54 protein-coding genes, 1 tRNA gene and 3 rRNA genes (1 of these 58 running past the window's edge) are annotated in these 56,218 nt (G+C 56.4%); 19 read left to right on the forward strand and 39 right to left on the reverse strand.

What is annotated here, in order from left to right; genetic code table 11:
* Positions 1-236 precede the first annotated feature (236 nt).
* Complete coding sequence (gene fdhF, locus KGP24_RS01910) at positions 237-2,384, reverse strand: formate dehydrogenase subunit alpha (protein WP_223562197.1); 2,148 nt, start codon at positions 2,382-2,384, stop codon at positions 237-239.
* Between the two features lie 256 nt (positions 2,385-2,640).
* Here fdhF and KGP24_RS01915 point away from each other — a divergent pair, with 256 nt between their 5' ends.
* The gene (locus KGP24_RS01915; RefSeq protein WP_223562198.1) at positions 2,641-3,372 is read left to right on the forward strand and encodes a response regulator transcription factor; all 732 of its coding nucleotides are present in this window, start codon (positions 2,641-2,643) and stop codon (positions 3,370-3,372) included.
* A gap of 3 nt (positions 3,373-3,375) precedes the next feature.
* Here the strand turns inward: KGP24_RS01915 and lpxO are convergent, their stop codons facing one another.
* The 7 genes from lpxO to KGP24_RS01950 all read right to left on the reverse strand — a co-directional run bounded on the left by lpxO (position 3,376) and on the right by KGP24_RS01950 (position 10,525).
* Positions 3,376-4,284: a lipid A hydroxylase LpxO gene (gene lpxO / locus KGP24_RS01920; protein ID WP_223562199.1), complete on the reverse strand. Its 909-nt coding sequence runs from the start codon at positions 4,282-4,284 to the stop codon at positions 3,376-3,378.
* 143 nt (positions 4,285-4,427) lie between these two features.
* Positions 4,428-5,432 carry a carbohydrate kinase family protein gene (locus tag KGP24_RS01925; RefSeq protein ID WP_223562200.1) on the reverse strand — a complete coding sequence of 335 codons (1,005 nt, stop codon included), beginning with the start codon at positions 5,430-5,432 and terminating at the stop codon, positions 4,428-4,430.
* Positions 5,432-6,292, reverse strand: a complete 861-nt coding sequence (locus tag KGP24_RS01930; protein WP_223563440.1) for a ketose 1,6-bisphosphate aldolase — start codon at positions 6,290-6,292, stop codon at positions 5,432-5,434. The genes KGP24_RS01925 and KGP24_RS01930 overlap by 1 nt, the downstream gene beginning before the upstream one ends.
* 10 nt (positions 6,293-6,302) lie before the next feature.
* Positions 6,303-6,989 (reverse strand): D-lyxose/D-mannose family sugar isomerase, encoded by a 687-nt coding sequence (locus KGP24_RS01935; RefSeq protein ID WP_223562201.1) that lies wholly within the window; start codon positions 6,987-6,989, stop codon positions 6,303-6,305.
* 49 nt (positions 6,990-7,038) lie between these two features.
* The gene (locus KGP24_RS01940) at positions 7,039-7,980 is read right to left on the reverse strand and encodes an ABC transporter substrate-binding protein (protein ID WP_045143063.1); all 942 of its coding nucleotides are present in this window, start codon (positions 7,978-7,980) and stop codon (positions 7,039-7,041) included.
* 32 nt (positions 7,981-8,012) lie between these two features.
* Entirely contained in the window at positions 8,013-9,008 is a 996-nt protein-coding gene (locus KGP24_RS01945; RefSeq protein WP_032662554.1) for a ribose ABC transporter permease, read from the reverse strand.
* Positions 9,005-10,525, reverse strand: a complete 1,521-nt coding sequence (locus tag KGP24_RS01950; RefSeq protein ID WP_223562202.1) for a sugar ABC transporter ATP-binding protein — start codon at positions 10,523-10,525, stop codon at positions 9,005-9,007. Before KGP24_RS01950 ends, KGP24_RS01945 begins: the two co-directional genes overlap by 4 nt.
* A gap of 181 nt (positions 10,526-10,706) precedes the next feature.
* On the opposite strand from KGP24_RS01950, the gene KGP24_RS01955 reads away from it, so the two are divergent.
* Positions 10,707-12,995, forward strand: coding sequence for an ATP-binding protein (locus tag KGP24_RS01955; protein ID WP_223562203.1), 2,289 nt, complete (start codon positions 10,707-10,709; stop codon positions 12,993-12,995).
* Between the two features lie 69 nt (positions 12,996-13,064).
* Entirely contained in the window at positions 13,065-13,388 is a 324-nt protein-coding gene (gene yjdP / locus KGP24_RS01960) for a DDRRRQL repeat protein YjdP (RefSeq protein ID WP_033144428.1), read from the forward strand.
* 40 nt (positions 13,389-13,428) lie between these two features.
* Here yjdP and phnP read toward each other — a convergent pair whose 3' ends face one another.
* The 16 genes from phnP to KGP24_RS02040 form a co-directional block, all read right to left on the reverse strand.
* Positions 13,429-14,187, reverse strand: a complete 759-nt coding sequence (gene phnP / locus KGP24_RS01965; protein ID WP_223562204.1) for a phosphonate metabolism protein PhnP — start codon at positions 14,185-14,187, stop codon at positions 13,429-13,431.
* A gap of 9 nt (positions 14,188-14,196) precedes the next feature.
* Complete coding sequence (gene phnO, locus KGP24_RS01970) at positions 14,197-14,631, reverse strand: aminoalkylphosphonate N-acetyltransferase (RefSeq protein WP_223562205.1); 435 nt, start codon at positions 14,629-14,631, stop codon at positions 14,197-14,199.
* A complete protein-coding gene (gene phnN, locus KGP24_RS01975; RefSeq protein ID WP_223563441.1) occupies positions 14,624-15,175 on the reverse strand; it encodes a ribose 1,5-bisphosphokinase in 552 nt (183 codons plus the stop codon). Before phnN ends, phnO begins: the two co-directional genes overlap by 8 nt.
* The gene (gene phnM, locus KGP24_RS01980; protein ID WP_223562206.1) at positions 15,172-16,308 is read right to left on the reverse strand and encodes an alpha-D-ribose 1-methylphosphonate 5-triphosphate diphosphatase; all 1,137 of its coding nucleotides are present in this window, start codon (positions 16,306-16,308) and stop codon (positions 15,172-15,174) included. The genes phnN and phnM overlap by 4 nt, the downstream gene beginning before the upstream one ends.
* Positions 16,305-16,985: a phosphonate C-P lyase system protein PhnL gene (phnL, locus tag KGP24_RS01985; RefSeq protein WP_223562207.1), complete on the reverse strand. Its 681-nt coding sequence runs from the start codon at positions 16,983-16,985 to the stop codon at positions 16,305-16,307. The genes phnM and phnL overlap by 4 nt, the downstream gene beginning before the upstream one ends.
* Before the next feature lie 9 nt (positions 16,986-16,994).
* The gene (phnK, locus tag KGP24_RS01990) at positions 16,995-17,750 is read right to left on the reverse strand and encodes a phosphonate C-P lyase system protein PhnK (protein ID WP_008500057.1); all 756 of its coding nucleotides are present in this window, start codon (positions 17,748-17,750) and stop codon (positions 16,995-16,997) included.
* Entirely contained in the window at positions 17,747-18,592 is an 846-nt protein-coding gene (gene phnJ, locus KGP24_RS01995) for an alpha-D-ribose 1-methylphosphonate 5-phosphate C-P-lyase PhnJ (RefSeq protein WP_033144435.1), read from the reverse strand. Before phnJ ends, phnK begins: the two co-directional genes overlap by 4 nt.
* Positions 18,585-19,649: a carbon-phosphorus lyase complex subunit PhnI gene (locus KGP24_RS02000; RefSeq protein ID WP_223562208.1), complete on the reverse strand. Its 1,065-nt coding sequence runs from the start codon at positions 19,647-19,649 to the stop codon at positions 18,585-18,587. Before KGP24_RS02000 ends, phnJ begins: the two co-directional genes overlap by 8 nt.
* Positions 19,649-20,233, reverse strand: a complete 585-nt coding sequence (gene phnH, locus KGP24_RS02005; RefSeq protein ID WP_223562209.1) for a phosphonate C-P lyase system protein PhnH — start codon at positions 20,231-20,233, stop codon at positions 19,649-19,651. The genes KGP24_RS02000 and phnH overlap by 1 nt, the downstream gene beginning before the upstream one ends.
* Positions 20,230-20,682 carry a phosphonate C-P lyase system protein PhnG gene (gene phnG, locus KGP24_RS02010; RefSeq protein WP_223562210.1) on the reverse strand — a complete coding sequence of 151 codons (453 nt, stop codon included), beginning with the start codon at positions 20,680-20,682 and terminating at the stop codon, positions 20,230-20,232. The genes phnH and phnG overlap by 4 nt, the downstream gene beginning before the upstream one ends.
* Positions 20,683-21,408 carry a phosphonate metabolism transcriptional regulator PhnF gene (gene phnF, locus KGP24_RS02015; RefSeq protein ID WP_223562211.1) on the reverse strand — a complete coding sequence of 242 codons (726 nt, stop codon included), beginning with the start codon at positions 21,406-21,408 and terminating at the stop codon, positions 20,683-20,685.
* Between the two features lie 20 nt (positions 21,409-21,428).
* The gene (phnE, locus tag KGP24_RS02020; RefSeq protein ID WP_223562212.1) at positions 21,429-22,208 is read right to left on the reverse strand and encodes a phosphonate ABC transporter, permease protein PhnE; all 780 of its coding nucleotides are present in this window, start codon (positions 22,206-22,208) and stop codon (positions 21,429-21,431) included.
* Between the two features lie 50 nt (positions 22,209-22,258).
* A complete protein-coding gene (gene phnD, locus KGP24_RS02025) occupies positions 22,259-23,275 on the reverse strand; it encodes a phosphonate ABC transporter substrate-binding protein (RefSeq protein WP_223562213.1) in 1,017 nt (338 codons plus the stop codon).
* A gap of 24 nt (positions 23,276-23,299) precedes the next feature.
* On the reverse strand, positions 23,300-24,088 hold the full coding sequence (gene phnC / locus KGP24_RS02030) for a phosphonate ABC transporter ATP-binding protein (RefSeq protein WP_223562214.1): 789 nt from the start codon (positions 24,086-24,088) through the stop codon (positions 23,300-23,302).
* A gap of 136 nt (positions 24,089-24,224) precedes the next feature.
* Complete coding sequence (gene yjdN / locus KGP24_RS02035) at positions 24,225-24,662, reverse strand: VOC family metalloprotein YjdN (protein WP_223562215.1); 438 nt, start codon at positions 24,660-24,662, stop codon at positions 24,225-24,227.
* 80 nt (positions 24,663-24,742) lie between these two features.
* A complete protein-coding gene (locus KGP24_RS02040; RefSeq protein ID WP_023334217.1) occupies positions 24,743-25,078 on the reverse strand; it encodes a zinc ribbon domain-containing protein YjdM in 336 nt (111 codons plus the stop codon).
* A gap of 596 nt (positions 25,079-25,674) precedes the next feature.
* On the opposite strand from KGP24_RS02040, the gene crfC reads away from it, so the two are divergent.
* Together crfC and KGP24_RS02050 are read left to right on the forward strand one after the other, a co-directional pair.
* Positions 25,675-28,029 (forward strand): clamp-binding protein CrfC, encoded by a 2,355-nt coding sequence (crfC, locus tag KGP24_RS02045; RefSeq protein WP_223562216.1) that lies wholly within the window; start codon positions 25,675-25,677, stop codon positions 28,027-28,029.
* Complete coding sequence (locus KGP24_RS02050; protein WP_223562217.1) at positions 28,026-28,901, forward strand: YjcZ-like family protein; 876 nt, start codon at positions 28,026-28,028, stop codon at positions 28,899-28,901. Before crfC ends, KGP24_RS02050 begins: the two co-directional genes overlap by 4 nt.
* A gap of 81 nt (positions 28,902-28,982) precedes the next feature.
* Here the strand turns inward: KGP24_RS02050 and kdgT are convergent, their stop codons facing one another.
* Entirely contained in the window at positions 28,983-29,975 is a 993-nt protein-coding gene (kdgT, locus tag KGP24_RS02055; protein ID WP_223562218.1) for a 2-keto-3-deoxygluconate transporter, read from the reverse strand.
* Positions 29,976-30,623: 648 nt separating this feature from the next.
* On the opposite strand from kdgT, the gene proP reads away from it, so the two are divergent.
* A complete protein-coding gene (proP, locus tag KGP24_RS02060) occupies positions 30,624-32,126 on the forward strand; it encodes a glycine betaine/L-proline transporter ProP (RefSeq protein WP_045355283.1) in 1,503 nt (500 codons plus the stop codon).
* A gap of 33 nt (positions 32,127-32,159) precedes the next feature.
* On the opposite strand, the gene KGP24_RS02065 is transcribed toward proP, so the two are convergent.
* Positions 32,160-33,113, reverse strand: a complete 954-nt coding sequence (locus KGP24_RS02065; RefSeq protein ID WP_223562219.1) for a nickel/cobalt transporter — start codon at positions 33,111-33,113, stop codon at positions 32,160-32,162.
* Positions 33,114-33,610: 497 nt separating this feature from the next.
* Here KGP24_RS02065 and KGP24_RS02070 point away from each other — a divergent pair.
* From KGP24_RS02070 to rrf, 3 genes are all read left to right on the forward strand, one after another.
* Positions 33,611-35,150: ribosomal RNA gene (locus KGP24_RS02070) — 16S ribosomal RNA — on the forward strand.
* A 208-nt stretch (positions 35,151-35,358) separates the two neighbouring features.
* Positions 35,359-38,264 (forward strand): 23S ribosomal RNA (locus KGP24_RS02075).
* A 69-nt stretch (positions 38,265-38,333) separates the two neighbouring features.
* Positions 38,334-38,449 (forward strand): 5S ribosomal RNA (gene rrf, locus KGP24_RS02080).
* The 16S, 23S and 5S rRNA genes sit together here, the layout of an rRNA operon.
* Before the next feature lie 221 nt (positions 38,450-38,670).
* Here the strand turns inward: rrf and KGP24_RS02085 are convergent.
* Positions 38,671-38,746, reverse strand: a tRNA-Phe gene (locus KGP24_RS02085).
* Positions 38,747-38,921: 175 nt separating this feature from the next.
* Here KGP24_RS02085 and KGP24_RS02090 point away from each other — a divergent pair.
* Complete coding sequence (locus tag KGP24_RS02090; protein ID WP_223562220.1) at positions 38,922-39,164, forward strand: hypothetical protein; 243 nt, start codon at positions 38,922-38,924, stop codon at positions 39,162-39,164.
* On the opposite strand, the gene KGP24_RS02095 is transcribed toward KGP24_RS02090, so the two are convergent.
* From KGP24_RS02095 to aspA, 5 genes are all read right to left on the reverse strand, one after another.
* Entirely contained in the window at positions 39,161-39,736 is a 576-nt protein-coding gene (locus tag KGP24_RS02095; protein ID WP_023334223.1) for a transcriptional regulator, read from the reverse strand. The two genes, KGP24_RS02090 and KGP24_RS02095, sit on opposite strands and share 4 nt — an antisense overlap.
* Before the next feature lie 49 nt (positions 39,737-39,785).
* Entirely contained in the window at positions 39,786-41,477 is a 1,692-nt protein-coding gene (locus KGP24_RS02100) for a protein-disulfide reductase DsbD (protein WP_223562221.1), read from the reverse strand.
* Positions 41,453-41,776, reverse strand: a complete 324-nt coding sequence (gene cutA / locus KGP24_RS02105) for a divalent cation tolerance protein CutA (protein WP_014168278.1) — start codon at positions 41,774-41,776, stop codon at positions 41,453-41,455. The genes KGP24_RS02100 and cutA overlap by 25 nt, the downstream gene beginning before the upstream one ends.
* 113 nt (positions 41,777-41,889) lie before the next feature.
* Positions 41,890-43,191: an anaerobic C4-dicarboxylate transporter gene (locus KGP24_RS02110; protein ID WP_032662382.1), complete on the reverse strand. Its 1,302-nt coding sequence runs from the start codon at positions 43,189-43,191 to the stop codon at positions 41,890-41,892.
* A 115-nt stretch (positions 43,192-43,306) separates the two neighbouring features.
* Positions 43,307-44,743, reverse strand: a complete 1,437-nt coding sequence (gene aspA, locus KGP24_RS02115) for an aspartate ammonia-lyase (RefSeq protein WP_003855923.1) — start codon at positions 44,741-44,743, stop codon at positions 43,307-43,309.
* A gap of 335 nt (positions 44,744-45,078) precedes the next feature.
* Between aspA and KGP24_RS02120 the strand changes: the two genes are divergently transcribed.
* Positions 45,079-45,543, forward strand: coding sequence for an FxsA family protein (locus KGP24_RS02120; protein ID WP_023616652.1), 465 nt, complete (start codon positions 45,079-45,081; stop codon positions 45,541-45,543).
* Positions 45,544-45,567: 24 nt separating this feature from the next.
* Here KGP24_RS02120 and yjeH read toward each other — a convergent pair whose 3' ends face one another.
* Positions 45,568-46,818 carry an L-methionine/branched-chain amino acid transporter gene (gene yjeH / locus KGP24_RS02125; RefSeq protein ID WP_223562222.1) on the reverse strand — a complete coding sequence of 417 codons (1,251 nt, stop codon included), beginning with the start codon at positions 46,816-46,818 and terminating at the stop codon, positions 45,568-45,570.
* Between the two features lie 179 nt (positions 46,819-46,997).
* On the opposite strand from yjeH, the gene KGP24_RS02130 reads away from it, so the two are divergent.
* From KGP24_RS02130 to KGP24_RS02140, 3 genes are all read left to right on the forward strand, one after another.
* Positions 46,998-47,291, forward strand: a complete 294-nt coding sequence (locus KGP24_RS02130; protein WP_003855929.1) for a co-chaperone GroES — start codon at positions 46,998-47,000, stop codon at positions 47,289-47,291.
* A gap of 31 nt (positions 47,292-47,322) precedes the next feature.
* Complete coding sequence (gene groL / locus KGP24_RS02135) at positions 47,323-48,966, forward strand: chaperonin GroEL (RefSeq protein WP_014882201.1); 1,644 nt, start codon at positions 47,323-47,325, stop codon at positions 48,964-48,966.
* A gap of 134 nt (positions 48,967-49,100) precedes the next feature.
* Complete coding sequence (locus KGP24_RS02140; RefSeq protein WP_023310115.1) at positions 49,101-49,454, forward strand: DUF4156 domain-containing protein; 354 nt, start codon at positions 49,101-49,103, stop codon at positions 49,452-49,454.
* A 47-nt stretch (positions 49,455-49,501) separates the two neighbouring features.
* Here KGP24_RS02140 and epmB read toward each other — a convergent pair whose 3' ends face one another.
* Positions 49,502-50,530 (reverse strand): EF-P beta-lysylation protein EpmB, encoded by a 1,029-nt coding sequence (epmB, locus tag KGP24_RS02145; protein ID WP_223562223.1) that lies wholly within the window; start codon positions 50,528-50,530, stop codon positions 49,502-49,504.
* Positions 50,531-50,570: 40 nt separating this feature from the next.
* Between epmB and efp the strand changes: the two genes are divergently transcribed.
* The 3 genes from efp to ecnB all read left to right on the forward strand — a co-directional run bounded on the left by efp (position 50,571) and on the right by ecnB (position 51,582).
* Positions 50,571-51,137 (forward strand): elongation factor P, encoded by a 567-nt coding sequence (gene efp, locus KGP24_RS02150; protein ID WP_010427766.1) that lies wholly within the window; start codon positions 50,571-50,573, stop codon positions 51,135-51,137.
* Between the two features lie 58 nt (positions 51,138-51,195).
* Positions 51,196-51,327: an entericidin A/B family lipoprotein gene (locus KGP24_RS02155; RefSeq protein WP_024907352.1), complete on the forward strand. Its 132-nt coding sequence runs from the start codon at positions 51,196-51,198 to the stop codon at positions 51,325-51,327.
* Positions 51,328-51,435: 108 nt separating this feature from the next.
* Positions 51,436-51,582 (forward strand): lipoprotein toxin entericidin B, encoded by a 147-nt coding sequence (ecnB, locus tag KGP24_RS02160; protein WP_003025482.1) that lies wholly within the window; start codon positions 51,436-51,438, stop codon positions 51,580-51,582.
* A 37-nt stretch (positions 51,583-51,619) separates the two neighbouring features.
* On the opposite strand, the gene KGP24_RS02165 is transcribed toward ecnB, so the two are convergent.
* Positions 51,620-52,219 carry a LuxR C-terminal-related transcriptional regulator gene (locus KGP24_RS02165; RefSeq protein WP_223562224.1) on the reverse strand — a complete coding sequence of 200 codons (600 nt, stop codon included), beginning with the start codon at positions 52,217-52,219 and terminating at the stop codon, positions 51,620-51,622.
* A gap of 260 nt (positions 52,220-52,479) precedes the next feature.
* Between KGP24_RS02165 and sugE the strand changes: the two genes are divergently transcribed.
* Complete coding sequence (gene sugE, locus KGP24_RS02170; protein ID WP_223562225.1) at positions 52,480-52,797, forward strand: quaternary ammonium compound efflux SMR transporter SugE; 318 nt, start codon at positions 52,480-52,482, stop codon at positions 52,795-52,797.
* Here sugE and KGP24_RS02175 read toward each other — a convergent pair.
* Entirely contained in the window at positions 52,794-53,324 is a 531-nt protein-coding gene (locus KGP24_RS02175) for a lipocalin family protein (RefSeq protein WP_223562226.1), read from the reverse strand. The genes sugE and KGP24_RS02175 overlap by 4 nt on opposite strands.
* A gap of 105 nt (positions 53,325-53,429) precedes the next feature.
* Positions 53,430-54,575 (reverse strand): ACT family cephalosporin-hydrolyzing class C beta-lactamase, encoded by a 1,146-nt coding sequence (gene blaACT, locus KGP24_RS02180; protein ID WP_223562227.1) that lies wholly within the window; start codon positions 54,573-54,575, stop codon positions 53,430-53,432.
* Positions 54,576-54,707: 132 nt separating this feature from the next.
* Here blaACT and ampR point away from each other — a divergent pair, with 132 nt between their 5' ends.
* Positions 54,708-55,583: a LysR family transcriptional regulator AmpR gene (gene ampR / locus KGP24_RS02185; RefSeq protein WP_223562228.1), complete on the forward strand. Its 876-nt coding sequence runs from the start codon at positions 54,708-54,710 to the stop codon at positions 55,581-55,583.
* Positions 55,584-55,612: 29 nt separating this feature from the next.
* Here the strand turns inward: ampR and frdD are convergent, their stop codons facing one another.
* Positions 55,613-55,972 carry a fumarate reductase subunit FrdD gene (frdD, locus tag KGP24_RS02190; protein ID WP_013095272.1) on the reverse strand — a complete coding sequence of 120 codons (360 nt, stop codon included), beginning with the start codon at positions 55,970-55,972 and terminating at the stop codon, positions 55,613-55,615.
* 10 nt (positions 55,973-55,982) lie between these two features.
* Positions 55,983-56,218, reverse strand: partial view of a fumarate reductase subunit FrdC gene (gene frdC, locus KGP24_RS02195; RefSeq protein WP_223563442.1) — the 3' portion only. It continues 160 nt past the right edge of the window; only the last 236 of its 396 coding nucleotides appear in the window; its start codon lies beyond the right edge, outside the window; the stop codon is at positions 55,983-55,985.

Below are 56,218 nucleotides of genomic sequence, written 5' to 3' on the forward strand. Positions count from 1 at the left end.
TTCCCGGGGCTTTCCACTTTCTGTCCCTCAACAATGCTCAAGACAGAAAGTCTTAAGCACCCACCGCACATCTTATCCCTCTGAATTAAAATGCAAAGATGTAATTCTATTCTGCGTAAATTACATTATTTCTGCGAGCCGCTTTCCAGAATAATAATTGATGTATTTAATGAATTAATCTGAAATAAAAAGGGAGTGAACATTCACTCCCTTTATTCACTGATTAATTCACGGCATCAACCCATTGCGCTTTCGCGAAGTCGGGCTTTCAGCTTGTTATATTCGTCAATCACATACTGTTCCGCAGCGTGCTGATCCGCAATCGGCTCCACGCGTACGGCGCAGTATTTATACTCCGGCGTTTTGGTTATCGGGCTTAAGTTCTCCGTCACCAGCTCGTTACAGGCGCCAATCCACCACTGGTAGGTCATATAGACCGCACCTTTGTTCGGACGATCGCTGACCTGCGCACGGGTAATGATCCGGCCTTTGCGCGAGCTCACCCACACCAGCGCTTCGTCCTCAATGCCGAGGCGCTCTGCGTCGGCGGTGTTGATTTGCGCGTAGCCCGGTTCGTCCGCCAGCGCGGCCAGCGCGGCACAGTTACCCGTCATCGAACGGCAGGAGTAGTGGCCCACTTCACGCACGGTGGAGAGCACCATCGGATACTCGTCGGTGAGTTTATCGATTGGCGCGACCCAGTCGCAGGTGAAGAACTGCGCCAGCCCGTTCGGGGTGTCGAACTTCTCTTTAAAGAGGTATGACGTTCCCTGATCGGTCTCTGACACATCCCGACACGGCCACTGGATGTATCCCAGCTCACCCATTTTTTCATAGGTTGCCCCATAAAAGTCCGGACACAGACTGCGCAACTCGTCCCAGATCTCCTGAGTGTTGTTGTAGTGCATCGGGTAACCCATACGAGTGGCGATTTCGCTGATGATCTGCCAGTCCGTTTTCAGGTCCCACTTCGGCTCGACCGCCTTAAAGAAGCGCTGGAAGCCGCGGTCTGCCGCCGTGTAGACGCCTTCATGCTCGCCCCAGGAGGTCGACGGTAAAATCACATCCGCTGCCGCTGCGGTTTTGGTCATGAAGATATCCTGGACAATCACCAGTTCCAGATCCTCAAACCCTTTGCGCACCGCAGACAGCTCGGCGTCGGTCTGGAGCGGATCTTCACCCATGATGTAGGCCGCACGCACTTCGCCGTGCGCCGCGCGGTGCGGCAGCTCGCTGATGCGATATCCGGTGTGTTCCGGCAGGCTTTCCACGCCCCAGGCCTTCGCGAACTTGGCGCGGTTTTCCGGGAACTTCACGTACTGGTAGCCCGGGTAGGTGTCCGGCAGCGCGCCCATATCGCAGGCACCCTGGACGTTATTCTGACCACGTACCGGGTTGACGCCGACGTGCGCTTTACCCAGATTGCCGGTCAGCATCGCGAGACTCGTCAGAGAACGTACCGTTTCCACGCCCTGATAGAACTGGGTCACGCCCATGCCCCACAGGATGGCGGCGGTTTTCGCCCCGGCATACATCCGTGCCGCCTGGCGGATCTCCTGCGCGCTGACGCCAGTGATTGTTTCCACCGACTCTGGCGTATAGCCTTCGACAATTTTCCGATACTCTTCAAAGCCTTCCGTACGGGTTGCGACAAACGCCTGGTCGTACAGATTCTCTTCAATAATGACGTGCCCCATTGCGTTCAACAGCGCGATGTTCGAGCCGTTTTTCAACGCGATGTGCATATCCGCAATGCGCGCGGTTTCAATTTTGCGCGGATCGCAGACGATGATTTTCGCCCCGTTCTGTTTGGCGCGAATAACGTGGTTCGCGACGATAGGGTGAGAATCCGCCGGGTTATAACCAAAGATGAAGACGAGATCGGTGTTATCTATCTCGTTGATGGCATTACTCATTGCGCCGTTACCGACCGACTGGTGCAGACCTGCAACCGATGGGCCGTGTCAGACGCGAGCGCAGCAGTCGACGTTATTGGTACCAATAACGGCGCGCGCGAATTTTTGCATCACATAGTTGGTTTCATTCCCCGTCCCGCGTGAAGAGCCGGTGGTCTGAATCGCATCCGGGCCATACTTGGCCTTGATGGCGCTCAGGCGCGTGGCGACGTAATCCAGCGCCTCGCTCCAGGATACGGCTTCCAGCTTGCCGCCGCGCTCGCGGCGTATCATAGGGGTTTTCAGGCGCGGGGTGAGGATTTGGGTATCGTTAATAAAATCCCAGCCGTAGTAACCTTTCAGGCATAGCGTGCCCTGGTTGGTTTTCCCCTGTGCGGCCTCTGCCCGGACGATTTTGCCGTTATCGACCACCAGGTGGATCTTGCAACCTGAGGCACAATAAGGGCAAACCGTGACGACTTTTTTCATCAGTCTGCTCCAGTTAATCGAATCATTCGCACCCACTATGCAGCTTCTATGCCATGTTTTTTGTATGGGTATACCCTGACTTTACGGTCCCTTCGCGGTGAAAACCCTGACAAAAAGCAGCGAATCGTCAAAATTGACGTGTCGACAGGGCGGCGGATGTGACATGGGTTGAATTTCCGTCACTGAAAAAACCATTTGACTGGAGCCAGCGGCAGAATGGTTCAGACTTAATATAATCCCCTGACGGAAGCATACGATGAAACCGGCGATTCTGGTGGTAGATGACGATACGGCAGTCTGCGAACTGCTTCAGGACGTGCTGAGCGAGCACGTCTTTAGCGTGCTTGTCTGCCATAGCGGCCAGGATGCACTGCGGCAGGTACAGCAGGAGCCGAATATCGCGCTGGTGCTGTTGGATATGATGCTGCCGGATATCAACGGTCTGCAGGTTTTGCTGCAGCTGCAAAAGCAGCGCCCGGCGCTACCGGTTGTGATGTTAACCGGGCTGGGGAGTGAGTCAGACGTGGTGGTGGGGCTGGAGATGGGGGCAGATGATTATATTGGCAAACCGTTCAACCCGCGCGTGGTGGTCGCCCGCGTTAAAGCGGTATTGCGCCGTACGGGCGTGCTGGCGGCAGAAGCCCCCGCAGCGCCCGTCGCGGGCATTGCGTTTAACGGATGGACGCTTGATACCACCCGCTGCGAGCTGAGCGATCCGCAGCGTAATACCGTGCCCTTAACCCAGGGCGAGTACGGCCTGCTGCTGGCGCTCACGCAAAATGCCCGTCGGGTGCTGAGCCGTGACCGGCTGCTCGAGCTGACCCACAGCGAAAGCGCGGACGTGTTTGACCGCACGATTGACGTGCTGATCATGCGCCTGCGCCGGAAAATAGAGGCTAATCCGCATCAGCCTGCGCTTATCAAAACGATCCGCGGGTTGGGTTACGTGTTTGCCACCGATGTGAGCCGGCCCGAACAGGCGGCATAAACGTTACGTTATCGCCGGAACAATGATGGCGGCAAAAATTGCCACGATGCACAGATACTTGAGGGCGTAATAGGCCTTACGGTTCCTTTTTTTCAGACGCTGTCCTCGTTCGCGGCCCGCATGCACGTATTTAAAAATACGGTTAATGCCGCCAGTGCTGTCATTCTCGTCATTCGGTGAGCTGGCTGCAGACATCAGCGTGGTTCCCACCCAATGGTTAACCGCCTGCGCCCAGCGCCATTTCATCGGGCGCTCAATATCACAGAAAAGAATAATGCGCGTTTGATCCGATTTATTCTCTGCCCAGTGGACGTAGGTCTCATCAAAAATAACGGCTTCACCATCCCGCCAGCTGTGGCGCTGCCTGTCGACTTCAATAAAGCAGCGATCGTCATTCGGTGTAAATAAGCCCAGATGGTAACGAACCGAGCCCGCATACGGATCCCGGTGCTTGCCAAGCTTCGCACCCGCCGGCAGCTCGGCAAACATGGCCGCTTTCACCGAGGGGATTTCACTCACCAGCCGGGTCGTCACCGGGCATAAAGACTGCGCGGAGGGATGGGCATCGGCATACCATTTCAGATAAAAACGTTTCCAGCCGCGTTTAAAAAAGGTGTTAAAGCCAGCGTCGTTATTATTTTGCGCAGCCTTAATATGATGCTGCAAACGCAGGGCCTCTTCGCGAATAACCTGCCAGTTTTCCGTAAGCTTATTTAATTCCGGGAAGCGTTCTGTTTCAAAGAAAGGCTGCCTGGCGGGCAGGGAAGAAAACGCCGTCATAAACATATTGATGGGTGCCATAAACGTCGAATGGTCAAAGAGCTGACGAGAAAGCGTCTGTTTTTCTTTGCCGCGTGAATGCGCATAAATAACGCTGATAATGAAAATACCGATGATGATTGCTGCGAACATTTTTCCCTTGTCCTCTTTCTATCTCATTTCGGAAAAGCGTGCGGACAGAGTGCTGTCCACGCCGAATATGCCAGATGGAGAGAGTGTAGTTCGGGGAGAAAAAATTCATAGAACTGTAATGAAAAATAGCAATTATTGTTAAATTAAACGCTCTCGCGAATAAACGCCTGCAGCTCGGCCAGCGTTTTTGCGCCATCAATCGCATTGGCGGCCAGCAGGCTTGCCCGCGCGCAGGCGTGTGCCAGATAAATGCTCTCTGTCAGCGGCAGCGATTCATGGCAGCCGTATAAAAAGCCTGCGCAAAAGGCATCGCCCGCGCCGACGCTGCCGATAATCTCTTCCTGCTCCAGCATCCATGACTGGATCCAGCGACCTTCCTCACCGCGTGCTTCTCCCCATGCTCCTTCCGAACAGTGGATCACCACCCGCTGGCGAACGCCGGCAGCCAGCAGCTGCGCCGCGGCCTCTGCGATGTGCGCGATGTGCGGAGCGTCGTTTTCGTCACGCATTGTCAGGCCGCTAAACTCCCCGGCTTCCAGCTCGTTAATCACCAGATAATCAAGATGGCGCAGGGCAGGGAGCACCAGCGGCTGATAGCGCGGGTCGCCCTTGCGGGAAACCAGATCGAGCGATGTTTCATACCCCTGGTCGCGCATCTGCGCCAGCAGCCGCGCGCTGCGGGTGCCAAACTCGTCATCGGGCATATCCAGGCTATCGAGCAGCAGCAGGTAGCCGAGATGGAAGATCTTCATCGATCCGTCTAAGCGATCGAAGGCGGGGAGATCCAGCAGGCGGTTGGCGCCCGGCGAGTGGAAAAAGGTGCGTTGTCCGCTGGGATCGGTCATCACCTGCGACATGGAGGTCGGTGCAAAGGTGGTGCGCTGAACCCGCTGGCGGTTGACATGGTACTGGTCGAGCATCGCCAGGATGTAATCCCCGTCGGCATCTTCGCCAATCAGCCCCACCGCCTGCAGCGGCAGTCCAACGTGCATTTTCGCCAGCGTCAGCAGCACGTTGAGCGGCGCGCCGCCGGTTGAGCGTTCGCTGTGGGTAATTTCCGCCAGCCAGCCGCGCTCCGGCCACTGAACGATCTGGTGGACGTGATCCACCAGCATGTTGCCTGCGGCGATGATGCCTTTGCGTTCCATTATGCCTGCCCCGCGCTGCCGAAGATGCGCATCTGTTCGGCGACCGTATCGGCAATCGCCTCTTCTATCCCCAGCAGCAGCTCGGCAAATTCATCGTACAGCGGCAGGCGGTTCGCCATGCGCTGCTCAACGGCGGCGAGCGCGGCCTGCGACATGCCGGTATAGAAGTTGATTTTATGAATACCGAGCTCAATGGCGCGGCGGAAATCAGCATCGCTAATCCCGGAGCCGCCGTGTAAAACCAGCGGAAGCCCCGTCTGCTGGCGAATGGCGTCCAGGCGCGGGAAATCGAGCTTCGGCTCGCCTTTATACTTTCCGTGCGCGTTGCCGATGGCGACGGCCAGAGCGTCAATGCCGGTAGAATCGACAAATTCCCGCGCCAGCTGCGGGTCGGTAAAGAAGGCTTCATCCGCATGACCGTACAGCGCGCCGCCCTCATCGCCACCGACCGCGCCCAGCTCCGCCTCCACCGACACGCCGACCGCGTGGCACATCTTCACCACCTCCCGCGTCTGGCGTATGTTCTCCTCATAGCTCAGCGTAGAGCCGTCGAACATCACCGAGCTGAACCCTAAGCGCAGGGCGCGCACGACGGCGTCAAAATGCAGGCCGTGGTCGAGGTTGAGCACCACGGGAATATCGTGACGGGCGGCTTCGAACTTAACCGCTTCGACAAGCGAATCCAGAGACACGTACTTAAAATGCACTTCGGCGATGTTGATGATAAACGGCGAGCGTTCCTGCTTCGCGGCGGCGAACAGCGCGTGCAGGAAGTGGGAGTCGAGCACGTTAAACGCGCCGAGCGCGTAGCGATGCGCCCTGGCGTGCTCCAGACCGTCGGCAAGAGAGATCAATGGCATCATTTACTCCTTATATCCGGAACAGGTTGTACTCGTTGCACAGCACCAGCAGCGCCGGTTCGTCTTCTTCGATGTTGTTATAGCGGGCCACGGGCTGCAAAAAGTGGTTATCGTGCTCGTCGTCGTTTACCGATGACACCTCCCCGACCAGCACGTCGCCGAAGCCGCGTTCGCCCCAGAAACTGTGGTACAGAGCAGGTGTCAGGCAGATGCTTTCCCCTGGCGTGAGGCGCAGCTGGCTGCCGGGCGCATGGGTTTGACGGCAGCCGTCGACGGTGACCGTCACGTCGGTGTTTTCCTTCTCTTCATGCGCCCCGGCATTCCATAACTCAATAATCAGATTCCCGCCGCCCCGGTTGATGATGTCCTCCCGCTTGCGCCAGTGAAAATGCATCGGCGTCACCTGGCCGTCGCGCACGTGCATAATTTTTTCGGCATAGCACTTTTCATAAGGCACGCCGTTGGGCGAGCCGTTGCGCAGGGTAAACAGCGTCAGGCCCTCAGCGGCAAAGCTGTTGCCGCCGAACGCCGTCACATCCCAGCCGAGCTTGAGATCGAACACCTCCTGCCATGCGGCCTGGTCAAGCTGCTGCCATTTTGTGGGCGGGAAGCTGGCAAACGGCGGGAGGTGAACGTCGTGCATAGAAAAAAACTGTCGCGTGTGGCCGAGAATTTCATTGATGTCGGAGCGTTTCATGGGGACTCCTTGAAAACGGTTCCCTCTCCCTGCGGGAGAGGGAAAAGGATCATTTAACCGTCCAGCCCTTATACGTGCCGACGTTCTTTTTATCGATCATCGTCACCGGGATCAGCACAGGCGCTTTCGGCGCGGGTTTGCCCTGTAGAATGTCATAGCCGATCTCCACCGCTTTTGCCGCCATGACCTGCGGATCCTGCGCCGGGGTTGCAACAAACAGCGAGTTTTCGCGCTTCAGCGCTTCCTCACCGTCCGGGCTGCCATCCACGCCGACGATAAAGAACTCGTTGCGCTGGGCCTGCTTCGCGGCCAGATCGGCACCGATCGCCGTCGGATCGTTAATCGCAAACACGCCGTCGATCTTCGGATTGGCCGCCAGCAGGGAGGTCATAACTTCCAGACCGCCTTCACGGCTGCCCTTGGCGTTTTGGTTATCCGAGAGCACCTTGATATCCGGATGTTTTTTAAATTCCGTCTGGCAACCTTCCACGCGGTTTTGCACCGCAGAGACCGGCGGTCCGTTGATGATCACCACGTTGCCTTTGCCTTTCAGGCGGTCGGTAATGTACTTACAGGCCATTTCGCCCGCCTGGGTGTTATCGGAGGTGATGGTCGCATCCGCCCCTTCCGCCGCCACGTCAACCGCAACGACCACGATCCCGGCGTCCTTCGCGCGCTTCACCGCCGGGCCGATCCCTTTTGAGTCCGCGGCGTTGAGGATGATCATGTCCACCTTCGCGGCGATGAAGTTATCGATCTGCGCCACCTGCTGGCCCAGATCGTACCCGCTGGAAACCAGCGTCACCTTGACGTTATCGCCTGCCAGCTTGCGCGCTTCCAGCTCGGCACCTTTGGTGATCTGCACGAAGAACGGGTTAGCCAGGTCGCCCACCGTCACGCCGATGGACTTCAGATCTTTTGCCTGCACAAACGGCGTTGCGGCAAGCAGCGCGCCAGCACAGAGCGCGGTCACTAACGGTTTCAAACGCATATTGTTTTCCTCGAAGCTGTAGGGTTTTGTTGTTATGCACTTTGATGGTGTCGGGTACGGTATTTGTCGATCAGCACCGCTATGATGATCACCGCCCCTTTGATCACCAGCTGCCAGAAGTAGGAGACGCCCATCAGCGTCATGCCGTTATTGAGGGTGGCGATGATCAGCGCCCCCACCAGCGTGCCGGTGATCGTGCCGATCCCGCCGACGAAGCTGGTGCCGCCGAGGATCACCGCCGCAATTGCATCCAGCTCGTAGCCCGTGCCGAGGTTGCCGTTGGCGCTGTAGAGGCGCGAGGCGCTCATGACGCCGCCAAGCCCGGAGAGCAGGCCGCTCATGCCGTAGACAAACAGCAGCACCAGCCAGACCTTAATGCCGGTCAGTCGCGCCGCCTGCATGTTGCCGCCCACCGCGTAGATGTGGACGCCGAGCGTGGTGCGGCGCAGGATGAACCAGCAGATAGCAATGACCGCCAGCGCGATCACCACCAGCCACGGAATCGGGCCGAGGTAGTTATTGCCGATCCACTCGAAGCTGATGTTGGAGTTAATAACCGTCGTGCCGTCGGCCAGCAGATACGCCGCGCCGCGCAGTGCCGTATAGGTGCCGAGCGTGACGATAAAGGGCGGCAGCCCGGCAAAGGCCACCAGCGCGCCGTTAAACAGGCCCAGCACCATGCCGAGCATCAGCGCGGCAGGGATTGAGAGCATGGCGAACTCAGGAATAAGCGAGACCACCATCGCCGCTACCGCCGTGGTCCCCAGAATCGAGCCCACGGAGAGGTCAATCCCGCCGGTCAGGATGATGAAGGTCATTCCCGCCGCCAGCACGATGTTGATCGACGCCTGACGGGTGATGTTGAGCAGGTTGCTCTCGGTGAAGAAGTTCGGGGCGATAAAGCCAAATACCGCCACAATCAGGATAAGAATCGGCAGGATGCCGACAGTTTGCATCAGATCGCTCATCAGCATTTTTTTGGCGGAGGCGGATTTCGCCACCTGCTGCGGATGGGTTGGAGTTGTCATGATTGCACCGCCTGATGATGAGTGTCGTTCACGCCGGTTGCCAGCGTCATAATATTTTCCTGAGAGATGTCGCGCCCGTGAAGCTCGCCCGCGATGCTGCCTTCCCGCATCACGTAGACCCGATCGCTCATGCCCACCACTTCCGGCAGCTCGCTGGAGATCATTAAAATCGCCACCCCTTTACGGGCCATCTGGTTCATGATGCGGTAGATCTCGCTTTTCGCTCCGACGTCCACGCCGCGCGTGGGTTCGTCCAGAATCAGAATGCGCGGCCCGATGGCCACCCAGCGGGAGATCAGCAGCTTTTGCTGGTTGCCGCCGGACAGGCCGCCCGCGCGCACCTGCGAATGCGGTACGCGGATGTTAAGCAGGGCGATAGCGTCATCGGAAATGGCCTGCGCTTTTTTGCGGTTTAGCATGCCGAAGGTGGCGTCGCGCTCCAGCGTCGCCATGGTGATGTTCTCCTGCGCCGCCAGCTCCAGAAACAGCCCCTGCTCCTTGCGGTTTTCGGTGAGAAAACCGATGCCGTTTTCGATGGCCGCGCGCGGGGAGTGGATCACCACCGGCTCGCCGTCGACCTCAATCATGCCGCCGGTGGCTTTACGCACGCCGAAGATGAGCTGCGCCAGCTCGGAGCGCCCGGCCCCCACCAGGCCCGCCAGCCCGACGATTTCTCCTGAACGCACCTGCAGGCTGCAAGGATGTACTTTTTTACCGTCGGTGAGGTGGTGGACGTTGAGGCGCGGGCTGCCGAGGGGAATATCACGCTCTTTGTTGAACAGGTCGCTTAACGGGCGGCCCACCATCATGCGCACCAGCTCAGAGGCGTTCAGCCTGTCGCGCGTCAGGCTGCCGACGTACTGCCCGTCACGCAGAACGCTGACGCGGTCAGAGAGTTCATACACTTCCGCCATGCGGTGGCTGATATAGACGATCGCCATCCCTTCATCGCGCAGGCGCAAAATCAGTTCAAACAGGCGATGCGTTTCCCGCGAGGAGAGGGCGGCGGTGGGTTCATCCATCACCAGAATGCGGCTGTTGCGGTGCAGCGCGCGGGCAATTTCCACCTGCTGCTGTTCGGCAATGGTCAGCTTCATCACCAGGTCGGTGGCATTGAACTGCGCGCCGAGGCGGTCAATCACCGTCTGCGCCTGGGCGGCCATCTCTTTGCGCTGGACCATCCCGCCGCGCGACAGCTCGCTGCCAAGAAAGATATTTTCGGCAACGGTCAGATTGGGCGCGAGCTGCATCTCCTGATAAATCAGGGTAATGCCTGCGGCCAGAGCATCTTTCGGCCCTTTAATGTGAAACGGCTGACCGTCGATCAGGATCTCACCGCTGGTGGCGGTATAGGCTCCCGCGAGGATTTTCATCAGCGTGCTTTTTCCCGCCCCGTTTTCCCCCATCAGCGCGTGGATCTCTCCGGGGAAGACCGTCAAATCTACACCCTTGAGCGCGTGGAAACTGCCAAACGTTTTGGCAATGCTGCGCATCTCTAATACCGGGGTTCTGCTCATGGCGGATCTCCTGCGAATGCCGATATCTGCACTTCATCACAGGTACGTAAATGCAAAATGTCAGAAGCTGTTCATATTTGTCATAGTTATGAATAGCTAATCGCCATCACATTTTCCTTTTCCCTCACCCTGTGGGAGAGGGCCAGGGTGAGGGCAGCAAACCGCACAGGAGCCTCAATCCATGCCATCACGCCGCCCTCCGTTTTTCGCCAGCGCCCGCGGTCGCCTGCTGATATTTAATCTGCTGGTGGTCGCCGTGACGCTGATGGTGAGCGGCGTGGCGGTGCTCGGCTTTCGTCACGCCAGTCAAATCCAGGAGCAGGTGCAGCAGCAAACGCTGGATGACATGACCGGCAGCATGAACCTGGCTCGTGATACCGCAAACGTGGCGACGGCGGCGGTGCGGCTTTCGCAGGTCGTCGGGGCGCTGGAGTACAAAGGCGAAGCCGAGCGCCTGAAGCAGACGCAAATGGCGCTGCGCCGCTCGCTGGAACAGCTTGCTGAGGCGCCGCTGGCGCAGCAGGAGCCAGCCCTGGTGGCGCGTATTATTCAACGAAGCAATGAGTTACGGCAGAGCGTGACGGAGATGCTTGAGCGCGGACAGCGACGCCATCTGGAACGTAACGCGCTGCTGAGCTCGCTGTATCAAAGCCAGAGCTATCTGCGCCATCTGCAGGACATCAACCGCCGTTACGACAGCAACGTACCGGATGCGCAGCAGCTGATGGAGATGGACCGGCTGATCGCCGCCGCCATTGACACCCCTTCGCCGCGCGCGACCGTTCAGCAGCTGGACGCCGTGGCCGCAGCGCTGCCCCGGCGTGCCGTACAGCCGGTCGTGAAGGAGGTACTGCCTGATTTTAATGCCGAGTTAGGCAAGCTCGCCCCGCTGTCGAAGGAGCTTGAAGAGAGCGATCTGGCGATAAGCTGGTATATGTTCCACATCAAGGCGCTGGTGGCGATCCTCAACAGCGACATTAATCAGTACGTCGGGCAGGTGGCGCAGGCCTCCCGGCTTCGCACGGCCCAGAGTCATCACGAGCTGCAGTCCATAAGCGTGTTTATCAGCATCTTCGCCGTGCTGGCGCTGATCATCACCGGGTGCGCCTGCTGGTATATCTACCGCAATCTCGCCTCTAACCTGACGGCCATTTCCCGGGCGATGTCGCGCCTTGCTCACGGCGAACAGGATGTCTCCGTTCCTGCCCTCCAGCGGCGCGATGAGCTGGGTGAGCTGGCGCGCGCGTTTAACGTGTTTGCCCGTAATACCGCCTCGCTTGAGCACACCACGCGCCTGCTGAAAGAGAAAACCACGCAGATGGAGATCGACCGCGTTGAGCGTCAGGGGCTGGAAGAGGCGCTGCTGCACAGCCAGAAGATGAAGGCGGTCGGACAGCTGACCGGCGGGCTGGCGCATGATTTTAACAACCTGCTGGCGGTGATCATCGGCAGCCTTGAGCTCACCGACCCCGAATCGAAAGACGCGTCGCGCATTACCCGGGCGCTGAAGGCGGCCGAGCGTGGTGCCTTACTGACGCAGCGCCTGCTGGCGTTTTCCCGCAAGCAATCCCTGACGCCGCATGCGGTAGAGATGCTGCCGCTGCTGGAGAACCTCCGGGAACTGATGCGCCATTCCCTGCCCGCCACCCTGACCCTGGAGATTGAAGCGCAAACCCCGGCGTGGCCCGCCTGGATAGACGTCAGCCAGCTGGAAAACGCCATCATCAACCTGGTGATGAACGCGCGCGATGCGATGGAAGGGCAAAGCGGGGTGATTAAAATTCGCACCTGGAATCAGCGCGTCACGCGCAGCGACGGGCGCAGGCAGGATATGGTGGCGCTGGAGGTCATTGACCGCGGCAGCGGCATGTCGCAGGAGGTAAAATCCCGGGTCTTTGAACCGTTCTTCACCACCAAGCAGACCGGAAGCGGAAGCGGGCTGGGCCTGTCGATGGTCTATGGGTTTGTGCGCCAGTCCGGTGGTCGCGTAGAGATCGAAAGCGCGCCGGGGCAGGGAACGACCGTTCGGCTTCATCTCCCGCGCTCGGTGCTGCCTGCCGCTGCTGCTGCTGAAGTGCGGTCTGCCACCGCCACCGCCTCCGCCGATAGCGAGCGGCTGGTGCTGGTGCTGGAAGATGAGGCGGATGTCCGTCAGACCCTGTGCGAGCAGCTTCATCAGCTTGGCTATCTGACGCTGGAAGCGGACAACGGCGAGCAGGCGCTGAATATGCTGGCGGCGTCACCGGATATTGGCATGTTTATCAGCGACCTGATGCTGCCCGGCAGCCTCAGCGGCGCCGAGGTGATTAACCACGTGCGCAGCCATTATCCGCAGCTTCCGGTGCTGCTGATCAGCGGCCAGGATTTACGGCCCGCGCATAACCCTCAGCTGCCGGACGTCCAGCTACTGCGTAAGCCGTTTACGCGGGTGCAGCTGGCGCAGGCGCTGCGCAAGGTCATGGTAATTTGAGATTCCTCCGCTACCCCGGCTTCACGCCGTTCATTATCGTAAGGCCAGTTCACCCGCGAGTCTGGCCTTATGAAACGTTACTCAACTGCTCTGTTATTTGGTCTGCTGTCACTCACCAGCCAGCTGGCTCATGCCGATATTGTTGATGATGCTATTGGCAACATTCAGCAGGCGATCAACGATGCCTATAACCCCAGCAGCAGCCGCAGCAATGATGACGACGATCGTTATGACCGCAGTCGTCAAATCGACAGTCGACAATACGACGATCGTCGTCGGCAGCTTGAAGACAGACGCCGCCGTCTGGACGAGCGTCAGCGTCAGCTGGATGACGATCGCCGTCGGTTAGAAGAGGATGAGCGCAGGTTAGAAGACGATTACGATCGAGGCTAAGTGCGGCCTGCTGCCCTCTCCCATGGGAGAGGGAGAAAACCTAATCCAGCACCAGCACCATCCCGTCATAGCCCGCTTCTATGCCCTGCGGCAGCGGGTTATCCATCATCCACACGTCAAACTGATGGCTGATATGCGTCAGGATCGCCTGCGGGCAGCCAATCGCCTCGTTTAACGCAATCACGGTATTTAAGTCGCAATGGTTTCGCGGCGTCTCGTCGCGCGGTTCATGGCTGCAGTCGATAATCATCGCCTGCGGCTGGTTGTTGAGCAGGAACTTCACCGTTTTTTCCGGCAATCCGGCGGTATCGGAAAGCCAGGCCACGCGGCTGTGGGCCGATTCCAGCAAATACCCGAAGGTAAGTTTCGAATGGTTGAGCGGCAGCGGCGTGACCCGCAAACCCTGAAGCTCAAACATCACAAACGGTTCGACCGTGTGGCTGAAATCCAGAATGCCGGGGTGTTTAAACAGGTCGTCGCATCCGGCGTCGTCCGGCGGACCGTAAACCGGAATGGTCGCCCCCACGCCCCAGCGCAGGGGGAACAGCCCCTGAACGTGATCCATATGGTAATGGGTGAGCAAAAACTGCTGGAAGCTGCCCGCCGGCCAGTCGTCCATCAGGTGCGGAATGCCCGCGTCCAGCAGCGTTACCGCGTCGTTGAATTTGACCACCGCGCTGCAGGGGCGACGGCGAAAGCTGTCCTGCAGGCGCGCCCGTCGGCAGGCCGCGCAGTCGCAGCCAAAGACCGGCACCAGCTGTGCCCCTCCCGTCCCCGTCAACGTCATTGTCAGACTCATAACGCACCTCTACAGCGGTTTGGTGAATCGAAAATGGCTCTGCGTGTATCCTTCACGAACGTAAAAACGGTGCGCGTCGGCGCGCTTCACGCTGGTGGAAAGTTCAGTGAGTTCAGCGCCAGCCTGCCGCGCAACGTCCTCTGCCCAGGCCAGCAGCTGGCTCCCCACCTTTAGCCCACGCGCCTGCGGCATCACCACCAGCTCCTGGATCTCGCCGATCCAGCGAGCATGATGCAGGTGGAACTGCATGTGCAGACCGATCATGCCGATGACCTGTCCGTCAAACTCGGCAAGCTGGTAGCGCATGTTGCGATCCTGCAGATTGGCAAGATAGCCCGCGTGAAAAGCCTGGCGATCGAACTCTGCTTGCTTCAGTTCGCAGATCAGGGCATAGACAATCTGCGCATCGTCGGCGGTGGCGGGGCGAAGCTTGCAGTCAGGCATGCTGTTTCTCCTTCTGACGGATAAGCGATAAAAAGGTGTCGACTGACTGTAGCAAACTTCCGTCGTTATTGAGGATGTGGCAGTCCGACGGGGCATAGCGGGCCGCCCGCTCAAGCCGCTGATCGATCTCACGGGCTGATTCACGCCCCCGGCTTTGCAACCGGCTGCGCAGGACGTCCGGCGAAACCTGCAGGCAGACCGGCAGCAGGGCCGCCTCATAGCGGGCGCGCGCTTGTGGCAGATGCGCGCGCGAGCCGTTAACCAGCACGTCGAACCCCGCATGCAGCCACAGATCGGTCTCGATGCCGATCCCATAGTAATAACCGTTGGCATGCCAGCTCAGCGCCAGCAGGTTTTGCCCGGCGCGGGTGAAAAACTCCTGCTCGCTCAGGGCGATATGGTTTTCACTCCCGGCATTGGCCGCGCGGGTAATATAGCGATGCGCGACCAGCAGCTGCGGATGTTCCCGCTGCCGTAAGGCGGACAGCAGGCTGTCCTTACCGGAGCCCGATGGCCCCATTAACCAGATGAGCCTTCCCATCAGAATACCCTTTTTCCCTGACGCCAGACGTGGTCGATATGAACGTGCTCGCCCTTGCGGTGGGCGAGTACCAGATCCGCGCGTTTACCCTCCGCGATTTCCCCGCGATCCTGAAGATTGAGCGCCGAGGCCGGGTTTTTCGTCACCAGCCGAATCGCCTGGGGCAGCGTGAAGCTGTTTCCCTCGTCGTCGGCCACCCGGAACGCCGCATCCAGCAGGCTGGCGGGGTAGTAGTCGGACGAAAGAATATCCAGCAGACCAAGCGAGGCAAGCCTGCTTGCCGCCACGTTGCCGGAGTGCGAGCCGCCGTGCACGATGTTCGGTGCGCCCATCAGCACGCTCATGCCGTGCCTGCGGGAGGCTTCAGCCGCTTCAAGCGTGGTGGGAAATTCGGCGATCGCGCTGCCAAGCTGGTGGGATTCGAGCACGTGATCGTGCGTGGCGTCGTCATGGCTGGCCAGCGCGATATTGCGGTCACGACACATCGCGGCAATAGCGAGACGGTTCGGCTGCGACCACCGTGCCGCAAGCGCCAGCTGTTCTTCTTCGTAGCGCGCCATCTCGGCGTCGCTGAGAGAATATTTGCCCTGATAGTATTCGCGATATTTTTCAATATTGGCGAACTGGCGCTGCCCCGGCGAGTGGTCCATCAGGGAGACCAGCGAGACCGGCTCGCGGCCGACCAGTTTTTCAAAGAGCGGCAGGGTAGTGTGGTGCGGCAGTTCGCAGCGCAGGTGCAGACGATGCTCGGCGCGGTTGAGGCCGCGTTTTTGCGTCTCTTCTACCGCGTTGATCATCTTCTCCAGATTTTCCAGGCGATCGCCGCCGTCGCGCACGTCGCCAATCGCCACCGCGTCCAGCACGGTGGTGATGCCGCTGGCGACCATCAGCGCGTCATGGCTGCTCATCGCCGAATGGGCAGGCCAGTCGACCTTCGGACGCGGGGTGAAAAATTTGTCCAGATTGTCGGTATGCAGTTCAATCAGCCCCGGCAGCAGCCAGCCGCCTTCACCGTCCATCGCTTCAGGGGTACGGCTTTGGGTTTCGGCAAAGGCGCGAATAACGCCTTCATGGACTTCAACCGAGCCATTAACGACTTCATTTTCCAGCACCAGCCTGACGTTATTGATAATCATGCGTAGACCCCCATCGGGTGCAGTCTGTCCGCCACGCGGCTGCGTACGGCGTCGTCGTGGAAGATCCCGACGATCGCCGCGCCGCGCGCTTTGGCCTGTTCGATCAGCTCCACCACGGCGGCGCTGTTTTTACCGTCGAGCGAGGCGGTGGGTTCATCCAGAAGTAAAATCGGGTAGTCGACGATAAAACCGCGGGCGATATTGACGCGCTGCTGCTCGCCGCCGGAAAAGGTCGACGGGGCAAGGTGCCACAGGCGTTCAGGCACGTTGAGGCGCGTCAGCAGGCTGGCGGCTTTGGCGGCGCAGGCTTCGCGCGGCACGCCGAGATGCAGCAGGGGCTGCATCACCACGTCCAGGGCGGAGATCCGCGGGATCACCCGCAGAAACTGGCTCACCCAGCCGATCGTCGTGCGGCGCACTTCCAGCACTTTACGCGCGGGGGCCTGCACCAGATCGACCCACTCTTCATTGTGGCGAATGTGAATGTGGCCTTCGTCCGGCAGATAGTTGGCGTACAGGGAGCGTAGCAGGGTGGATTTTCCGCTGCCGGAATGGCCGTGCAGCACCACGCATTCGCCGCTGCTGACCTCTAACGAGGCATTTTGCAGCACCGGCAGGCGCACGCCGTTTTGCTGGTGGAGCACAAAGGTCTTACTTACGTTTTCTACGCGGATCATGTTGGCCTCTTAATTCTGCAATACGGACGACACCAGCAGCTGAGTGTACGGATGATGAGGATCGTCGAGCACCCGGTCGGTTAACCCACTTTCCACCACCTGGCCCTGCTTCATCACCAGCAGACGGTCCGCCAGCAGGCGCGCAACGCCTAAATCGTGGGTGACAATCACCACCGCGAGGTTCAGTTCCACCACCAGACCGCGCAGCAGGTCGAGCAGGCGCGCCTGCACGGAGACGTCCAGCCCGCCGGTGGGTTCATCCATAAACACCAGCTTCGGATGGGTGACCAGGTTGCGCGCAATCTGCAGGCGCTGCTGCATCCCGCCGGAGAAGGTTGTCGGCAGGTCGTCGATGCGCGAGGCGGGGATTTCCACCTCTTCCAGCCAGTGCTGGGCGGTGGCGCGGATGTTGCCGTAGTGGCGCGCGCCGGTGGCCATCAGGCGTTCGCCGATGTTGCCCCCCGCGGAGACCTGACGGCGCAGGCCGTCCATCGGGTGCTGATGCACCACGCCCCACTCGGTGCGCAGCAGGCGGCGGCGCTCGGCCTCGCTCATGCCGTACAGCGAGGCGCCTTCATACAAAATGTCGCCGTTCTGCGGCGTCAGGCGCGCGGAGATGGACTTCAGCAGGGTGGTTTTGCCGGAGCCGGACTCGCCGACGATCCCCAGCACTTCGCCCGGCCACAGCTCGAACGACACGTCGCTAAAGCCTTTGCCCGGCGCATACAGGTGAGTCAGGTGATTAACCGAAAGCAGCGGTTTCATTGGCTATTCGCCTCGCTCTGTTGGCGGCAGTAATCGGTGTCGGAGCAGACAAACATCCGTTTGCCCGTATCGTCCAGCACCACTTCGTCCAGATAGCTGTGTTTGGATCCGCAGATGGCGCACGGCTCGTCCCACTCCTGCACCGTAAACGGGTGATCGTCGAAATCCAGGCTTTCCACGCGGGTGTAAGGCGGTACGGCGTAGATGCGTTTCTCGCGCCCGGCGCCGAACAGCTGCAGGGCGGGCATCATGTCCATCTTCGGGTTATCGAATTTCGGGATCGGTGACGGGTCCATCACGTAGCGCCCGTTCACCTTCACCGGGTAGGCGTAAGTGGTGGCGATATGGCCGAAGCGGGCGATATCCTCATACAGTTTCACCTGCATGACGCCGTACTCTTCCAGGGCGTGCATGGTGCGGGTTTCCGTTTCTCGCGGCTCGATAAAGCGCAGCGGCTCCGGGATCGGCACCTGGAAAATCAAAATCTGATCTTCGGTGAGCGGGGTTTCCGGGATGCGGTGACGGGTCTGGATCAGCGTTGCGTCTTCGGTTTTTTCGGTGGTATTGACGCCGGTGACGCGCTGGAAAAAGCTGCGAATCGACACGGCGTTGGTGGTGTCGTCGGCGCCCTGGTCGATGACCTTCAGCACGTCCGCCTCGCCGATCACGCTGGCGGTAATTTGAATACCGCCCGTGCCCCAGCCATAGGGCATCGGCATTTCGCGGCCGCCGAACGGCACCTGATAGCCCGGAATGGCCACCGCTTTGAGGATGGCGCGGCGGATCATGCGTTTGGTTTGCTCATCCAGATAGGCAAAGTTGTAGCCGCTTAAGTTAGCCATTTTTGCGCTCCCGTTGCAGGCGTTTCAGCAGTTCCAGTTCGGCCTGGAAATCGACGTAGTGCGGCAGCTTGAGGTGCGAGACAAAACCGGCGGCCTCAACGTTGTCCGCGTGGGCCAGCACAAACTCTTCGTCCTGCGCCGGGCCAGCAACGTGTTCGCCGTAGTCAGGCGCCTGGAGTGCGCGGTCAACCAGCGCCATTGCCATCGCCTTGCGTTCGCCGAGGCCGAATACCAGCCCGTAGCCTCGGGTAAAGTGCGGGTCTTCGTCTTCCGGGGCGACGAAACCGTTCACCATTTCACACTCGGTCATCAGCAGTTCGCCGACGTTCACCGTAAAACCCAGCTCTTCCGGCACGATTTCAACGTCGATATAGCCGCTGCGAATTTCGGCCGCAAACGGGTGGTTACGCCCGTAGCCGCGCTGGGTGGAGTAGGCCAGCGCCAGCAGATAGCCTTCGTCGCCGCGCATCAGCTGCTGCAGGCGCGACGAGCGCGAGCACGGGTAAACCGGCGGCGTGCGGGTGATGTCATCCGGCTGCGCGCCTGAGTCTTCTTCCGCCTTCGCCAGGCCCTGTTTCGCCAGCAGGCTGAAGACGTGCGGAGACGGTTCTTGTTCGGCGTCGGAGGTGCTCAGCTGCGGCGCTTCGCCGTTCGCCAGCAGGGTAAAATCCAGCAGGCGATGGGTGTAGTCGTAGGTTGGGCCAAGCAGCTGGCCGCCGGGGATGTCTTTATAGACGGCGGAAATTCGACGCTCAAGGCGCATCTCCGCCGTATTCACCGGCTTGCTGACTGCCAGACGGGGAACGGTGGTGCGCCAGGCGCGCAGCAGGAAAATGGCTTCCACGCTGTCGCCGCTGGCCTGCTTCAGGGCCAGCGCCGCCAGCTCGCGATCGGCGATGCCGCCTTCGGTCATCACTCGGTCGACGGCGAGGTTTAGCTGCTGCTCAATCTGGGCGACGCTCAGCTCGGGAAGCCGTTCATCGCCCCGTCGTCTGTGCGCCTGCAGCGCATGGGCGGCGGCGATGGCCTTCTCGCCCCCTTTGACGGCAACGTACATCAGCACACCTCCACGTGGGTGGTCCGCGGGATCGCCAGCAGGCGCTCGCCGCAGGTCAGGATCAGGTCAATGCCCAGCGGGAACGGGTGCGGGCGTTCGGTCAGCTCGTGAATGATGCACTCCGGCAGCTGCGGCGCGACCATGCGCTCGTCGGCGATGCCTGCGCCCGTGAGGCGCAGCATGCGGCCGCCGCTCAGGCTGGAGACCTGCAGAATCAGCGTGGCACTGGTCTCCGGGGCGACCGAGCTGCCTTCGCTCAGGGCATTGAGCTGTTCGTGGCTGATTTGTTCATCGGCCACGGCAAAGATTGCCTGCTGGGGCTGATCGACCAGCGGAGCGCCGGTGTGAAAACGCAGGTTCTGGCTGGCGATATCGTTCAACAGCGCACCCGAAAGCCATACAGGGGTGTCGTTGTCGGCAAGCGTCAGCAGCACGCTGGTGGTCGCCAGATTCAGCGGCAGCCAGCCCTGGGAGAGCTGGTGCAGCGAGACGATCGCGCCCGGCTCGCTCATCGCTTTCAGCAGGCGACGAAAACTGTGTTGGGCATCCTGGACGGCCAGGGTAAAAGCAGGTTGAAGCGTCATGCGTTGTCTCCGCGAACGAGCGTAAAGAAGTCGACCCGGCTGGTGTTCACTTCGGCCTGACGTGCGGCAATGCGCGCGGCGCGGCCGGCTTCCAGCGGGGCAATAAGGGTTTCCATTAACGACTGGAAATAGGGTTGTTCCTGTAAAAGCGCGTCGATCACCGCGCAGCGCTCGGCGTGCGCCTTATCGCGCCCCAGCACGTAGCTGTAGCCCAGCGTGCCGCTGTTCAGGCGGATCGCCGCGCGGGTGAGGGTGGCGTCTCCGGCGAAAAAGCGCTCGCCGGTGCCGCCCATGCGCGCCTGGATCTGAACGAGGCCGATCTCCGGAGCGCGAAGGGTGTCGTAGTCTGGCGTCAGGCTGAGCGCGTTCATGCGGGCAGCCAGCGCAGCAGGCTGGCTGTGGGCCAGCACGCGCATCCAGCGCTGTCGGGTGGAGGTGTCGAAGTGCATTCAGTGCTCCATGGTGAATTCGATCATGTCGGCGCGGGTCAGGCTGACGGAGTATTCCGTCGCGTCGATCTCGCCGTCACGGTGGTTGAGGGTGCGTACGCAGAGCAGCGGGGCCATATTGGGAATTTCGAGCACCTTGCTCTCTTTCGCCTGCGCGCGACGGGCGCTGATGCGCGTCTGGGTGCGCTTGAGCGCAATGCCTGTCGCATCCTGAAGAAAGTCATGCAGCGAGCCGCTGGAGAAATGCTGTAGCACGGGCCAGAGGGCGAGATCCGCGAAGTAGTGGTCTATCTGGCACACCGCCACGCCGTTGACGCGGCGCAGGGTGCGCAGGTGAATGACGTTATCGCCCTCCTGAATACCCAGCGCGTCCGCCACGTGGCTGGAGGCCGGGCGCAATACCGAGAGCAGCTTTTCGCTGGTCGGGTGGCTGCCCTGATCCAGCAGGTTCTGGCTAAAGCGCGCCTGGGCGTTAAGCGGGTAGTCGAACGGGCGCATCAGCACCAGCACGCCCACGCCCTGACGGCGCTGGACCCAGCCGCGCTCGACCAGCTGGTCAATGGCGCGACGCAGCGTGTGGCGGTTCACTTCATAGCGGTCGGCAAGCTGCTGCTCCGCGGGCAGATAGTCTCCGCAGCGGTAGTGCGTACGCAGCTCCACTTCGAGCTTTGCCGCAATCTCTTGCCAGCGGGTCGGGTAACTGGTCGGATGTCTGGATAAGTGCATAGAAAACAAAGCCTCGCTTCTCAGATGAAGTGCTTACGCAAACGTTGAGAGAGGAAATCCAGCAGGCTGACGGTGAGGATGATGAGCACCATCAGGGCGCAGGTTTGCTGGAACTGAAAACCGCGAATCGCTTCCCACAGGGTGACGCCAATCCCGCCGGCGCCCACCATGCCGACCACGGTCGCGGAGCGGACGTTGGACTCAAAGCGGTACAGGGAGTAGGAGATAAGCAGCGGCATCACCTGCGGCAGAACGCCGTAAAGAATCTCTTCGATTTTGTTGGCGCCGGTCGCGCGGATGCCTTCCACCGGGCCGGGCTCAATGGCTTCGACCGCTTCGGAGAGCAGCTTGGAGAGCACGCCGGTGGTGTGGATGAACAGCGCCATCACGCCGGCGAACGGACCCAGGCCAACGGCGACCACGAACAGCATCGCAAAGACCATTTCATTGATGGCGCGACAGGCGTCCATCAGGCGACGCATCGGCTGGTATACCCACCACGGCACGATGTTTTCAGCGCTCATCAGGCCAAACGGAATGGAGAGAACGACGGCAAGGGCGGTGCCCCAGACGGCGATTTGCAGGGTGACCGCCATTTCGCTGAGGTAATCCTGCCACTGGCTGAAGTCCGGCGGGAAGAAGTCGGCGGCGAAGGTCGCCATGTTGCCCGCGTCTTTGAAGAGCAGCAGCGGATCCATTTCCGCGCCCTTCCAGGAGATAACCAGCACCGCCAGCAGGATGGCCCAGCTTATGAGCGAGAACCAGCTGCGCTTCGGCGGTGGGAGGGTGATGGTTTGCATGTTGGCTCCTTAAGCTGTTCTCCCTCTCCCTGTGGGAGAGGGGACTTGAGTTACTGCACCGCTTTATTCACGCTGGTCATCGCGCCGAGCGCGGCGGTCAGGCGGTCAAGGTCTTCCAGCTGGGCCTGAATGGTGGCCACTTTGCTGGTCTTCTCCTCGTCCTTCAGCCCTTTGTTGTCCTTCACGCCCTGCATCTCTTTAAATAGCGCCAGCTGGCGAATCGGGACCAGCTGCAGGTCGCTTGACGGGCGGAACGGTGCCCAGCCCAGGCGCGCCAGGACCGCTTTCTCTTCCTGCGTTTTGCCATAGGTCATAAAGAAGTCGTACACCTTATCCTTGGTGCTCTCGGAGAGGTTTTTACGCCAGACGATCGGGTCGCCCGGGATCAGCGGCGATTTCCAGATAACCTTGATCTCTTTCAGCTTGTCCGGCGCTGAGGTTTTCAGCTTGTCGAGGTTCTCGGTGTTGTTGGTGGCAACGTCCACCTGCTTGTTGGCCACGGCCAGGGCGTTGGTTTCGTGGCTGGCGTTCACCGTGCGTTTGAAGTCGCTCGCGGAGGCGTTATTTTTGGCGAAGACGTAGTAGCCAGGGACAAGGTAACCGGAGGTGGAGTTCGGGTCGCCGTTGCCGAAGGTCAGCTCTTTGCGTTTGGCGAGCATGTCGTTGAGGTTGTTGATCGGGCTGTCTTTGTTGACGATCAGCACGCTCCAGTAGCCCGGGGAGCCATCTGCCGCGACGGTCTGGGCAAAGACCTGGCCGTTCGCGCGGTCCACCGCTTCCATGGCGGAGAGGTTGCCGTACCAGGCGATGTCCACTTTATTAAAGCGCATCCCCTGGATGATGCCCGCGTAGTCCGGGGCGAAGAAGGCGTTAACTTTGATCCCCAGCCTGGTTTCCATGTCTTTCAGGAACGGTTCCCACTGAGGCTTCAGGTTCTGCTGTGATTCCGTCGAAATAATGCCGAAGTTCAGCGCTTTTTCCTGCTCTTGTGCATACGCCGGGCTTAACAGGGTGCTGAGGCTGAACATGCTGGTAAAGGCCAGCGCGGCAACGGCTTTGTAGCTCATGTACTTTCCTCGGATCGGGTTTATTTAAGCAGCCTGCGCGTTCTCTTCGACGCGGTTAATGCTGCGGTAAAGATGGTCAAAACGTTCGTTATCAAACTGATGGCTCGCGCCATCAAAGAACACGTGCCCCTGACGCAGGGCGACGATGCGTTCGCAGTAGCGCAGGGCGTAATCCACCTGATGCAGCGTCACCACCACGGTGATGCCGTCGTTCTGGTTAATGTCGCGCAGGGTTTCCATCACGATGCGGGCGGACTCCGGGTCCAGCGAGGCAATAGGTTCGTCAGCGAGAATGATTTGCGCTTTTTGCATCAGGGCGCGGGCAATGGCGACGCGCTGCTGTTGTCCACCGGACAGGGTGGAGACGCGCTGGTGGGCGAAATGCGCCATGCCGACGCGAGTCAGCGCCTGCAAGGCTTCCTGCTTCTGCGAAGGGGAGAACCAGCGCAGACAGGTGCGCCAGAACGGGGTGCTGCCGAGCGCGCCAATCAGCACGTTCTCCAGCACCGTCAGGCGGTTCACCAGGTTGAACTGCTGGAAGATGTAGCCCGTCTGGGCGCGGCTCTTGCGGATATCGCTGGCGAGACGCCCCGCGCGCTGCACGGTATTGCCCAGCAGCTCGACGTGGCTTTCCGGCGTTTTATCGCAGGTGAGAAGACCGCTTAAATGACGCAGAAGGGTGGATTTACCCGAACCGGATGGCCCCAGCAGCGCCACCATTTCGCCCTGCCGGACGGTCAGATCAACGGCATGCAGAGCCTTATTGTGATGGAAGGTCTTGCTCAGTTTCTCGACGCGGATGACGGTTTGCATGTGCTGGGCCTCACGATAAATGTGGCCTCATGCTGGCGCATCAATGTGACATTTGGGTTAAGTCTGGGTTGCGGGAGTTTGAAGAGTTGAGCGGAGTTTGATGACAGGCGGAGGCAGACTGCCCACCGCCCGAAAATTAGTGCTGTTGCTTAACGACGTTAATCATCCACGGCACGCCGTATTTATCGGTGACTTTACCGAAACCGTGAGCCCAGAAGGTTTCCTGCCAGGCCATGTCGACATTCCCGCCCGCGGCGAGGTTGTCGAACCAGCGTTTACCTTGATTGACGTCCTGGGTGTCGAGAACCAGCGTGAAGCCCGCGTACTGCGCGTTGCTGCCCGGCGGCATCCCGTCGCTCATCATGATATCGCTGCCTGCAATGCGGACGTTGGAGTGAGCGATAGCCGAATCCGGAAATTGCATACCGGACGGACAGCCTTCATCGCTGTTATCGCTTTTTGGCATTTCGCCGAAGGTGATTTTATAGAGAAGCTCTGCGCCGACGGCTTGCTGGTAAAAGGCGGTGGCCTCTGCGCAGTTGCCGGCGAAAGAGATGTAGGGACTTAACGGCATAATCTTTACCTCACGTAAGAAATGCCCATTAAGTGTAGTTTCCGAAAGCCCGGTAAGCGAAGCGCCACCGGGCGGGTAAATCAGTTCTTTTTCACGAACTCTGATTTCAGCTTCATCGGACCGAAACCGTCAATTTTGCAGTCGATATTATGATCGCCTTCAACCAGACGGATATTCTTCACTTTGGTGCCGATCTTCAGCATGGAAGAACTGCCTTTCACTTTCAGGTCTTTAACCACGGTAACGCTGTCGCCGTCCGCCAGCAGATTGCCGTTCGCATCTTTTACGACAAGTGCATCAGCATCGTGTGATGGTTCGGCATCATTCCATTCGTGAGCGCATTCCGGGCAGATGAACATGCCATTATCTTCATAGGTGTATTCAGAATTGCATTTTGGGCAGTGTGGGAGTGACATATCGGTATCCTCAAAAAGTGTAAACGCGCTGGAAAGTGCCAGCTAAATGACGGCAGCGTGCCGAAAAAGGCGGCAAGTATAGCGCAAATCCACACGTTTGTCGGTGACATTGTGAATTAAAAAAAATGCAAAAAGCGTATCGGGAGTGACACTTCCTGTCAGTCAGTTAAGCGATGCTTACGTCATTAACACGGTGGAAAGAATTGGTGCTAAATATATCGAATATTTTATTGCGGCAAATTGCTACGCTCCTCCATTTCGGATAAGGTGAAGCGACACATTGTTATTTATCTCCCGACTTCGCTGCTCTACATATCTTATGGCAGTGGGGTATTACCTCTCTTTTTAGGGGGGAAATAATGATGATATATCCTGAAGTTTCTTAAAAATGGGCTACGCTTTTTTTCTTTTGGCTATCAGACCAGGAGAGGAGCTATACACGCCACGCAAGGATAGTGAATTATTTCTGATTATCATCAATCAGTTATATTTCGGCGAACATGTTTTCCACACGTGATCATATAAGCCTGAACAACATAATTAATACCAGTGGCTTAATAAAAGTAATAAATTTGCGTTAAGGAAAGTCTTTTATCATGCACGCACAGACCATTTTTGAATTAAGCCAGGAAGCTGAGCGTTTGCTACAGCTCGCCCTGCAAAACCTCGATACCTTGAAATCAATGCCGACCGAGATGCTGGAGAGCACCGCGGCTGCTATTACGGGCGAAAAGAACAACGTTTTACCTTTGCATTTTAGTGCGCGCGGTGTCGAAACACAGCATGCGATGCTGAATAATGAATTACGAAAAATAACCCGTCTGGAAATGGTCCTGGCTATTGTGGGCACCATGAAGGCGGGGAAATCGACCACCATTAATGCGATTGTGGGGACCGAAGTGTTGCCGAACCGCAATCGTCCGATGACGGCGCTTCCTACCCTGATTCGGCACTCGCCGGGCCAGAAGGAGCCGGTGCTGCATTTCTCACATGCCTCGCCGATCGATGAATTGATTCAACTGCTTCAGAAAAAGCTATGCGATTACGATCGCGGGAAGCTGGCTCAGCATCTGGAAATTGATAAAGACATGAATACGCTGCTGGAGCGCATTGAAAAAGGGGAAGCTTTTGAGAAGCATCACCTGGGCGCGCAGCCGATATTTCATTGTCTGAAAAGCCTCAACGACCTGGTGAGACTATCCCAGGCGTTAGGGGTGGAATTTCCGTTCTCTGAATATGCGGCTATCGAACACATCCCGGTGATTGAAGTGGAGTTCGTGCATCTTGCGGGTCTGGATGCTCACCTCGGACAGCTGACGCTGCTCGATACGCCCGGGCCGAATGAGGCCGGACAGCCGCATCTGCAAAAAATGCTCAGCGAGCAGTTGTCCCGCGCGTCGGCGGTGCTGGCCGTGATGGATTATACCCAGCTTAAATCTATCTCTGATGAAGAGGTACGCCAGGCCATTTCCGCGGCGGGAAAATCCGTGCCGCTGTATGCGCTGGTCAATAAATTCGATCAGAAAGATCGCAATAGCGACGATGAAGAGCAGATCCGGGCGATGATCTCCGGCACCTTAATGAAGGGCAATATTTCGCCTGGCCAGATCTACCCCGTTTCGTCCATGTGGGCCTATCTGGCGAACCGCGCTCGCTACGAGATGAGTACCCATGGAAAACTGCCGGATCATCAGGAGCAACCCTGGGTGCAGGATTTTGCCGAAGCTGCGCTTGGGCGTCGCTGGCGCACGGCGGACCTGGACGATATCGACCATATTCGTCATGCTGCCGATTTGCTCTGGGAAGATTCGCTTTTCGAACAACCGATACGCAAACTGATTTACGCCGCCTATGCAAATGCCTCGCTTTACGCGCTGCGTTCGGCCTCGCACAAGCTGCTCAACTACGCACAAAATGCCCGGGAGTACCTCGACTTCCGCTATCAGGGGCTGACGGTTGCCTTTGAGGCGCTGGAATTGAATATCGCACGTCTGGAAGAGGACATGGCGCATCTGCAGACGCGTCAGAGCGTGGTAAGTGATGAGGTGAAACATGAAGTTGAGGAGACGCTGAACGCCAATGCGGGCTTTATGGCGGCCCAAAAAACCGCGCTTAACCAGGCGATTGGCGAGGTGTTCAGCGCTCAGCATATTCTTGATTTGGCAGGCATCGTTCGGCAGAACCCTCACGGTGACGAGCCACACGAGCTGAAGCAACTGGTTCTGGACGATGAAAGGCAGGCGCAGATTGCGCTGAGTAAAATCCGCTCCTCCTGCGAGCTGGTGATGCTGGATGCGCAGACGAAGATTTGCCGGGAGCTGGCGTTACGCTTCGACCAGCTTGAGTCTACGCTGGCGCGTTCCCTGAACGAAGCCATGCGGCCCATCGAAACGCGTATTAAAGAGCATCTCAGCCATGCGGGCTTTCGGGCGCGGATCAGTTTCCCGGCGTTTCAGGCTCACCAGCTTAACTTCAATACGCGGGCGCTGTTTAATGATGCGATAGCGCAGGATGACAGCCAGGCAGGCCCGTCATCAGGCGGGAGCAGCATGCGAGAAACGGTCTCTCGCTGGCTCAATAACCCGGGCTGGGGCTGGGATGAGTATGTGGAAACGCGCACGCGCTATGTTATCGATATTGCGCAGCTACATGACAAATTTAAGCAACATATTGAGCTGTTTTGTGAACAAATACGTAAAGCTTTTTCCGCGCAGGTCGATGTCTCTGTTACGGCAGGAATGGCAACGTTCTTTGCAGAATTTTCGTTGTGCCTGACCGGGTTACAGGAAAGCTTGCGTGATAGCCTCGCAGTGCGTCAACAGAATGAGCATTCAACCCGAGCGCTCTGCCAGTTGTTGAAGCAAAGTATTACTACTGCAACGTGGATACAGGAAGATACCCGACTGTTACGCGATGATATTCAAACTCTATTCGCGGCAGAGCAACCATGACAACACCACTACTGGACGGCCCCGGGCGAACGCTGGAGTGTATTAATCCAAAATTTATGGTCGATCTGGTTCAGGGAGTGGACGCGGCGCGTCATCCTCACCTGGGACCTCAACAGCTTCAGTTTCGTGAGCGTTTGACTCAGGAAATCATGACGCATACCAGGCTACGCCCCTGGGCGATGGCGGGTATGCTCAATGAAAATGCAGCGCTGCGCCTGGGCCTGGCGGAAAAACTGGCCGGCATGCTTGACCCGGGTCATCTCGCGCTGACGCTGATGGCAGAGAAACTGATTGCTTTGCGCCAGCAGACGCACCCCCGCGCCCAGCAGTCCCCCGGGCTGATGCAGCAGTACGCTGAACTTGCATCTCATTTTACCCAACGCGCCGCATATAAAGAGAAGGCGCTAACCCAGCGTGGGCTGACGGTGCAGGCGGGTGAGCATAGCGAGCAGATTTTTACCCGCTGGCGGGCCGGGCATTATGATGGCTGGTCGCTGGCCGGGCGCTGTTTTATCGTCCTGGAAGAGCTGCGCTGGGGGGCATTTGGTGATGCATGCCGCCTTGCGAATGAAGATGTGGCGGCAATGCTTAAGGATAACCTGCGCAGCATGGCGGCAAACTATCTGGCGCAGGGCGTCAATGCGTCATCCACGACCCGCCATTTCTATCACCAGTGGCTGACAACGCCAGCCTCTCCGGCTTTAATCGATCATAAAGACATGCTGGGCTGGCTGGGGGACTGGTGTCAGGCGGATCAACATCCCGTGAGCTGGTCAGTGACGCAAAACTGGCAGACCGTCGCGCTGGGTATGCCAAGGCTCTGTTCGGCAAAACGGCTGGTGGACGCGATGGTGGAAGAGATTTTTGGGTGAATCCCTTATCCCCCTGACCCTGACCCTGACCCTGACCCTGACCCTCTCCCGGGGGGAGAGGGGATGGTTTGGTTCGATGCGTTAATGATTCATTTCTATTGGTTTCGGTTCAAGGTGGGTCTCTTGCATATTTCCGTAGCGTTTCGCATAAAGCGCCGTGATGATGGGCACCAGAATCGCGGTGACAATAACGCTGGCGGCAACCAGTGCCGTTGCTGAAGCGGCAACCGGTTCGAAGGCCGGGTTAATTTGGGCAATAATCACCGGGTTTGCGACGGCAGCACCAGCGGCTGAAGAGGCGGCGACGCCGGCCGTGCCGTTTCCTCCTCCAATTACGCGGTCGGCAATGATCAGCGGAATACCGGTGATGACGATCACGGCGACACCCAGCACAATACCCAGCAGGCCGGTATCGAGAATGACCTTCAGGTTGATGGTGTTCCCCAGTGCGAAACCGAAGAACGGGATCAGCACCGGCGTGGCTTTGCTGAAGAAATCACGCAGATCGCGATCGAGATTGCCAAGGGCGAAACCGACCAGGAAGGGCAGGATCGCGCCGACAAAGTGGTGGGGTTCAAACGAGGCCAGGCCAGCAGACCCCAGGATCAGCATCGTCATCAGCGGGCCGGATTCCAGAGACATCAACACAAATGCGCCGGACTCTTCTTTCGTCCCGTACTGGTTCATCAGGCTGGCGTACAATCCGCCGTTGGTCATATCCATCGCCGAGACAATCGCCAGGACCGATAAACCCGCAAAGAACCCAGTCTGAATTCCATTCTCCGGAATGAACATCGCGCATATCATTGCCACCGCCCAGGCTACCGCTATTTTGGTTATCACCAGCGTTCCGGATTTCCGTAATACTGTCCCCGTTGCCCGCAAATTAATGGAGGCGCCGATACAAAAAAACCAGACGGCAAGAATGGGAACCGTGCCTGTTATCATGCCTTTTGTGAAACCACCAAAATAGGCTCCAGTATCGGGAGCGAGAGTATTCAGAATGGCGCCCAGTACCAGCGGAACCAGCATCATGCCGCCAGGTATACGTTCTATCGTGGCTTTAATTTTCATGGACAAACCTCACATCGGATCCCGCAGGACGGGTGATAGGTGTTAGAAATTAGTCAATAAATTCAATTGATTGCTTTTGTTTCTTGCGGTCTTTTTTCGATAACACTGCAACATAAATAAATGTGTGCTCCCGATTAACCTCATTCAGAAACACATAAAACGCTGAATTCGGATTTATCATGCGATCATTGGAATATTGATTCAATGAAAATAAAACATCGTTTTAGTTATCTTTGTCACATATTCAATGTAAAGCTTGAGGCCGTCTTCTTTTGATGAAAATTTATGTAAATCTGATGTGAATTAACGTGGTTTGTTTTTCTGTTACGAAAGAAATAATGACGCGCGTGAGGATGTTCTTTAGATGGGTTAAGGAAGTACTTATTGGCACTCCTTGACAAAAATTGGGCTGAGTTGACCAGACACGAAAATATGTGTGAAGTTGATCACAAATATAAACGCTGGTAGGGTAAAAAGGTCATTAACTGCCCAGGCAGGCGTCAACAGGTTCGGTTGTATCGACGTAAAACGTCAATGTAAGTAAACCTGCTACGCTTGAATAAGGCGATTCGCATGGAGCGAATCCCATGGTTCACAGAACGCTAACTGGACTGTGAAACAGACAGGGCCGAGTCAACGAGGATAGCTATGCTGAGAAGGAAAAAGATTAAACCCATCACGCTTCGCGACGTCACCATTATTGATGACGCAAAGCTGCGTAAAGCCATCACCGCAGCCTCGCTCGGTAATGCGATGGAATGGTTCGATTTTGGTGTCTACGGCTTTGTGGCCTATGCGTTAGGTAAAGTGTTTTTCCCTGGGGCCGATCCCAGCCTGCAGATGATTGCCGCACTGGGTACGTTCTCCGTTCCCTTCCTGATTCGCCCGCTGGGCGGTCTGTTCTTCGGTATGCTTGGCGATAAATATGGTCGTCAGAAGATCCTGGCCATTACCATCGTCATTATGTCGATCAGTACATTCTGTATCGGCCTTATACCGTCTTACGCCACCATCGGCATTTGGGCACCGATTCTGCTGCTGATTTGTAAGATGGCGCAGGGCTTCTCCGTAGGCGGTGAATATACCGGTGCCTCAATCTTCGTTGCCGAGTATTCCCCGGACCGTAAGCGCGGTTTTATGGGCAGTTGGCTGGACTTCGGCTCGATTGCCGGGTTTGTTCTGGGCGCGGGCGTAGTGGTGCTGATTTCAACCGTGGTGGGCGAAGATAACTTCCTCGACTGGGGCTGGCGTATCCCGTTCTTCCTGGCATTGCCGCTGGGGATTATTGGCCTCTACCTGCGCCATGCGCTTGAAGAGACGCCTGCTTTCCAGCAGCACGTCGATAAACTGGAACAGGGTGACCGTGAAGGGCTGCAGGATGGTCCGAAGGTGTCGTTCAAAGAGATTGCCACTAAGCACTGGCGCAGCCTGCTGACCTGTATTGGTCTGGTGATTTCGACCAACGTGACCTACTACATGCTGTTGACCTACATGCCGAGCTATCTGTCGCATAACCTGCACTACTCGGAAGATCACGGTGTGTTGATTATTATCGCCATCATGGTCGGTATGCTGTTTGTGCAGCCGATTATGGGCCTGTTGAGTGACCGTTTTGGCCGTCGACCGTTCATTATTCTCGGAAGCGTTGCGCTGTTTGCTCTGGCAATTCCGGCATTCATTCTGATTAACAGTGATGTACTGGGGCTGATTTTTGCCGGTCTGCTGATGCTGGCGGTGATCCTTAACTGCTTTATCGGGGTGATGGCCTCAACGTTGCCCGCGATGTTCCCGACGCATATTCGCTACAGCGCGCTGGCCGCGGCCTTTAACATCTCGGTGCTGATTGCCGGTCTGACCCCGACGCTTGCCGCCTCGCTGGTAGAGAGCACGCAGAACCTGATGATGCCGGCTTATTACCTGATGGTGATTGCGGTGATTGGTTTGATTACCGGTCTTACCATGAAGGAGACGGCGAATCGCCCTCTGAAAGGCGCAACGCCTGCGGCGTCTGATATCCAGGAAGCGAAAGAGATCCTGCGTGAGCACTACGATAATGTAGAGCAGAAGATTGAGGATATTGACGCAGAGATTGAAGAGCTGCAGAAAAAACGCTCCCGACTGGTGGACCAGCATCCACGCATCAACGAGTAATAAAGAAACCCGCCAACGGCGGGTTTTCTTTTATTAGCATCCAGCAGCGATGTAGTCCCCATTGGCGCTGACAGGGATTACCGTCAGGAACAGCACCGTCGCGAACAGGATCAAGACTATCCCTCCGGTTATTTTGACTGCCGGTACGAGCCATCTTAATGAGTCGCTTTCTCCGAACCAGGTCACCGTGCGCTCGCGGGCGTAACGTACAGCCAGGGAAAGCCCTACGATAGAAAGTGCGGTGCCCAAAGACATGGTCATGACGGCGGCCACTCCCCAGGTGACAATGCCCAGCGCGTTCGAGAACATCAGAATCATGATCGCCCCGCTGCATGGACGTGCGCCAATCGCCAGAATAACACCCAGGCGCGTTTTCCAGTCACCTCGTGTCAGATTCGCCCCCACGCCATGATGACCGCAACCACAGTGTTCACCGTGCTGATGAAGGGGCTTGATGGCGGAGATAGTCATCCTATGCGGGTGCAGGCTCTTCAGCGCCTGGTAAATAACAAACGCACCAAACGCGCCAATAAGCACTGCGCTTATCTTCTCCACATACCAGCGGCTGGTACTGATATCCCCTGAAGCGAGGTTAAACCCCACCGCCAGAATAAAGACAAACAGAATGGCGCTGACGCCCTGCATCAGGCTACCCAGGAAGGGAACAACCCGGGCGGCCAGTTCGCTTTCCTTATTTGTCGTCAGGTAAGTCGTCACGATGAACTTTCCGTGCCCTGGGCCAATGGCGTGGAGAACACCATAAAGGAAAGCGCCCGTTAACAGCCATAATCCGCCGCTGTACTGGTGGTTATTAAGCTGCAACAAATACATCACCAGATAACGGTGTAGCGTAATTTGCGTGGCGAGACACCACTGGATAAAAGCGTTCCAGTGCGCATGCAGGGTAAAAACGGCAAAGAGGATTGCCAGCAGCATCACTCCTGCTGTAGGGAGACGCCAGTCACGGGCGAGGCGTTGTGTGGTCATGAGGATGGGCCTGCACAGAGTAGATTATTTGCCGCTAGTATAGTTGATCTTCCCGCCCAATTCGTGGGATCGCATCGCGATCCGCTCATAACTGTGGATAACTTTGTGAATAAAAGGGTATAAGGCGGGGTTTTGCTGTGGAATGCAGCAGTCAGTCATTTTTCTGTCATTTAGCGGTTGCGGCCAGCTGAGAACTCCCTATAATGCGCCTCCATCGACACGGCGGATGTGAATCACTTCACACAACAAGCGGTTCGGTTGAAGAGAAAAAATCCTGAAATAACGGGTTGACTCTGAAAGAGGAAAGCGTAATATACGCCACCTCGCAACGGTGAGCGAAAGCCGCGTTGCACTGCTCTTTAACAATTTATCAGACAATCTGTGTGGGCACTCAAAGTGACATGGATTCTTAACGTCGCAAGACGAAAAATGAATACCAAGTCTCTGAGTGAACATACGTAATTCATTACGAAGTTTAATTCACGAGCATCAAACTTAAATTGAAGAGTTTGATCATGGCTCAGATTGAACGCTGGCGGCAGGCCTAACACATGCAAGTCGAGCGGTAACACAGGGAGCTTGCTCCTGGGTGACGAGCGGCGGACGGGTGAGTAATGTCTGGGAAACTGCCTGATGGAGGGGGATAACTACTGGAAACGGTAGCTAATACCGCATAACGTCGCAAGACCAAAGAGGGGGACCTTCGGGCCTCTTGCCATCAGATGTGCCCAGATGGGATTAGCTAGTAGGTGGGGTAACGGCTCACCTAGGCGACGATCCCTAGCTGGTCTGAGAGGATGACCAGCCACACTGGAACTGAGACACGGTCCAGACTCCTACGGGAGGCAGCAGTGGGGAATATTGCACAATGGGCGCAAGCCTGATGCAGCCATGCCGCGTGTATGAAGAAGGCCTTCGGGTTGTAAAGTACTTTCAGCGGGGAGGAAGGTGTTGAGGTTAATAACCTCAGCAATTGACGTTACCCGCAGAAGAAGCACCGGCTAACTCCGTGCCAGCAGCCGCGGTAATACGGAGGGTGCAAGCGTTAATCGGAATTACTGGGCGTAAAGCGCACGCAGGCGGTCTGTCAAGTCGGATGTGAAATCCCCGGGCTCAACCTGGGAACTGCATTCGAAACTGGCAGGCTAGAGTCTTGTAGAGGGGGGTAGAATTCCAGGTGTAGCGGTGAAATGCGTAGAGATCTGGAGGAATACCGGTGGCGAAGGCGGCCCCCTGGACAAAGACTGACGCTCAGGTGCGAAAGCGTGGGGAGCAAACAGGATTAGATACCCTGGTAGTCCACGCCGTAAACGATGTCGACTTGGAGGTTGTGCCCTTGAGGCGTGGCTTCCGGAGCTAACGCGTTAAGTCGACCGCCTGGGGAGTACGGCCGCAAGGTTAAAACTCAAATGAATTGACGGGGGCCCGCACAAGCGGTGGAGCATGTGGTTTAATTCGATGCAACGCGAAGAACCTTACCTACTCTTGACATCCAGAGAACTTTCCAGAGATGGATTGGTGCCTTCGGGAACTCTGAGACAGGTGCTGCATGGCTGTCGTCAGCTCGTGTTGTGAAATGTTGGGTTAAGTCCCGCAACGAGCGCAACCCTTATCCTTTGTTGCCAGCGGTTAGGCCGGGAACTCAAAGGAGACTGCCAGTGATAAACTGGAGGAAGGTGGGGATGACGTCAAGTCATCATGGCCCTTACGAGTAGGGCTACACACGTGCTACAATGGCGCATACAAAGAGAAGCGACCTCGCGAGAGCAAGCGGACCTCATAAAGTGCGTCGTAGTCCGGATTGGAGTCTGCAACTCGACTCCATGAAGTCGGAATCGCTAGTAATCGTAGATCAGAATGCTACGGTGAATACGTTCCCGGGCCTTGTACACACCGCCCGTCACACCATGGGAGTGGGTTGCAAAAGAAGTAGGTAGCTTAACCTTCGGGAGGGCGCTTACCACTTTGTGATTCATGACTGGGGTGAAGTCGTAACAAGGTAACCGTAGGGGAACCTGCGGTTGGATCACCTCCTTACCTTAAAGAACCTGCCTTTGTAGTGCTCACACAGATTGTCTGATGAATGATAAACTTCTGAATGTACTTTTGAGTGCATTAAGAAGTTTTGCTCTTTAAAAATCTGGATCAAGCTGAAAATTGAAACGACACACATGTTATGTGTGTTCGAGTCTCTCAAATTTTCGCAAGTCGATGATGAATCGAAAGAAACATCTTCGGGTTGTGAGGTTAAGCGACTAAGCGTACACGGTGGATGCCCTGGCAGTCAGAGGCGATGAAGGACGTGCTAATCTGCGAAAAGCGCCGGCGAGGTGATATGAACCTTTGACCCGGCGATGTCCGAATGGGGAAACCCAGTGCAATTCGTTGCACTATCGTTAACTGAATACATAGGTTAACGAGGCGAACCGGGGGAACTGAAACATCTAAGTACCCCGAGGAAAAGAAATCAACCGAGATTCCCCCAGTAGCGGCGAGCGAACGGGGAGCAGCCCAGAGTCTGAATCAGCTTGTGTGTTAGTGGAAGCGTCTGGAAAGTCGCACGGTACAGGGTGACAGTCCCGTACACGAAAGCACACAGGTTGTGAACTCGAAGAGTAGGGCGGGACACGTGGTATCCTGTCTGAATATGGGGGGACCATCCTCCAAGGCTAAATACTCCTGACTGACCGATAGTGAACCAGTACCGTGAGGGAAAGGCGAAAAGAACCCCGGCGAGGGGAGTGAAAAAGAACCTGAAACCGTGTACGTACAAGCAGTGGGAGCACCTTTGTGGTGTGACTGCGTACCTTTTGTATAATGGGTCAGCGACTTATATTCTGTAGCAAGGTTAACCGTATAGGGGAGCCGAAGGGAAACCGAGTCTTAACTGGGCGTTAAGTTGCAGGGTATAGACCCGAAACCCGGTGATCTAGCCATGGGCAGGTTGAAGGTTGGGTAACACTAACTGGAGGACCGAACCGACTAATGTTGAAAAATTAGCGGATGACTTGTGGCTGGGGGTGAAAGGCCAATCAAACCGGGAGATAGCTGGTTCTCCCCGAAAGCTATTTAGGTAGCGCCTCGTGAACTCATCTTCGGGGGTAGAGCACTGTTTCGGCTAGGGGGCCATCCCGGCTTACCAACCCGATGCAAACTACGAATACCGAAGAATGTTATCACGGGAGACACACGGCGGGTGCTAACGTCCGTCGTGAAGAGGGAAACAACCCAGACCGCCAGCTAAGGTCCCAAAGTCATGGTTAAGTGGGAAACGATGTGGGAAGGCACAGACAGCCAGGATGTTGGCTTAGAAGCAGCCATCATTTAAAGAAAGCGTAATAGCTCACTGGTCGAGTCGGCCTGCGCGGAAGATGTAACGGGGCTAAACCATGCACCGAAGCTGCGGCAGCGACGCTTATGCGTTGTTGGGTAGGGGAGCGTTCTGTAAGCCGTTGAAGGTGTGCTGTGAGGCATGCTGGAGGTATCAGAAGTGCGAATGCTGACATAAGTAACGATAAAGCGGGTGAAAAGCCCGCTCGCCGGAAGACCAAGGGTTCCTGTCCAACGTTAATCGGGGCAGGGTGAGTCGACCCCTAAGGCGAGGCCGAAAGGCGTAGTCGATGGGAAACAGGTTAATATTCCTGTACTTGGTGTTACTGCGAAGGGGGGACGGAGAAGGCTATGTTAGCCGGGCGACGGTTGTCCCGGTTTAAGCATGTAGGCGGAACGATTAGGTAAATCCGGTCGTTTATTAACGCTGAGGTGTGATGACGAGGCACTACGGTGCTGAAGTAACAAATGCCCTGCTTCCAGGAAAAGCCTCTAAGCATCAGGTAACACGAAATCGTACCCCAAACCGACACAGGTGGTCAGGTAGAGAATACCAAGGCGCTTGAGAGAACTCGGGTGAAGGAACTAGGCAAAATGGTGCCGTAACTTCGGGAGAAGGCACGCTGATATGTAGGTGAAGCCCCTGCGGGTGGAGCTGAAATCAGTCGAAGATACCAGCTGGCTGCAACTGTTTATTAAAAACACAGCACTGTGCAAACACGAAAGTGGACGTATACGGTGTGACGCCTGCCCGGTGCCGGAAGGTTAATTGATGGGGTTAGCGGCAACGCGAAGCTCTTGATCGAAGCCCCGGTAAACGGCGGCCGTAACTATAACGGTCCTAAGGTAGCGAAATTCCTTGTCGGGTAAGTTCCGACCTGCACGAATGGCGTAATGATGGCCAGGCTGTCTCCACCCGAGACTCAGTGAAATTGAACTCGCTGTGAAGATGCAGTGTACCCGCGGCAAGACGGAAAGACCCCGTGAACCTTTACTATAGCTTGACACTGAACACTGGTCCTTGATGTGTAGGATAGGTGGGAGGCTTTGAAGCGTGGACGCCAGTCTGCGTGGAGCCATCCTTGAAATACCACCCTTTAATGGCTGGTGTTCTAACGTAGACCCGTGATCCGGGTTGCGGACAGTGTCTGGTGGGTAGTTTGACTGGGGCGGTCTCCTCCCAAAGAGTAACGGAGGAGCACGAAGGTTAGCTAATCCTGGTCGGACATCAGGAGGTTAGTGCAATGGCATAAGCTAGCTTGACTGCGAGAGTGACGGCTCGAGCAGGTGCGAAAGCAGGTCATAGTGATCCGGTGGTTCTGAATGGAAGGGCCATCGCTCAACGGATAAAAGGTACTCCGGGGATAACAGGCTGATACCGCCCAAGAGTTCATATCGACGGCGGTGTTTGGCACCTCGATGTCGGCTCATCACATCCTGGGGCTGAAGTAGGTCCCAAGGGTATGGCTGTTCGCCATTTAAAGTGGTACGCGAGCTGGGTTTAGAACGTCGTGAGACAGTTCGGTCCCTATCTGCCGTGGGCGCTGGAGAATTGAGGGGGGCTGCTCCTAGTACGAGAGGACCGGAGTGGACGCATCACTGGTGTTCGGGTTGTCATGCCAATGGCACTGCCCGGTAGCTAAATGCGGAAAAGATAAGTGCTGAAAGCATCTAAGCACGAAACTTGCCCCGAGATGAGTTCTCCCTGACTCCCTGAGAGTCCTGAAGGAACGTTGAAGACTACGACGTTGATAGGTCGGGTGTGTAAGCGCAGCGATGCGTTGAGCTAACCGATACTAATGAACCGTGAGGCTTAACCTTACAACGCCGAAGGTGTTTTGGCGGTGAGAGAGACACGATTTTCAGCCTGATACAGATTAACAGAATTTGCCTGGCGGCTTTAGCGCGGTGGTCCCACCTGACCCCATGCCGAACTCAGAAGTGAAACGCCGTAGCGCCGATGGTAGTGTGGGGTCTCCCCATGCGAGAGTAGGGAACTGCCAGGCATCAATTAAGAAGAACCCCGTACCGGAAGGTGCGGGGTTTTTTGCTTTGGGTCTTGAAAAAACCAGTAGCACTGCGGGTTTAGTAGGCCGGATAAGGTAAAGCCGCCATCTGGCAAAGCAGACCGCACGATCCCACGGCAAAGAGAAACAAGAATACTAAAGAAGGGATTTATAAACGTAGAAAAGCAAAAACCCAGCCAAAGGCTGGGTTCTTTAAATAGTGGTGCCCGGACTCGGAATCGAACCAAGGACACGGGGATTTTCAATCCCCTGCTCTACCGACTGAGCTATCCGGGCAACGGAGCGCATTAAACCGCAATCACGGCCTATCGTCAACATTATTTCGGGGAAAGCTGTTCAACTGCTTAAGTTTGCGGCAATCTGTCCGCTTTTGCCGCGAAAATGCACAAATCTTTCAGACGTTTCCAAAAAATAACGGCACATTCATGGCTCTAACAAAAAGGGGCCACCTGTGAGTGTGATATCCTTTCTGTTGTTCGCTTTTGTCGCCTCCATTACACCGGGGCCAACCAATATTCTGGTGCTGACGAACAGCCAGCACTTTGGCGTAAAACCCGAAAAACTGGATGATGGCGCTGGGCGTGGTTGGAAAGCGGTGAACCGAATTTTTCGCACCACCGTGGCGATGGTGCGGTTTCAGCGCCTGATGGCGCTGTGTCTGCTCATCTCCGCCTGGGCGGGCACGCTGGCTTAGGTCAGCGCTCCACCCATTCTGCATTGGGCAAAGCGTAGAATATCTTCCGCCAGGCGGTGCGCCGTATCCACATCTGCCTGGCTACGGTTCACCAGCATGCGGCTGAGGCAACCTTCCAGCACTAGCTCCATCTGTTTAGCCACCATCGCAGGGTCATCGACTTCCAGCGTGGTCAGCAGCTCGTGGGTGAAGTCATGCGCCGCCCGTTTTTGCTGCTCCGCCAACTGGTGGATAGGATGGCCTGGGTCGGGAAAATAAGTGCAGGCGGCGATGAACAGACAACCTGGGTAGCGGTTGTTGCTGACGCATTCCGTCAGCGCGGTATAGCGCGCCAGCAGCTTTTGCTCCGCGGTCAGTTCTTCATTCAGCATCAGTTGCCTGCGCCAGACATCAACCTGCTGGCTGAGATAGCGCAGGGCATCATAGAGTAGCGCCTCTTTATCCGGCCAGAAGCGCTTAAGTTCATCCAGAGGATAATCGATACGGTCGGCTACCATCTCAAGCGTGGTGCTGGCGATCCCTTGAATCTCAAGTAGTTGCAGGGCTTGTCCCAGTACGTCTTCACGTTGCACGGTTATCTCCTCCGCTATTCCCAACGGTTTGTCCCGTTTAAAGTGTTGTTTACGGTTGGCGATTGCGCAAATACGCGCTAAATGCCGCAGCATCCATAAACCCGGTTACACGCTGCTCTTGCTGCTCCTGGCCCTGTTGATTGAAGAACAGAATGGTTGGCAGCCCGAGTACGTTAAGCTGCTTCAGCAGAGCCTTATCCTGCGCATTATTGGCGGTCACGTTCGCCTGGAGCAAAACGGTCTCTTTCAGGGCGCTTTGCACCTGCGGATCGCTAAAAGTATATTTTTCAAACTCTTTGCAGGCGACACACCAGTCGGCATAGAGATCGAGCATCACCGGTTTACCTTTCGCCTCTGCCAGGGCGCTGTTAAGTTCATCCACGTTTTTAATCTGGGTGAAGTTCAGATGCGCCTGGGTCTGACCCACCAGTGTGCCGAACGCCCAGTCCTGCAGAGGGCGTACGCTCACCAGCGCGGCAGCCAGCAGCAGGATTTGCACCAGGCGCATCCATGACTTCTTCGCCCCCAGGCTGACAATAAACGCCCAGGCAAAGAATGCTACGCCGAGCATCGCCCACAGGCGCAAACCCCAGGCGTCGCCGATGATACGCTCAAGGAGGAACACCGGCAGCGCGAGGATGACAAAGCCAAATGCGGTTTTCACCGTCTCCATCCATGGGCCGCTCTTCGGCAGAAGTCGATTACCGAAAACCGTGACCAGAATCAGCGGCAGGCCCATGCCCAGGGCATACAGGTACAACGTTCCACCGCCGAGCCACATGTTACCGCTCTGGGCGATATAGAGCAGGATGGCGCTCAGCGGCGCGGTGGTGCAGGGAGAGCATATCAGACCGGCAATGGCACCCATCGCGAACACGCCGCCTGCGGAGCCGCCCTGCTGACGGTTGCTCATCAGCGTTAAGCGCGTTTGCAGCGAGGAGGGCAGCTGTAGCGTGAACAGGCCAAACATTGACAGCGCCAACAGGATAAACACCGCTGACAGGCCAATGAGAACATAAGGGTGCTGGAGTGCTGCCTGGAACTGTAACCCGGCAGCGGCAACCACGAGGCCGAGCGCCGTGTAGGTCAGCGCCATTCCCTGCACGTATATAAAGGCCAGCAGCAGCGCGCGGGCAGTAGAAAGACGCTGTTTGCCGCCCAGCACGATGCCGGAGATGAGCGGATACATCGGCAGCACGCACGGCGTAAAGGCAATGCCGATACCGATCAGCAAGGCCCAAAGCGCTGAGAACGGAAGGTCAGCGCGGTCGTTGGTTTTCTCAACCGCAGGGACCGGCGTTACAGCAGCAGATGCTTTCACTTCGCTGAGCGGCACGACTTTCGTTTCCGGCGGATAGCAGAAACCCGCATCCGCGCACCCCTGATACGTCACCGTCAACGTCGCGCCTTTATCCGCCTGATTCACCGTGACGGGGACGCTTAAGCGCTGGCGGTAGATTTCACTCTTACCGTAGAACTCGTCCTCGTGCCACTCGCCAGCGGGCAACTGTAATGCGCCCACGTTTGCCCGGGCAGGGGTAATGCTCACCTGCTTGCGATAGAGGTAATAACCCTCTTTCACCTGCCAGGTAAGACTGAGATCGTGCTGGTTTTGCTGAAAGTCGAAAACAAACGCCTGGTCGGCAGGGATGAAGTTCGAACGGCCGGGTGCGTCAAACAACCCGGCAAAAGCTGACGTGCTGCACAGCAGCAGGATCAGCGTAAGGAAGCGTTGAGCCATGAGAGATAGTCGTTATCGCCATGAACCACGGGCAAGACCAGCAGTTCCGGGGTTTGGTAAGGATGATGAGATTTGAGGCAGTCGAGGAGTGCCTGCTGATTCGCCAGATTGGTTTTGAGCAACATCTGGACTTCGTACTCCTGCTCCAGCTTGCCTTCCCAGTAATAAAGGGAGGTGGCGCCGGGGAGGAGCGTCACGCAGGCAGCCAGTTTTTCGGCCAGCACTTTAGCGGCGAGATCCTGGGCAGAGGCTTCATCAGGGGCGGTGCACAGTACGACAACAGCATCAGGCGTGTTCACAAGTCGACCTCCTCATCACGAAAGGTTTCACTATATCACGCAAGGCGGTTGGTCATTAATGAAACGGGCCGCAGAGCGGCCCGATTTTAACTATTTTTACAACCACTCACCGTTTACAGCACCACGCCGCCAATGATAAAGCCGAGGATCACGCAAAGTGAAATGGCGACCACGCCCGGGATCAGGAACGCGTGGTTAAACACATACTTACCGATACGGGTTGAGCCGGTGTCGTCCATCTCCACCGCAGCCAGCAGGGTTGGGTAGGTTGGCAGAACGAACAGGGCAGAAACCGCCGCGAAAGAGGCAATCGCCGTCAGCGGGGTAACGCCCAGCATCAGTGCCGCAGGCATCAGCGCTTTGGTGGTCGCCGCCTGGGAGTAAAGCAGGGTAGCGGCAAAGAACAGCACCACCGCCAGCAGCCACGGGTAGTTGTGCAGCAGGTCACCGGCTACGGTCTGGATGTCGCTGATGTGCGCTTTCACGAAGGTATCACCGAGCCATGCCACGCCCAGTACGCACACGCAGGCGCTCATACCGGATTTGAAGGTGCTGGCGTTCAGCACTTCGCTGGTGTCAATTTTACAGGTGATGCTAATCAGCGTCGCGATGGTCAGCATAAACACCACAATCGCTTCGTTACGCGGCAGGACCGGGTTCTGGATCAGGCCCACGGTATCGCTGATAGCGGTCGCGTAGAACATGACGGCGACAATGCCGATCAGGAACAGCAGCACGGAGCGTTTTGCGTGCGGCTTCAGTTCGAAGACCTGGCTGCCGCGCAGTTTCACTTCACCCTTGGCAAGGCGTTCCTGATAAACCGGATCGTCTTTCAGTTCAGCGCCGAGGAAGTTACACAGCACGGCAGTGATCATCACCGCAATCAGCGTCACCGGGATACAGATCGCCAGCAGCGTCAGGTAGCTCACGCCCATCGGCTCAAGGATACCTGCGAAGAAGACCACCGCAGCTGAAATCGGCGAGGCGGTAATCGCAATCTGGGACGCGACGACGGCAATAGAGAGCGGACGAGACGGACGGATACCTTGCTCTTTCGCCACTTCGGTAATCACTGGCAGCGTAGAGAAGGCGGTGTGGCCCGTACCGGCGAGAATGGTCATAAACCAGGTCACCAGCGGGGCAAGGAAGGTAATATATTTTGGATGGCGGCGCAGCATACGCTCCGCCAGGCTCACCAGGTAGTCCATACCACCTGCCACCTGCATGGCGGCGATAGCGGCAATAACTGCCATGATGATTTCGATAACGTCAAACGGGATTGCGCCGGGTTTAATCTGAAAGATAAGGGTAAGAACGAGCACCCCGAGACCGCCGGCAAAACCGATGCCGATACCCCCGAGTCTTGCTCCCAAATAAATCGCCAACAAGACGATGACGAGTTCTGCTCCAAACATAAGGACCTTCCTTGCTTATTAACAAGTTGATATTGAATTGTTGTATTTTGGTAACGTCTAAAAAGAAAAAAGGCACGTCACAAGTGACGTGCCTTAAGAAGCCTAGCCTGAACGGTTACTGTTCGCTTTCATCGGTATATCGTTTTGCTTTATATGCCGGGTGCATCAGGTTCTGGGCCGAGAAGATATCGTCCAGCTCAGCTTCGGTCAACAGCCCGCGCTCCAGCACCACTTCACGTACGCTCTTACCGGTTTCGGCGCAAATTTTACCGACGATGTCACCGTTGTGGTGACCGATGAACGGGTTGAGATAGGTGACGATCCCGATGGAGTTATAGACATAACCCTCACAGACTTCTTTATTCGCCGTGATGCCGTTAATGCATTTTTCCAGCAGGTTGTAGCAGGCATTCGTCAGGATGTGGATAGATTCAAACATCGCCTGGCCAATCACTGGCTCCATCACGTTCAGCTGCAGCTGACCAGCTTCAGAGGCCATGGTCACGGTCGTATCGTTACCGATGACTTTGAAGCAAACCTGGTTCACCACTTCTGGCACAACCGGGTTCACCTTGGCCGGCATGATGGACGAACCCGCCTGCAGTTCTGGCAGGTTGATTTCGTTCAGGCCAGCGCGCGGACCGGAAGAGAGCAGGCGCAGGTCGTTACAGATTTTGGACAGTTTCACTGCCAGACGTTTCAGGGCGCTGTGTACCATGACGTAGGCGCCGCAGTCGGAGGTGGCTTCAATCAGGTCTTCTGCAGGCACAACCGGCAGGTTGGAAACTTCAGCCAGCTTCTGTACCGCCAGCTGCTGATAGCCATCCGGGGTATTCAGACGCGTACCGATGGCGGTGGCGCCCAGGTTTACTTCCAGCAGCAGCTCGGAGGTGCGCAGCAGGTTTTTGGTCTCTTCGTTCAGCAGTACGTTAAACGCGTGGAATTCCTGGCCGAGCGTCATCGGCACCGCGTCCTGCAGCTGCGTACGACCCATTTTCAGGATGTCCTGGAACTCAACCGCTTTACGCTGGAAGCCATCACCCAGCTGGTTGATCGCATCCACCAGTTTCACCACAGAGGCATACACCGCGATACGGAAGCCGGTAGGGTAGGCGTCGTTGGTAGACTGGCATTTGTTTACGTGGTCGTTCGGATTCAGGTACTGGTATTCACCTTTCTGGTGACCCATCAGCTCCAGGCCGATGTTTGCCAATACTTCGTTGGTATTCATGTTGACGGAGGTGCCCGCGCCGCCCTGATAGACGTCAACCGGGAACTGGTCCATGCATTTGCCGTTGTTCAGCACTTCATCGCAGGCTGCGATAATCGCATTTGCCGCGCTTTTAGGAATGGTTTGCAGCTCTTTGTTGGCCAGTGCTGCGGCTTTCTTCACCATCACCATGCCACGGACAAACTCAGGGATGTCGCTGATCTTGCTGTTGCTGATGTAGAAGTTTTCAATCGCTCTCAGAGTGTGGACACCGTAGTAGGCATCCGCTGGAACTTCCCTGGTACCCAACAAGTCTTCTTCGATACGAATGTTGTTTAACATGTGAACCTTCTTTTCAAGCTGCCGATGGATTGTACTAAACACACAGTATTTATGTGGTTTTGAATATTTTCTGGCCGACGATTATTCCCTCAATCAGCCAGATGCTCGAGATCATATGCTGATGATAGCGAATTGCCGTAAGCTGGATCACTTATTATCGAGCCGATTCCATGATAATTATTAATCTGTGAAATGGGTCACCGCTTTAAAATTTCCAAAAAAAATATCCGTGCAAACTGATTGAATTTTCGCTAACCGTCACCATTTCATACAAACGCGCGTCGCGAACACATTCAGACAGGGGCCCGATGGCCTCTGCCACACAGGAGATGCCAGTGCGCTGGATACCGTTTATTGCTTTCTTTCTCTATGTTTACATTGAGATTTCCATTTTCATCCAGGTTGCTCATGTGCTGGGCGTCCTGCTGACGCTGATTCTGGTGATTTTCACCTCCGTCATCGGCATGTCGCTGGTGCGTAATCAGGGTTTCAAAAATTTCCTGATAATGCAGCAGAAGATGGCCGCAGGGGAAAGCCCGGCGGAAGAGATGATCAAAAGCGTGTCGCTGATTATTGCGGGGCTGCTGCTGATTCTGCCGGGGTTCTTCACTGATTTCCTCGGCCTTCTGCTGCTTCTGCCGCCGGTGCAAAAGCACCTGACTATGAAGCTGCTGCCGCATTTGCGCTTTAGCCGTATGCCGGGGGGCGGATTCAGCACCGGGCCGGGCGATACCTTTGAAGGGGAGTATCAGCGTAAGGATGAACAGCACGACCGTTTAGACCATAAAGACGATCGGTGATTTTATTGCCCGGTGGCGCTTCGCTTACCGGGCCTCCGGGAGCGCGCCGCGCTTCGGCAAAAACAGCCACAGCCCCGTCAGCATGACAATCGCGTACACACTCTTCCATCCCACCATCGCCAGCAACAGCAGGCAAAGCACACCCCCGACGACCGCCAGTGCTTTATAGCGACCTTTCAGCAAACGACATCCCGCCAGCATGCACAGCAGGTAAATCATGATGAAAATGCCGTTGGCGTAGACGATGAGCGCGTCCAGATTAATCTTCAGTGCGTAAATACACAGCGTGCTCAACACGCAGCAGCCCAGTACGGCATTCAGGGCATTCAGCGGAAGCTGGCGTTTAGACAGGCGCGCGAGGCGATTCTCGGGTTTGTCGAGCGCCTGCGACCACACCAGCCGGGCAAAGCTCTGGATATAAATATTCAGGCTGGCAAAACAGGCCAGATAGCCGATGACACAGGCGATCCACAGCGCCTTCACGCCGAACAGTTCCACCACGATACCCGGCAGCGATGCCGCGGCGGCGAGATCCGCTCCGAACGCGTGGAAGTGTAAGACCAGCACGGTACACGCCCAATAGACCGTACCTGCCAGCAGCAGGCCTATCATCAGCGCGCGGGGGAAATCGCGTTCCGGCTGCTTAAATTCAGAGGCCAGATGGGCAAAGGCTTCCAGACCAACAAAACACCAGAACATGACGGAGAGCGCGGCGAAAAGCTGTGAATGGTCGACGCCTGTCACCGCCGGGAAGGGAATCTCCTGGATTGTGATATCGCCCGCCCACCAGATTGCGACAACGAGCGCGACAATCAGCACCGCAACCAGCGTCTGCAGATTGGCGCTCGAGCTGGCGCCGCGAGAGCCGACCCACCAGACGATAGCCAGCGTACCCAGTTCGGCCAGCAATAACTGCTCGTTATGCCAGCCAAACAGCGCCTGACCAAATCCGGTCGCTATATGCAACGCCGCAGGAAGGCCAACCGGAATGACGGAGAGAAATAGCCAGCCGGTGACACGCTGTAGTCGGGGGCCAAAGGCCAGGCCGACAAAGTGCGCTACGCCGCCCGCACTGGGGAAATGCCGCCCCAGGATGGCAAACACAATGGCTATCGGGAAAACCAACACAATCAGCACCGGCCATGCCCACAGGCTGTTATTTCCAGCCACCAGCGCCGCCAGTGCGGGTACGGCAAACACGCCCGTCCCTAACAAGGAGGTTGAGAGCAGTCCAACGCCCTGCGCCAACCCCAACTCCTGCTTGAGCCCACTCATTGACATCGCCCTGCCAGTACTAAAAGAGAGGCGATGGTAACACTTTCGCAAATTTTTTTTTCGACTCCCCCTTGAAGGGGTAAAAAGCTATCCCCATCTCTCAGGGCACTAGTCGGAAAACCGCATGCGGGCCGGCGTCATCCATAACTGATAATGACTTTCTCAAAGGAGAGCTATCAATGAGTATTCGTCCGTTACATGATCGTGTGATCGTCAAACGTAAAGAAGTTGAAACCAAGTCTGCTGGCGGCATCGTTCTGACCGGTTCTGCAGCAGCCAAATCAACGCGTGGCGAAATCATCGCTGTCGGTAAGGGCCGCATCCTGGAAAACGGAACTGTGCAGCCACTGGACGTTAAAGTTGGTGACATCGTAATTTTCAACGATGGCTACGGCGTGAAATCCGAGAAGATCGACAATGAAGAAGTGTTGATCATGTCCGAGAGCGACATTCTGGCAATTGTTGAAGCGTAATTTACGCACGAGAATTTGAGGAAATAAGAACATGGCAGCTAAAGACGTAAAATTCGGTAACGACGCTCGTGTAAAAATGCTCCGCGGCGTAAACGTACTGGCAGATGCAGTTAAAGTAACCCTGGGCCCGAAAGGCCGTAACGTAGTGCTGGATAAATCCTTCGGCGCGCCAACCATCACCAAAGATGGTGTTTCTGTAGCACGTGAAATTGAGCTGGAAGACAAGTTCGAAAACATGGGCGCGCAGATGGTGAAAGAAGTTGCCTCTAAAGCGAACGACGCTGCAGGCGACGGTACCACTACCGCGACCGTTCTGGCGCAGGCTATCATCACCGAAGGTCTGAAAGCCGTTGCTGCGGGCATGAACCCAATGGATCTGAAACGTGGTATCGACAAAGCTGTCGCTTCCGCTGTTGAAGAACTGAAAGCGCTGTCCGTACCGTGCTCTGACTCTAAAGCCATTGCTCAGGTTGGTACTATCTCCGCTAACTCCGACGAAACCGTAGGTAAACTGATCGCTGAAGCGATGGACAAAGTCGGTAAAGAAGGCGTGATCACCGTTGAAGACGGTACCGGTCTGGAAGACGAACTGGACGTGGTTGAAGGTATGCAGTTCGACCGCGGTTACCTGTCCCCATACTTCATCAACAAGCCAGAAACGGGTGCTGTTGAGCTGGAAAGCCCGTTCATCCTGCTGGCTGACAAGAAAATCTCCAACATCCGCGAAATGCTGCCAGTGCTGGAAGCCGTTGCGAAAGCAGGCAAGCCGCTGGTTATCATCGCTGAAGACGTTGAAGGCGAAGCGCTGGCGACCCTGGTGGTTAACACCATGCGCGGCATCGTGAAAGTGGCTGCGGTTAAAGCACCTGGCTTCGGCGATCGCCGTAAAGCGATGCTGCAGGATATCGCTACCCTGACCGGCGGTACCGTAATCTCTGAAGAGATCGGTATGGAGCTGGAAAAAGCGACCCTGGAAGACCTGGGCCAGGCGAAACGCGTTGTGATCAACAAAGACACCACCACCATCATCGATGGCGTGGGTGAAGAAGCCGCTATTCAGGGCCGCGTGGGTCAGATCCGTAAGCAGATCGAAGAAGCGACTTCCGATTACGACCGTGAAAAACTGCAGGAGCGCGTAGCGAAACTGGCTGGCGGCGTTGCGGTAATCAAAGTCGGTGCGGCTACCGAAGTTGAAATGAAAGAGAAAAAAGCACGCGTTGACGATGCCCTGCACGCGACCCGTGCTGCGGTAGAAGAAGGCGTGGTTGCTGGTGGTGGTGTTGCGCTGGTGCGTGTTGCCGCTAAGCTGGCGGGCCTGACCGCACAGAACGAAGATCAGAACGTGGGTATTAAAGTTGCGCTGCGCGCGATGGAAGCCCCTCTGCGTCAGATCGTGTCCAACGCCGGTGAAGAGCCATCTGTAGTTGCGAACAACGTGAAAGCGGGCGAAGGTAACTACGGTTACAACGCAGCAACTGAAGAATACGGCAACATGATCGACTTCGGTATCCTGGACCCAACGAAAGTTACCCGTTCTGCTCTGCAGTACGCGGCATCTGTCGCTGGCCTGATGATCACTACCGAGTGCATGGTCACCGATATGCCTAAAGGCGATGCTCCAGACTTAGGTGCTGCTGGCATGGGCGGCATGGGCGGTATGGGCGGCATGATGTAATCGTGCGCTCTGCGTCGTAGAATGTGAAAAACCCCCGGGCAGAAATGTTCGGGGGTTTTTCTTTTGGTCATCTTTTAGGTATAAGATTTACACACGGACAACTACTGTCCAGCTTATTGAAAACGAGGAATAACATGCGCGTAAAAGTCTGTGCAGGGATTGTAGGGGCAGCATTGCTGCTGGCGGGTTGTAGCTCCAGCAATGAGCTGTCGGCAGCGGGCCAGGGCGTTCGCTTTGTGGAAGATAAGCCTGGCAGTGAATGCCAGCTGTTAGGCACGGCAACCGGTGAGCAAAGTAACTGGATGTCAGGTCAGCATGGCGAAGAAGGTGGTTCTATGCGCGGTGCGGCGAATGCCCTGCGTAACCAGGCTGCGGCAATGGGCGGTAACGTGATTTACGGCGTGAGCAGCCCAACGCAGAGTATGCTGTCCAGCTTCGTGCCGACCGCCAGCCAGATGAACGGCCAGGTCTACAAGTGCCCGAACTGATTGCCTTTTTCCCTCTCCCTATGGGAGAGGGTTAGGGTGAGGGGAAACTAGCACTGCCGCAGCTGCAGATCCAGCGGCGTCTTGCTCGGCTCTCCGCCAATCTCGCGTGCCAGCTTCGGCACCATATAGCCTGAAACCAGCGTTAAGAGTTCGCGCATAATCTGCCGGGCTTCTTCATCCGTCACCATGAAATGGGCCGCGCCCTGAACGCGATCCAGCACGTGCAGGTAATAGGGCATCACGCCCGCATCAAACAACGCATTGCTCAAATCTGCCAGCACGCGGGCGCTGTCATTCACGCCGCGCAGCAGCACGCTCTGGTTCAGCAGCGTCACGCCCGCTTTACGCAGACGCGCCATCGCCGCGCGAAACGCATCGTCAATTTCGTTCGCGTGGTTGATATGGTTCACCAGCAGCACCTGCAGGCGAGACTGCTCCAGGCGTGACACCAGGCCGTCAGTAATACGTGCCGGAATGACTATCGGTAAACGGCTGTGAATGCGCAGGCGTTTAATGTGCGGAATGGCTTCCAGCTGCGTCAGCAGCCAGTCCAGCTCATGATCTTTCGCCATCAGCGGGTCGCCGCCGGAAAAAATAATCTCATCCAGCTCCGGATGGGCGGCGATATAGTCCAGCGCGACCTGCCAGTTGCGTTTATTGCCCTGATTTTCGGCGTAAGGGAAGTGCCGACGGAAGCAATAACGACAATTTACCGCACAGCCGCCTTTTACCAGCAGCAGGGCGCGGTTGAGATACTTATGCAGTAACCCCGGCACCACGCTGTTCTGCTCTTCCAGCGGATCGGTGCTGTATCCCGGTGCGGTGACAAACTCATCCTGCGAAGTAAGCGTTTGTTTTAATAGCGGATCGTCTGGGTTGCCTTTCTCCATCCGCGCCACAAACGCACGTGGAACGCGCAGGGCGAAAAGGCGCTTTGCCTCGCGGCCTGCAAGCAACTCTGGGTGCTGATCGAGGTCTAAAAGATGCAGCAATTCATCAGGACTGGTGATTACATCGGCAAGTTGCGATAACCAATCTTCTCTGGACGGGGTGTTTAGGGTTACAATATGCGCCATTTTGTGGCTTAGCTACCAGTTAACAAATTTAGAGGGCCTTATGGCAACGTACTATAGCAACGATTTTCGTGCTGGTCTTAAAATCATGATGGACGGCGAACCGTACGCGGTTGAAGCCAGCGAATTCGTTAAACCAGGTAAAGGCCAGGCATTCGCACGCGTTAAGCTGCGCCGTCTGCTGACCGGTACCCGTGTTGAGAAAACCTTCAAGTCTACTGACTCCGCTGAAGGCGCTGATGTTGTTGATATGAACCTGACCTATCTGTACAACGACGGTGAGTTCTATCATTTCATGAACAACTCCACTTTCGAACAGCTGTCTGCTGATGAGAAAGCGGTAGGTGACAGCGCTAAATGGCTGCTGGATCAGGCTGAGTGCATCGTGACCCTGTGGAACGGCCAGCCTATCGCTGTGACCCCACCAAACTTCGTAGAGCTGGAAATCGTTGAAACCGATCCAGGTCTGAAAGGTGATACCGCAGGTACCGGCGGTAAACCAGCCAAACTGTCTACCGGCGCAGTGGTTAAAGTGCCACTGTTCGTACAGACTGGTGAAGTCATCAAAGTGGATACTCGCTCCGGCGAATACGTATCCCGCGTGAAGTAATTTACGTCATGATTTAAGGCGCAGCGCCCGCTGCGCCTGATTTTTGCAGGCAGGGATGATGAAACGTACCGTTAAAATTCTGCTTCTGTTAGCGCTTTCCAGTGCATTGCTTTCCGGCTGTAACACCACCCGTGGAATGGGACAAGATATCCAGGATCTCGGGCATATCATTTCTCACGCGGCCAGCTAAGTTCGTCTAATTTTCCTAAAAATGCTTCCTTTTCCGTCAACCGGCGGGATTTTGTCTATTCTTAAGTTGCTATACACAAAACAACTTTGGCTATAAAAGGAAGATATTATGGTTAAGAAGACAATTGCAGCGATCTTTTCAGTCCTGGTACTTTCTTCAGTGTTAACGGCCTGTAATACCACGCGTGGCGTCGGTCAGGATATTTCTGAAGGTGGTAGCGCAATCTCTGGTGCGGCAACAAAAGCTCAGCAGTAATTAATATACGGTACGAGACCAGCCGGGTTTCGTACCGTCAGCTTTCTGATTCCTGCAGGGATAAGAATGGAGAAAAACGCGTATCCATATGCAATTTCATGCGGATATTGCGTTTATAGGTATAGACCGTTTTTCCGTTGATACTCAGTTGAGCGGCAATCTTTTGATTGCTCGCGCCGTCCATCCACAATGTCAGCACTTTCTCTTCCTGTCGGGTCAGCAATGGGGCGGCCGCCGTTGGCCTTTCAGCGCATGAGCGCGAGATTAATGCGTCGTTGATAACCGTTGCTACTTCTTCGAGACTAGCGTGTTTCAACAACGATGAATAGACCGGGAACTGTCCGAGCCAGTCTGTCATGCCATGGTCCTCTCCCGATTGCAGCAAAATAAACGGTAAGCGTTCACTGGCGTTAAGCAAGGACGAGAGCTGCTGAAAATGATGAATATCCTGCCTGAAGCCGTACAGGTCAGCGATAACCAGCGTGGGTTTCCATTGCAGAATGTGCTCTCTGGCAAGGAACAGATTATTCAGCCCGGTCACAACGTAGTGTCCCGGGAACAAACCGGAATGATTGAGCCATGCTTCAAACCCCGTGCGGGTGAAGTGACAACGGTCAATCAAGAGAATTTTGAACATATTTTATTCGCAGTCGGCTAGTGGTTTGCTTCCTGCCATCAGAAAGCACATCATCATAGAGAAGTCGGATGAGTGCTAAATGCCGGAACTACGCGCCATACTACGGCTATTTCTTGCCTTAACGTGTTCAGCAAAAAATGATTGAAAAAAAATAGCACGCTAACCACAATATGGGGCGTAATCTCTGCCTTACGGGACGACCCGTAAGCGTTTCTTTCACCGGGGACGGCCCCAGCTTGAATTAAGTTAAGGAGCCTGAAATGTCCTGGATCATTCTTTTTATTGCTGGCCTGCTCGAAGTGGTATGGGCAATTGGTCTCAAGTACACCCACGGATTTACCCGCCTGACGCCCAGCGTCATTACCGTCACCGCGATGATCGTGAGTATTATCCTGTTATCCTGGGCGATGCGCTCGCTGCCTGTGGGAACGGCTTATGCCGTCTGGACGGGCATTGGTGCAGTAGGGGCCGCCATCACCGGCATTCTGCTGCTGGGAGAGTCAGCGAGTCTGGCGCGTATCGCCAGCCTCGCGTTGATTGTGGCCGGGATCATTGGGCTGAAGCTCAGCACCCATTAATGGGGTTGTTTTACCCAGATGAGTTTTGACACATCAAACCCTTGCCGGGTCGCGACGTCCAGCATCTGTTGTTTCATTTCTGACGAAATAGTTGGCGTGCGGGAAAGTATCCACAGATAGTCGCGATCCGGCCCGCAGACCAGCGCGTGACGGTACTCTCTGTCGAGCGCAATCACGTTATAGCCGCCATAAAACGGGCCAAAGAACGAGACTTTGAGCGCGGCCCGTCGCGGGTCGCCCGTGAAGTACGCTTTCCCAACCGACTGTTGCCACATCTCCCGGTCGGGATTATAGCCCCGGTTGATCACCTGAATCCCGCCATCATCCATCGGGCTGTAATTTGCAGTGACCTTCTCTAAGCCCTGCTCAAACCGATGGTCGAGGCGCGCGATTTCATACCATGTTCCAAGGAAGCGTTGTGCATCAAAAGGCGTGACGACGGTAACGCCAGGCGGTGGGGTAGGGGAACTGCAGGCAACCACTAAAAACGCGGCTGTCACCGCGGCGATAACAGGCAGAATGCGCATAGGAGTTTCCTTACTGTTTTTTTGTTAAGTGTAGATGACGGCAAGGAAAATGTGGTTTTTGTGCGGTGTGTTTCACCGGGTAGCGCAGCGCCACCCGGCAATGTTTTACTGCAGCGCGTCGAGGATACGGTATGCCGCCTCAACGCGAGCAGGGTTCGGATAGCTTTTATTCGCCAGCATCACAATGCCGAGCTGCTTTTCAGGAATAAAGGCCACGTAGCTGCCAAACCCGCCGGTAGAGCCTGTTTTATGGACCCAGGACGCGTTGACCGGAGGCGCCGGTGGATTCACTTCTCTCGCAGGCAACGGTGCCAGCGCCACCTTATTATCGCTACCATCAACCACGGTTTTGGCATCGACCGGCCAGTTAAGCATTTCCCAGCCTAACCCCTGATACATGGCACCCACATGCCAGTAGCGAGACTGCGCCAGGGCAATGCCTTTCCTGAGTGAAGTGTCCTGAAGCGAGTCCGGCTTCATGTTGACCATCACCCAGCTTGCCATATCCTTCACGTTGGTTTTTACGCCATAGGCTTCCGCGTCGAGCATACCTGGCGAAACGTGTACCGCTTTACCGTCACGGTATCCCCAGGCGTAATGCGCCTCTTCCGCTTTCGGAACGTTAATCCAGGTATGGTCCAGCTTGAGCGGCTTAAAGACCCGCGTTGTTATGGCCTGCTCATAGCTCATGCCGGAAGGTTTGACCGCCAGTGTGCCAAAAAGACCGATGCTGGCGTTGGCGTAAAGACGCGTGGTGCCCGGCTTCCACTGCGGCTGCCAGTTTTGATAAAAGCGCAGCAGAGAGGCGTTATCCGTGACCCCATCCGGTACCTGTAACGGCAGACCTCCTGCGGTGTAGGTTGCCAGATCCAGCATGCGGATCCCCTGCCACTGCTTGCCTGTCAGCTCAGGCCAGTATTTGGTCACCGGATCGCCCAGCGATATTTCACCGCGAGCAATGGCATCGCCACCCAGTACGCCGGTGAAGGTTTTACTTATAGAACCCAGCTCGAATAAGGTTTGTGGAGTAACAGGTTTGTTCGCCGCAACATCGGCTTTACCGAAGGTAAAGTAGTGCGGTTGACCCTGATAAATCACCGCCAGCGCCATACCCGGAATAGCCTGCGCTTTCATCAGCGGCGTAACGGTACCTTCCACCACCTCAGACAGCTGTTTTTCTGACATCGGGGCAGCTAATACTGAGCAGGAGGTGCTGAGCAGCAGGGCGCAGCAAAGAGATTTAGTCATCATCAGTTATCTTCCGTAATAGCAGTTCAAGGGAGTGTCCGGGCCCGTAAGACCGTTGTAGTCTGTTGGATTTGACTATGGCTGACAAACGGTTAAATTTAGCATTAGCTGTTAATTTTTCTAACGGAAGAGACCATGACGCGCAGCTATCTCCCTCTTAATTCCCTGCGGGCGTTTGAAGCAGCCGCCAGGCATCTCAGCTTTACTCATGCCGCTATCGAGCTGAATGTCACCCATTCCGCGATTAGCCAGCACGTAAAGGCGCTGGAGCAGCACCTTAATTGCCAGCTGTTTGTCCGCGTTTCGCGGGGATTGATGTTGACCACCGAAGGCGAGAATTTGCTGCCGGTGCTGAATGACTCGTTCGATCGTATCGCCGGAATGCTGGATCGCTTTGCCAGCCAGCGCGTTCAGGAGAAGCTAAAAATAGGCGTGGTAGGGACTTTTGCCACGGGTGTTTTATTCTCGCTGCTCGCGGACTTTCACCGCTGCTATCCGCATATTGACCTTCAGCTTTCCACCCATAACAATCGCGTCGATCCGGCGGCTGAAGGGCTTGATTACGCCATTCGCTACGGTGGCGGCGCGTGGCATGGAACCGATGCTGAGTACCTTTGCGCTGCGCCGCTGTCTCCGCTCTGTACACCCGACATTGCCTCTTGCCTAAAAAGCCCGGCAGATATCCTGAAGTTTACCCTGCTGCGCTCCTATCGACGCGACGAGTGGGCTGCGTGGATGCAGGCGGCGGGTGAACATCCTCCGTCGCCAACGCACCGGGTGATGGTGTTTGATTCGTCCGTGACCATGCTGGAAGCAGCGCAGGCAGGCACAGGGATTGCCATTGCGCCTGTCGACATGTTTACCCATTTACTCAGCAGCGAGCGCATCGTGCAGCCGTTTGCAACGCAGATTGACCTCGGCAGCTACTGGCTGACAAGACTACAGTCACGGACAGAAACGCCCGCAATGCGCGAGTTTGCCCAGTGGCTGATGGGGAAGATGCAGAAATAAAAGGCCCGCCGGATGGCGGGCCAGTTGCGTCAGATGGTGACGACGGCAATCAGCGTCACGACGGTCAGGATGGTCGCCAGACCGTAGAACACCCATTTACCGCTCGGGACATGGATTTTCAGGTCATGCATCGCATGGTGAATACGGTGCAGACCACACCACAGCGGCAGGACAATCATCAGGAAGATGAACACGCGGCCAATAAAGCTGCCCGCGAACGCCAGTACGCGCTCGTAGCTCAGCGCATCGCCCGGGAACAGCCCCAGCGGCAGCATAATGCCGACCAGCAGGATGATAACTGGGGCGATGATGGCACTCCACATGCCGCCTGCGCCAAACAGGCCCCAGAAGACCGGCTCGTCAGAACGTTTTGGATTTGGATTGATCACAGGTGTCTCCTTACCAGAACAGTGCGACAAACAGAATGACCACAGTGACCAGAATCGTCACTGCCCAGAGTCCTTTAATCACCGGCTCTGGCCCCATTTTCTCGCCTTTTACGATGATGTTCGCCGCTTTTGGCGCCAGTTCAAACCAGGTTTTGGTATGAAGCAGCGCGGCCGCGAGTACGATCAGGTTCAGAATGACAATGATCGGGTTTTGCAGGAAACCGACAAAGCTGGCCCAGGCTTCCG

It is taken from the genome of Enterobacter sp. JBIWA008, from assembly GCF_019968765.1.
In the GTDB taxonomy this organism is placed as follows: domain Bacteria; phylum Pseudomonadota; class Gammaproteobacteria; order Enterobacterales; family Enterobacteriaceae; genus Enterobacter.

What these genes read in the sequence shown, in the direction of transcription:
- KGP24_RS01915 (WP_223562198.1), top strand. Translation starts at nt 2,641, where the DNA reads ATGAAACCGGCGATTCTGGTGGTAGATGACGATACGGCAGTCTGCGAA.
- lpxO (WP_223562199.1), bottom strand. Translation starts at nt 4,284, where the DNA reads ATGTTCGCAGCAATCATCATCGGTATTTTCATTATCAGCGTTATTTAT.
- KGP24_RS01925 (WP_223562200.1), bottom strand. Translation starts at nt 5,432, where the DNA reads ATGGAACGCAAAGGCATCATCGCCGCAGGCAACATGCTGGTGGATCAC.
- KGP24_RS01930 (WP_223563440.1), bottom strand. Translation starts at nt 6,292, where the DNA reads ATGCCATTGATCTCTCTTGCCGACGGTCTGGAGCACGCCAGGGCGCAT.
- KGP24_RS01935 (WP_223562201.1), bottom strand. Translation starts at nt 6,989, where the DNA reads ATGAAACGCTCCGACATCAATGAAATTCTCGGCCACACGCGACAGTTT.
- KGP24_RS01940 (WP_045143063.1), bottom strand. Translation starts at nt 7,980, where the DNA reads ATGCGTTTGAAACCGTTAGTGACCGCGCTCTGTGCTGGCGCGCTGCTT.
- KGP24_RS01945 (WP_032662554.1), bottom strand. Translation starts at nt 9,008, where the DNA reads ATGACAACTCCAACCCATCCGCAGCAGGTGGCGAAATCCGCCTCCGCC.
- KGP24_RS01950 (WP_223562202.1), bottom strand. Translation starts at nt 10,525, where the DNA reads ATGAGCAGAACCCCGGTATTAGAGATGCGCAGCATTGCCAAAACGTTT.
- KGP24_RS01955 (WP_223562203.1), top strand. Translation starts at nt 10,707, where the DNA reads ATGCCATCACGCCGCCCTCCGTTTTTCGCCAGCGCCCGCGGTCGCCTG.
- yjdP (WP_033144428.1), top strand. Translation starts at nt 13,065, where the DNA reads ATGAAACGTTACTCAACTGCTCTGTTATTTGGTCTGCTGTCACTCACC.
- phnP (WP_223562204.1), bottom strand. Translation starts at nt 14,187, where the DNA reads ATGAGTCTGACAATGACGTTGACGGGGACGGGAGGGGCACAGCTGGTG.
- phnO (WP_223562205.1), bottom strand. Translation starts at nt 14,631, where the DNA reads ATGCCTGACTGCAAGCTTCGCCCCGCCACCGCCGACGATGCGCAGATT.
- phnM (WP_223562206.1), bottom strand. Translation starts at nt 16,308, where the DNA reads ATGATTATCAATAACGTCAGGCTGGTGCTGGAAAATGAAGTCGTTAAT.
- phnL (WP_223562207.1), bottom strand. Translation starts at nt 16,985, where the DNA reads ATGATCCGCGTAGAAAACGTAAGTAAGACCTTTGTGCTCCACCAGCAA.
- phnK (WP_008500057.1), bottom strand. Translation starts at nt 17,750, where the DNA reads ATGAAACCGCTGCTTTCGGTTAATCACCTGACTCACCTGTATGCGCCG.
- phnJ (WP_033144435.1), bottom strand. Translation starts at nt 18,592, where the DNA reads ATGGCTAACTTAAGCGGCTACAACTTTGCCTATCTGGATGAGCAAACC.
- KGP24_RS02000 (WP_223562208.1), bottom strand. Translation starts at nt 19,649, where the DNA reads ATGTACGTTGCCGTCAAAGGGGGCGAGAAGGCCATCGCCGCCGCCCAT.
- phnH (WP_223562209.1), bottom strand. Translation starts at nt 20,233, where the DNA reads ATGACGCTTCAACCTGCTTTTACCCTGGCCGTCCAGGATGCCCAACAC.
- phnG (WP_223562210.1), bottom strand. Translation starts at nt 20,682, where the DNA reads ATGCACTTCGACACCTCCACCCGACAGCGCTGGATGCGCGTGCTGGCC.
- phnF (WP_223562211.1), bottom strand. Translation starts at nt 21,408, where the DNA reads ATGCACTTATCCAGACATCCGACCAGTTACCCGACCCGCTGGCAAGAG.
- phnE (WP_223562212.1), bottom strand. Translation starts at nt 22,208, where the DNA reads ATGCAAACCATCACCCTCCCACCGCCGAAGCGCAGCTGGTTCTCGCTC.
- phnD (WP_223562213.1), bottom strand. Translation starts at nt 23,275, where the DNA reads ATGAGCTACAAAGCCGTTGCCGCGCTGGCCTTTACCAGCATGTTCAGC.
- phnC (WP_223562214.1), bottom strand. Translation starts at nt 24,088, where the DNA reads ATGCAAACCGTCATCCGCGTCGAGAAACTGAGCAAGACCTTCCATCAC.
- yjdN (WP_223562215.1), bottom strand. Translation starts at nt 24,662, where the DNA reads ATGCCGTTAAGTCCCTACATCTCTTTCGCCGGCAACTGCGCAGAGGCC.
- KGP24_RS02040 (WP_023334217.1), bottom strand. Translation starts at nt 25,078, where the DNA reads ATGTCACTCCCACACTGCCCAAAATGCAATTCTGAATACACCTATGAA.
- crfC (WP_223562216.1), top strand. Translation starts at nt 25,675, where the DNA reads ATGCACGCACAGACCATTTTTGAATTAAGCCAGGAAGCTGAGCGTTTG.
- KGP24_RS02050 (WP_223562217.1), top strand. Translation starts at nt 28,026, where the DNA reads ATGACAACACCACTACTGGACGGCCCCGGGCGAACGCTGGAGTGTATT.
- kdgT (WP_223562218.1), bottom strand. Translation starts at nt 29,975, where the DNA reads ATGAAAATTAAAGCCACGATAGAACGTATACCTGGCGGCATGATGCTG.
- proP (WP_045355283.1), top strand. Translation starts at nt 30,624, where the DNA reads ATGCTGAGAAGGAAAAAGATTAAACCCATCACGCTTCGCGACGTCACC.
- KGP24_RS02065 (WP_223562219.1), bottom strand. Translation starts at nt 33,113, where the DNA reads ATGACCACACAACGCCTCGCCCGTGACTGGCGTCTCCCTACAGCAGGA.
- KGP24_RS02100 (WP_223562221.1), bottom strand. Translation starts at nt 41,477, where the DNA reads ATGGCTCAACGCTTCCTTACGCTGATCCTGCTGCTGTGCAGCACGTCA.
- KGP24_RS02110 (WP_032662382.1), bottom strand. Translation starts at nt 43,191, where the DNA reads ATGTTTGGAGCAGAACTCGTCATCGTCTTGTTGGCGATTTATTTGGGA.
- aspA (WP_003855923.1), bottom strand. Translation starts at nt 44,743, where the DNA reads ATGTTAAACAACATTCGTATCGAAGAAGACTTGTTGGGTACCAGGGAA.
- yjeH (WP_223562222.1), bottom strand. Translation starts at nt 46,818, where the DNA reads ATGAGTGGGCTCAAGCAGGAGTTGGGGTTGGCGCAGGGCGTTGGACTG.
- KGP24_RS02130 (WP_003855929.1), top strand. Translation starts at nt 46,998, where the DNA reads ATGAGTATTCGTCCGTTACATGATCGTGTGATCGTCAAACGTAAAGAA.
- groL (WP_014882201.1), top strand. Translation starts at nt 47,323, where the DNA reads ATGGCAGCTAAAGACGTAAAATTCGGTAACGACGCTCGTGTAAAAATG.
- KGP24_RS02140 (WP_023310115.1), top strand. Translation starts at nt 49,101, where the DNA reads ATGCGCGTAAAAGTCTGTGCAGGGATTGTAGGGGCAGCATTGCTGCTG.
- epmB (WP_223562223.1), bottom strand. Translation starts at nt 50,530, where the DNA reads ATGGCGCATATTGTAACCCTAAACACCCCGTCCAGAGAAGATTGGTTA.
- efp (WP_010427766.1), top strand. Translation starts at nt 50,571, where the DNA reads ATGGCAACGTACTATAGCAACGATTTTCGTGCTGGTCTTAAAATCATG.
- KGP24_RS02155 (WP_024907352.1), top strand. Translation starts at nt 51,196, where the DNA reads ATGAAACGTACCGTTAAAATTCTGCTTCTGTTAGCGCTTTCCAGTGCA.
- ecnB (WP_003025482.1), top strand. Translation starts at nt 51,436, where the DNA reads ATGGTTAAGAAGACAATTGCAGCGATCTTTTCAGTCCTGGTACTTTCT.
- KGP24_RS02165 (WP_223562224.1), bottom strand. Translation starts at nt 52,219, where the DNA reads ATGTTCAAAATTCTCTTGATTGACCGTTGTCACTTCACCCGCACGGGG.
- sugE (WP_223562225.1), top strand. Translation starts at nt 52,480, where the DNA reads ATGTCCTGGATCATTCTTTTTATTGCTGGCCTGCTCGAAGTGGTATGG.
- KGP24_RS02175 (WP_223562226.1), bottom strand. Translation starts at nt 53,324, where the DNA reads ATGCGCATTCTGCCTGTTATCGCCGCGGTGACAGCCGCGTTTTTAGTG.
- blaACT (WP_223562227.1), bottom strand. Translation starts at nt 54,575, where the DNA reads ATGATGACTAAATCTCTTTGCTGCGCCCTGCTGCTCAGCACCTCCTGC.
- ampR (WP_223562228.1), top strand. Translation starts at nt 54,708, where the DNA reads ATGACGCGCAGCTATCTCCCTCTTAATTCCCTGCGGGCGTTTGAAGCA.